This window comes from Pseudaminobacter sp. Soil_N_29 (assembly GCF_057656055.1).
This window is the reverse complement of record NZ_JBDGLC010000006.1, coordinates 137522-192997: the sequence shown is the minus strand read 5'-3', so window position 1 is coordinate 192997 and position 55476 is coordinate 137522. Positions and strand designations below refer to the sequence as shown.

The following is a 55476-nucleotide window of genomic DNA, read 5'->3' as shown; positions in this document are numbered from 1 at the left end:
GACCGGAACGCCTGCTTCAGCGATGGCCGCGGCGGCGTGGTCCTGGGTGGAGAAGATATTGCACGAGGCCCAGCGAAGGTCGGCGCCGAGGGCCTTCAGCGTCTCGATCAGCACCGCAGTCTGAATGGTCATGTGCAGCGAGCCGCTGATGCGGGCGCCCTTCAGCGGCTGCTTCTCGCCGAACTCCTCGCGGCAGGCCATCAGGCCCGGCATTTCGGTTTCGGCGATCTCGATTTCCTTGCGGCCCCAGCCGGCAAGCGAAAGATCGGCAACGATATGGTCCTTGCTACCAGACATGACATGCTCCGATGAACGGTTTTTCGACGTGCGCCGCCCGACGATCAGGCACGCAACTATGGCTGGCTGCCTAGCAGATTGCCGGACCCTCGACAATGGGACATAAAGAAATCTTTATCCCTGCATATGCGGCAGGGAGCCGTTCAGCATTCCTCGCCGAAGCGGTCGGCGACCAGGTCGGCCAGCGCGTTCACCGCCTCGTGGGCATCGGGGCCGGTTGCCGTGACGCGGATGCTGCAGCCGGGACTGGCCGCCAGCATCATCAGGCCCATGATCGAGGTGCCGCCGACCTTCACGCCATCCTTCTCGACCTCGACCGCGGCCTGGTAGCCACCCGCCACCTGCACGAACTTGGCCGAGGCGCGGGCATGGAGCCCACGCTGGTTGACGATTGTCATTTCACGGCTGACGGCGCCGGCGTCGGAAGGCAGGTCGGTCATTTGGTGCTCAACAGCTGGCTGGCCACATTGATGTATTTGCGACCGGCGGCCTGCGCCTCGTCAAGCGCCAGCATCATGTTGTCGCTCTTGCGCACGCTGGTGAGCTTGATCAGCATCGGCAGGTTGACGCCCGCGATCACCTCCACCCGGCCCGCTTCCATCACCGAAATGGCCAGGTTGGACGGGGTGCCGCCGAACATGTCGGTCAGCACCACCACGCCGGAGCCGGTATCGGTACGGGCCACGGCGGCGATGATGTCGCGGCGACGCTGTTCCATGTCGTCGTCCGCGCCGATGGCGATGGTGGCGAAGTTTTCCTGGGGTCCGACGACGTGCTCCACGGCGTTGCGGAACTCCTCGGCCAGCCGACCGTGCGTAACGAGCACGAGTCCGATCATTCTGCTTTGGCTCCCGTCATGACTTGTTCACGAGCGCAATGAATTTTGGCCACATCAATCGCCTTGGCCGGGCAGCGAAGCGCTATCTTGTCGAGGCGGGTGGCGTTTACAAGCCCTAAAACACTTTGGCGAGGACCATTTTGCCGCACAGTGTCACGTGTTTTCGACACTTTTCATGCGAAGGGCGACAGCGAAAGTCGAGCGGCGATTGCCAGCAGCGCGGGTCCGGCGTCGCGCTCGCGAACCGCCACAAGCGGCAGCCGACAGCCGGATATCTCTTCGAATGCATCATCAGGAAGCCGCTCCAGGCGATCCGCCGGCACCAGCCGCACCGCAAGGTCGATCACGGCGGCCGGTTCGACCTCCAACGGTGTCGGGCCGACGCCGTAGACCTCGACCAGCCCGCAGATGGTGGCGGGCGCCCGGCACAGCAGCCGACCGCCATGCGCCGACGCAAGGACCTGATCGTCGGCGACCAGCCGCGCCAGCCGGCCGCTTTCGCGAAAACGCGAGATGAGCGCCAGCGCCAGCGTGCTCTTGCCGGAGCCGGAGGGCCCGAGGATCAGTATGCCGCGCTCGCCCAGCACCAGCGCAGTGCCGTGCAGGTTCGTTGGGGCCGCCACAGGCTCAGGCCTCGGCCGGCAGGGTCAGGGTGAAGCGCGCGCCCCTGATGTCGCCCGGCTTGGCGCCGGGGATGTTTTCCGCCGTCAGGGTTCCGCCATGTGCCTCCACGATCTGGCGGCTGATGGACAGGCCCAGCCCCGAATTCTGGCCGAAGGCCTCGCCGGAGGGGCGGTCGGTGTAGAAACGCTCGAAGATGCGGTCGATGTTGTCGGCGCGGATGCCGGGCCCGTTGTCGTCGACGGTGACGATGTTGAACTTGCCGGCGCGCTCGAGCGTGATGGTGATGCGTCCTGTGCCCTCCGGCACGAAGGAGCGGGCGTTCTCGATCAGATTGGTGATGACCTGGCCGATGCGCAGATCGTGGCCGAGGGTGAAATAGCCCTTCGCGCCCTGGGGCAGCTTCTCGGCCTTGAACTCGATGTCGACCTTGCGCTTGTGGCGGCCGGCGTCCTGGGACACGGCCACCAGGTCGCCGATCAGCTTCTTCAGGTCGACCTTGCCGGAATCCTCGCGCACCAGCTCGGCATCGAGCCGCGAGGCGTCGGAAATGTCGGTGATCAGCCGGTCCAGCCGCCTCACGTCGTGCTGGATGATTTCCATGAGGCGGTTGCGCGAGGCCTCGTTGCGGGCGAGCGGCAGGGTTTCCACGGCGCTGCGCAGCGAGGTGAGCGGGTTCTTCAGCTCGTGCGACACGTCGGCCGCGAAGCTCTCTATGGCCTCGATGCGGGCATAGAGCGCATTGGTCATGTCGCGCACCGCAATGGAAAGATTGCCGATCTCGTCCTGGCGGTCGGAGAAGTCCGGGATCTCCTCGCGGCTTTTGACCCCGCGCCGCACGCGCACCGCCGCCGCCGACAGCCGGCGCAGCGGATTGGCGATGGTGGACGCCATCAGGATCGACAGGATGGCATTGACCAGCGCCGCCACGCCGAAGACGCGCAGGATGGCCTTGCGCTCGGCAGCGACGATCTTGTCGATGTCGCCGCCCTCCGTCGACAGCATCAGCACGCCGAGCACGGCGCGGAAGCGCTGGATCGGAACGGCGACGGAAACGATCTGCTCGCCCTGCTCGCTGACCCGCACCACCGTGGACGGGCTGCCGGTCAGCGCGCTCATGACCTCGGGAAAGGCCGCGCCGTTGCCGCCGGGCTGTTCCTTGTAGACGGGCAGGTCGGCATTGCGGAACAGGTCGAATACAAACTTCTCGATCCGCTCGGTCAGGCCGGGGGCCTCTTCCTGCACCGAGGGCAGATCGTAGCGCAGGATCTGGCCGCGCGAGTAAAGATGGCGCGAATCCAGAAGCAGGTTGGCGTCGCGGTCATAGATGCGGGCGCGCGTGCGCGTGGGCGAGATCAGGCGGCGCAGGACCGGCGCGACGCGCTCGGGATTGATGGGAAAGTCGAGGCTGTCGAGTTGGTCGGAGCTGGGGCCGAGGGCCTCGCCGGCCTGGAGCTCCAGAAGCTTCTCCGGATCGATGCTGATGGAGTCCGTCTCCACCGTGGCGGAAGAGGCGATGGCGCCGGCGATGATCTCACCCTGCGTCATCAGGCTTTCCACGCGCGCATCGATGAGGCCGTCGCGGAAGGTGTTCAGATACAGGATGCCTACCACCAGCACCCCGAGCGCCACCAGGTTGAGGAACAGGATGCGGCGGGTGAGGCTGGAGAAGATGTGGTGGCCGAGGAAGCGCCGCATCGGCACGGTGATCCGCGACAGCAGGCGCGGCAAGGGGCCGCGCGACCTTCGCGGGGCCGTCACCGGTTTCTGCAGCTCGATTTCCATAGCCATTCAGGCATTACCTCAGGCGCGCGGCTCCGCCAACCCGGGCCCGTTCACTTGCCGCCTCCCTACACCTCGCGGAAGCGGTAGCCGACGCCGTACAGGGTTTCGATCATCTCGAAATCCTCGTCAACGGCCTTGAACTTCTTGCGCAAGCGCTTGATGTGGCTATCGATGGTGCGGTCGTCAACATAGACCTGCTCATCATAGGCCGAATCCATCAGCGCATCACGGCTTTTCACGACGCCGGGGCGCTGGGCAAGCGCATGCAGGATGAGAAACTCGGTGACCGTCAACGTCACCGGCTCGCCCTTCCAGGTGCAGGTGTGCCGCTCCTGGTCCATCACCAGCTGGCCGCGTTCAAGCGAGCGGGCCTGTTGGTTGGGCGCCTTGGCCGCGGCATCCCGCGCGCTCGCCCTTCGCAGCACCGCCTTGACGCGCTCGACCAGCAGGCGCTGCGAAAAAGGTTTGCGGATGAAGTCGTCTGCGCCCATCTTGAGCCCAAACAGCTCGTCGATCTCGTCGTCCTTGGAGGTCAGGAAGATCACCGGAAGGTCGGTCTTCTGGCGCAGGCGGCGCAGCAGCTCCATGCCGTCCATGCGCGGCATCTTGATGTCGAGGATGGCGAGGTTCGGCGGACGCGCCGTCAGCCCCTCCAGGGCGGAGGCGCCGTCGGTATAGGTTTCGACACGATAGCCTTCCGATTCCAGCGCGATCGAGACCGAAGTCAGAATGTTGCGGTCGTCGTCGACAAGCGCGATTGTTGCCATTTCAAGCGGCTCCCTCATGGGCTTGTGTCCCTAGTCCTGTAGCGGAGAGCGCTTTTGCAGGACAAATTAGGTACAAAATGTGGCACAGAAACCGGCGCTTGTCACAGAAAGCCTGCGCTTTTCCATATCTAACAACGGTTTGGCGGCCGCATCTGTCGATGCGATGGGCATCCCTCTGCCAACATAGGAAGCCGCAACCCCGCTGTGCAACCCTTCCAGTCAAAAGAGTTTTAAACGATTTAAAATATTTTCAAAATCTTTAAATCGATTAATTGTTTGATATCAATAATCTTTTCTGGTTCAGGCGGGGTTCGTCCTGCATAATGCGGGCGATTGAGGTTCGGCGAACTGTCCGGCCATTGGCAGCAACGCGTATTTAGAGGATCGCCGAATGACCGAAATCGGCAAACGTAACCCGTCGCACGGCATCGACAAGCACGGCCTGAAAACCTCGGGCAAGGTGCACTACAATTTCGGCGCCGCCGCGCTTTACGAAGAGGCATTGCGCCGCGGCGAGGCCAAGCTGACCGCGCATGGCGCGCTGGTGGCCGAGACCGGCCAGCACACCGGCCGCTCCGCCAAGGACAAGTTCGTGGTGCGCGATGCGGCCACCGAGCCGCATGTCTGGTGGGACAACAACAGGCCGCTATCGGTCGAGAATTTCGACGTGCTGCTGGCTGATTTCGTCGCCCACGCGGCCGACAAGGACCTGTTCGTGCAGGATCTGGTCGGAGGCGCCGACGCGGCGCAGCAACTGCCGGCGCGCGTCATCACCGAATACGCCTGGCACTCGCTGTTCATCCGCAACCTGCTGATCCGCCCGGAAGCGAACGAACTGGCCGACTTCGTGCCGAAGATGACCATCATCGACCTGCCGTCCTTCCGCGCCGACCCGGCCCGCCACGGCTGCCGCACCGAAACCGTCATCGCCGTCGACCTGACGCGCATGATCGTGCTGATCGGCGGCACCTCCTATGCCGGCGAGATGAAGAAGTCGGTGTTCACCGCGCTCAACTACCTGCTCCCGGCAAGGGGCGTGATGCCGATGCACTGCTCGGCCAATGAAGGGCCCAACGGCGACGCCGCCGTCTTCTTCGGCCTTTCGGGCACCGGCAAGACCACTCTCTCGGCCGACCCGTCACGCACGCTGATCGGCGACGACGAACACGGCTGGGGCCCTGAGGGCATCTTCAACTTCGAGGGCGGCTGCTACGCCAAGACCATCCGTCTTTCGGCCGAAGCCGAGCCGGAAATCTTTGCCACCACGCAGCGCTTCGGCACCGTGCTGGAGAACGTGATCCTCGACGAACACCGCGTGCCGGATTTCGATGACGGAAGGCTGACCGAGAACACGCGCTGCGCCTATCCGCTGCACTACATCCCAAATGCCAGCGCCAGCGGCCGCGCCAGCCACCCCAAGAACATCATCATGCTGACGGCCGATGCCTTCGGCGTGCTGCCGCCCATCGCCAAGCTGACCCCGGCGCAGGCCATGTACCACTTCCTTTCGGGCTACACCGCCAAGGTGGCCGGCACCGAAAAGGGCGTGACCGAGCCGGAGGCCACCTTCTCGACCTGCTTCGGCGCGCCCTTCATGCCGCGGCATCCTTCGGAATACGGCAACCTGCTGCGCGAGCTGATCGCAGAGCATGGCGTCGACTGCTGGCTGGTCAACACCGGCTGGACCGGCGGCGCCTACGGCACCGGCAAGCGCATGCCCATCAAGGCCACCCGCGCCCTGCTGTCGGCCGCGCTCGACGGATCGCTGAACAATGCCGAGTTCCGCACCGACGCCAATTTCGGCTTTGCCGTTCCGGTCACGGTGCCGGGCGTCGACAGCGCGATCCTCGACCCGCGCTCGACCTGGGCCGACCGCGAAGCCTATGACCGCCAGGCGGAAAAGCTGGTCGGCATGTTCGTCGACAATTTCGGCAAGTTCGAATCCCATGTCGACTCCACCGTGCTGGGCGCTGCCCCGCGCGTGCAGGAAGCGGCCGAATAGCGTTTCGCACCGCCTTCGAACGGGCCCGGCCAGCGCCGGGCCTTTTCTTTTTGCGCGCGCCGCGCCATCACTGATCCATGAACGCCGACGAAAACATCATCATCGCGCAAGGCGTCGTCATCCGGCCCGACGACATCGAGGAGAGCTTCATCCGCTCCTCCGGCCCTGGCGGCCAGAACGTCAACAAGGTTGCGACGGCGGTGCAGTTGCGCTTCGACGCGCGCAACGCGCCCGGCCTGCCCGAGCGCGTGCGCGAACGCACCATAGCGCTTGCCGGCCAGCGTGCCACCAAGGACGGCGTGATCGTCATCGAGGCCGGCCGCTTCCGCACCCAGGAGCAGAACCGCGCCGACGCCCGCGCCCGGCTGATGGCGCTGGTGGCCAAGGCCGCCGAGCCGCCGCCCCCGCCGCGCAAGAAGACAAAGCCGACCAAAGGCTCGGTCGAGCGCCGACTGAAGAGCAAGGCGGGCCGCTCGGTGGTGAAGAAGCTGCGCGGCAAGGTGGAAAACGACTAATCGCCGTCGCGTCGGCTCGATGCCGCCGGTTTCGGGTGGCGGCAACGGCCGTTTCCTGTCACGGCGGCCATTCGACGACCGAAAGGCGGCGCGAACGCAGACGATTTCGTTCCGCTGCGCAGGATCGCGGCCTATCATCGTTCAGAAACCGGATCGGAAAGACCATGCAGGTTCTGCCGAAAGGCGTCAGGCACATTCCGGGCTATCTCGACCGCGCCGCGCAAGGCGCGCTGGTGGAAGACATTCGCGCCGTGGTGCAGGCCGCCCCGCTCTATGTGCCGACCATGCCCGGCACCGGCAAGGAAATGAGCGTGCGGATGACGAATTGCGGTTCGCTCGGCTGGGTGACGGATCGCGAGCGCGGCTACCGCTACCAGCCGACACACCCGCAGACCGGTCTCCCTTGGCCGCCGATCCCCGAGGCGCTGCTGAAAATCTGGCGCGAGGTGTCAGGCTATCCGCATCCGCCGGAAGCCTGCCTGGTCAATTTCTATGCCGAGACCGCGAAGATGGGCCTGCACCAGGACCGCGACGAGGCCGAGTTCGAGGCGCCCGTGGTCTCGGTCTCGCTCGGCGACAGCTGCCTGTTCCGCGTCGGCCAGACGCGGCGCAACGGCCCCACCGTCTCGATCCGGCTGGACAGCGGCGACGTCGTCATGCTCGGCGGCGAAGGCCGGCTGTGCTTCCACGGCGTCGACCGCATCTATCCCGCCACTTCGACGCTGTTGAAGAACGGCGGCCGGATCAATCTGACGCTGCGGCGGGTGACGAAGCCGTGTTGACGATCAAGTCTCGCTCGACCGACGCCCCGGAAGTCCAGGCCTGCAGACCTGCGCGACGCAGTGCGAGGACAAACATCCCCAGAATGACGATCGGAGCGATCGACAGACCGAGGTGGCCTAGCGGTATCATGACCGCAGGCAGGAGCATCGCAGCCGCCAGGAGCACTGTCTCTCCCCTGGAGCTTGCCTCATCCTGTCTCTTGCCTCCTGCCAGAAGGGCAAGCGCGGCTGCAAACAGACCCAGATCGTAGCTGAGCGCATAAGGTGTGATCAGGAACGTGGCGACAAGCAGGAGAATGGCCCGGTCCTGCGCCTCCCTGGCCTTGAAGAAAGCCCATATCGTGACGACAGCGACGGGAACTGCGACCGCCAGATGGAGCAAGAGCGCCATGTCTGCTCCGACCGCCCAGTTCCTGAACATTCCATAGACCGACGGCAGCATGGCCGTGAACGTGCCCTCCAGCTCCCGCATCACGAACGTCTGGTAGGGCATGACCTCGCCCAGATAGCCCTTCCACGTATCGATCCCGAAAAGGCCGGCTGACAGTCCGACCAGCGCCACGGCGGTCATGCCGGCGCTTGCGATCATCGACCACCGGCGCTCCGCCAGGAGCAGGAACGGGAACAACAATCCAAGCTGCGGCTTGATCGTGAGGAAGCCGAGCAGGATCCCCGCAACCACAGGCTTCCTCTCGCGCAGCGCCAGTGCTCCCAGCCCGAGGCCGGCGCACAGATAGCCGTTCTGGGCGACCCAGAAATTGTGGGCAACGAAGGGGCCGACGGCCACCCAGGCCATGACGTTGCCGCGCCCGACAAAGGCGCGCAGCGCCCACACAAAGAAGGCTGCGGTCGAGCCAAGAAACAGCATCATGGCGGCTTCGTAGCCAAAGAAGCCGAGCGGCCACACAAGCAGCAGGTAGTGCGGCGGATAGCTCCAGTTGTGCCAGGGATAGCCTGTCCCGAAAGCGGCCTGGAGGTGCTGGAAATAGTCGGGCTGGGGGCCAAACAAGTCCATCACCTGACCGTTCAGGATCAGTTTGCCCGCCGTCCAGTAATTGGCGAAATCCTTGTCCGCAAATCCCGAAAGAGTTTCCGGCGAAAGAAAAGCTTTGATGACGAACGCCGCGTGTATGGAAACCAATACGGCTGCAGAAATTGCAACGAGTCGATAGACCGGGTCGAGTTTTCGTAGGTCATGCATTGGCATAGCGTCTCCAAGGCATGAGCACGCTTGCCGAAATTCTTTAAGGAAGCGCAAACAGAAGTGGCTTCGGCCCGGTCACAGCTTTCTCAGCGCCACTTCCACCACCCGGTGGTCCGCTCCCTTGCGCAGGATCAGGTCGGCGCGCGGGCGCGTGGGCAGGATGTTCTCGCGCAGGTTCTTCAGGTTGATGTTGCCCCACAGCCCCTCGGCGATGGCGCGGGCGGCGTCTTCCGAAAGCTGCGAGTAGCGGTGGAAGAAGGACTCCGGATTGCGGAAGGCGGTCTGCCGCAGCTTCATGAAGCGCTTGATGTACCAGGCGTGGATCAGCTCTTCCTCGGCGTCGATATAGATCGAGAAGTCGAAGAAATCCGACAGGAAGGGCACGAACTTGCCGTCCTTCGGCAGGTCGCGCGGCTGAAGCACGTTGAGGCCCTCGAAGATGAGGATGTCGGGGCGGTCGACGGTGACGTATTCGCCCGGCATCACGTCATAGGTCAGGTGCGAATAGAGCGGCGCGCGCACATTGGGCTCGCCCGACTTGATCGCCGACAGGAAGCGCAGCAGCGCGCCGACGTCGTAGCTGTCGGGAAAGCCCTTGCGCTCCATCAGGTTCTCGCGCCGCAGCACCTCGTTGGGGAGCAAAAAGCCGTCGGTGGTGACCAGATCGACCTTGGGGGTGGAGGGCCAGCGCGCCAGCAGTTCCTTCAGCACGCGCGCCGTGGTCGACTTGCCCACCGCAACCGAGCCTGCCATGCCGATGATATAGGGTGTCTTGGCGACCTCGTCGGAGCCGAAGAAGGCCTTGCGCTGGCGATAGAGAAGCTGGCTCGCCTCGACATGGGCCGACAGCAGTCGCGACAGCGACAGATAGATGCGGCGCACCTCGTCGAGGTCGATCGGGTCGTAAAGCGAACTCAGCCGCTGGACTTCGTCTTCCGTCAGCGTCAGCGGCGTGTCGGCGCGGAACTCCGCCCAGCGCTCCGCCGTGAAGAACCGATAGGGCGAGTATTTTACGGTCGGAGCGAGCTGATCCATCGCTTGGCCCTAATCCTGGCTGCGGGATGCCTTCTCGGCGACGCCGGATTGGGTCGTCCGCCGCTGCAATTCCTCCAGCACGTCCGACAGCGGCACGCCCGCGATCGTCAGCACGACGAGCCAATGATAGAGGAGATCGGCGCTTTCAGAAACGAGCTCGCCGGTATCGCCCTTGACCGCGGCGATGACGGTTTCGACAGCTTCCTCGCCAAGCTTCTGGGCGGCTTTCTCCATGCCGCGCGCAAAAAGCTTCGCGGTCCAGGAATTGGCATCGCCGGAGCGGGCCCGCTCGGCAACGATGCGTTCGAGATCGTCGAGGGAAAAACCGGTCATTCGCGCATCCGCGTCTCGGTTGGAAGGATCAGGCGGCATTGTCGAGCCGCACGGGCAGCCCTGCTTTTGCCATGTGCGCCTTGGCCTGCGCAATGGTGTAGGTGCCGAAATGGAAGATCGAGGCGGCCAGCACGGCTGTTGCGTGCCCGTCGCGAATGCCTTCGACCAGATGGTCAAGCGTGCCGACACCGCCCGAGGCGATGACCGGCGCGCGCACCGCATCGGCCACCGCGCGGGTGAGAGCTATGTCGTAGCCGGCCTTGGTGCCGTCGCGGTCCATGGAGGTGAGCAGGATTTCGCCGGCGCCCAGATCGACCACCTTGCGGGCGAACTCGATCGCATCGATGCCGGTCTTCTCGCGGCCGCCATGGGTGAAGATCTCCCAGCGGTCGCCCTCGCCCGGCGCGGACACTTTTTTCGCGTCGATGGCAACCACGATGCACTGGTTGCCGAACTTGTCGGCGGCTTCAGCAATGAAATCGGGGTTCTTCACCGCCGCCGTGTTGATCGACACCTTGTCGGCCCCGGCCAGCAGAAGCTTGCGGATGTCAGACACCTGGCGCACGCCGCCGCCCACAGTCAGCGGCATGAAGCACTGCTCGGCCGTGCGCGCGACGACGTCGAAAATGGTCTCGCGATTGTCGGACGAGGCGGTGATGTCGAGGAAGCACAACTCGTCCGCGCCGGCGGCGTCATAGGCCTTGGCCGCCTCGACCGGGTCGCCGGCATCGATCAGGTCGACGAAGTTGACGCCCTTGACGACGCGGCCGTCCTTCACATCCAGGCAGGGGATTACGCGGGCTTTGAGGGTCAAAGGACGGCCTCCTTTTCTATTTGCGCGTCCTCGCCGCTGCGCGGCTGCGGGCGACGCGGGCCGCCCTTGACGTCCAGACAGGGAATTACGCGGGCTTTGAGGGTCATGGACGTTCCTCGAACAATGCGGGTTCGGGCTTCAGTTCGCCGCGCAAAATGGCCAGCGCCTCGGCGGGGTCGATACGCCCGTCATATAGTGCACGGCCGGAGATCGCGCCTTCGAGCTTTTGCGCATCGGGCATGGTCATGCGCACGATGTCGGCTATGGAGGCCAGGCCGCCCGAGGCGATGACGGGGATGGACACCGCCTCGGCAAGGTCGATGGTGGAGTTCCAGTTGATGCCGGCCAGCACGCCGTCGCGGTCGATGTCGGTGTAGATGATGGCGGCGACGCCGGCGCCCTCGAATTTCTTCGCCAGCTCGATGACGCCGAGGCTCGAGGCTTCCGCCCAGCCCTCGACCGCGACCTTGCCGCCCTTGGCATCGATGCCGACGGCGACCTTGCCGGGGAAGAGCCGGCAGGCTTCCTTCACCAGTTCGGGATCGCGCACCGCGACCGTGCCGAGGATGACGCGGGCGAGCCCCTTGTCCAGCCAGCTTTCGATATGGGCGAGCGTGCGGATGCCGCCGCCAAGCTGCACCGGGTTCCTGGTCGCCTTCAGGATCGCCTCGACGGCCGCGCCGTTGACGCTCTCGCCGGCGAAGGCGCCGTTGAGGTCGACCACATGCAGCCACTCAAAACTTTGTTCCTCGAAGGCGAGCGCCTGTGCGGCGGGATCGGTGTTGTAGACGGTGGCCTGCTGCATGTCGCCGAGCTTCAGGCGCACGCACTGGCCGTCCTTGAGGTCGATGGCCGGGAAAAGAATCATTGGGCTAAACCCCTTCGACGATGGAAAAATGCGCGGTCGAGGCGGCAAGCCGGTGCTTCAGCGCTTCCTGGTATTCGGGCGAGTTGTAGCAGGCCAGCGCCTGCTCGTAGCTTTCGAACTCGATGATGACGTGGCGCTGGCCGGTCGGCCCTTCAGGATCGTCATGCCGGCCGCCGCGAACGAGAAAACGCGCGCCGTATTTCTCGAAGGCCACCGCATTGGCCGCGACATAGCGCGAATAGACCTCCGGGTCGGTGATGTCGACCATCGCGATCCAATAGCCCTTCTTGCTCATGGCTTCCACCTCAGGAAGTTGGCGATGAGAGCAAGGCCAAGCGCCTGGCTTTTTTCGGGGTGGAACTGCGTGCCGGCGAGATTGCCCTTGGCCACGGCCGCGGTGATCGGGCCGCCATAGTCGGCCTCGGCCAGCACGTCCTGCGGATTAGTCGCAGCAAGATGATAAGAGTGCACAAAATAGGCGTGCAGACCGCCCTCACCCGTGCGGATTCCTTCGAACAGCGGGTGCGAATGTTTCACGTGAATCGTGTTCCAGCCGATCTGCGGGATTTTTAGCGAAGGGTCGGCCGGCGTCATTTCCTTCACGTCGCCGGCGATCCAGCCGAGGCCTCGCGTGACCGTCTTTTCCAGCCCGCGCTCGGACATCAGCTGCATGCCGACGCAGATGCCGAGGAACGGACGGCCGCGCCCGATTGCAACCTCCTCGATCGCCTCGACCATGCCCGGCACCGCGTCGAGCCCGGCGCGGCAATCGGCATAGGCGCCCACGCCCGGCAGCACGATGCGATCGGCGCTGCGCACTCGCTCGGCATCGGCGGTCAGCTCGATCTCGGCGCCCGCGCCGCTTTCGCGCGAGGCGCGTTCGAACGCCTTGGTGGCCGAGCGCAGATTGCCCGAGCCGTAGTCGATGATGGCAACCCGCATATCAGGCCCTTCCCGGATAGTTCAGCAGACCGAGCGCAGGGCCCGTCGGCCCGGGCCGCGCCGGAGCCCGCGGCGGCGTGTCGGCCAAGGGGGCGGCCGCTTCGCCATTGCCGTTTCCGACCTCGTCCAGATAACGCATTTCCGCGTCCTGGGCACTGTTGGCTTCCACGACACCCCACTCGCGCCAGCCGCGCCGGCGCAGCGCGGCGATGCGCAGTGCCGCGCCTTCGAGGCCGAAATATATGGAGACGAGCAGCGACAGAAGCGAGCCGGCCACCTCGTAGCCGGCGAGCTTGCCCAGTGCCGCCAGCGCGAGCGCAACGGCGAAGTAGAGCAGCGTCTCCACCCAGAGGCGGTGCCATAGCAGCCAAAACGGCGTCACGAGGAACGCGAGCAGCGAAAAGCCGTCGCGCACCAGCACGGCGCGCTCCGAAGCGGCGGAGGCGCTTCGCGTCGGCGGTTCAAGCACGACAAAGGCGGCCATAGCGTCAGCCTTTCAGCGAACCCTTGGTGGAAGGCACGGCGTTTGGCTGGCGCGGGTCGGTTTCCAGCGCCATGCGCAGCGCCCGCGCCACCGCCTTGAAGCAGGTCTCGGCAATGTGGTGGTTGTTGGCGCCGTAATGGTTGGTCACATGCAGCGTTATGCCGGCATTCTGCGCGAAAGCCTGGAAGAACTCGCGCACCAGCTCGGTGTCGAACGTGCCGATCTTGGGCGCGGAGAAGGCCACGTTCCAGACCAGGAACGGCCGGCCGGACACGTCGATCGCCGCGCGGGTCAGCGTCTCGTCCATGGCCAGGTCGATCGAGGCATAGCGCACGATGCCGCGCCGCTCGCCCAGCGCCTTGGCCAGCGCCTGGCCCAGCACAATGCCGGTGTCTTCCACCGTGTGATGGTCGTCGATGTGCAGGTCGCCTTTGGTGCGCACGGTCATGTCGATCAGCGAATGGCGCGACAGCTGGTCGAGCATATGGTCGAAGAAGCCCACACCGGTCGAAATGTCGGACCGGCCGGTGCCATCGACGTCGATGGACACGGCGATCTCGGTTTCCTTGGTCTTGCGGCTGACTTCGGCGGCACGAGCGCTCATGGAGCTGTTCCCTTGCGGTTCCTTACGTAAATCGCGATCCTTCTAACAGCATGGCGGTGCGATTGCCAGTTGCATCGGCGCCTTCGGTCGGCCGCTTTTGCAGACCCTTTGCAATCGCCCGACCGGCGCATACATATGTTGCCAATATTCCTCGTACCGCGCCAATCGCCTTTCAGGGATAGTGCGAAATCGGAGCCATTTATGTCCAATGAATTGACCATGCACGCCACCACAATCGTGACCGTGCGCAAGGGCGGCAAGGTGGTGATCGCCGGCGACGGCCAGGTGAGCCTTGGCCAGACCATCATGAAGGGCAATGCCAAGAAAGTGCGCCGCCTGGGCAAGGGCAACGTGATCGCAGGCTTTGCCGGCGCCACGGCCGACGCCTTCACCCTGCTGGAGCGCCTCGAAACCAAGCTCGAGCAATATCCCGACCAGTTGACGCGCGCCTGCGTCGAGCTCGCCAAGGACTGGCGCACCGACCGCTACCTGCGCCGGCTGGAAGCGATGATGCTGGTGGCCGACAAGAACGTGTCTCTGGCGCTGACCGGCACCGGCGACGTGCTGGAGCCCGAACACGGCGTCATGGCCATCGGCTCGGGCGGCAACTATGCGCTGGCCGCCGCGCGCGCGCTGATGGACACAGACAAGTATGCGGAGGAAATCGCTCGCAAGGCGATGGAGATCGCCGCCGACATCTGCGTCTACACCAACCATAGCTTCGTCGTCGAAACGCTGGACGCGGCCTGAGGTGCCGGCCGAATACAGCTTCCGGCCGCTGACGGGCAAGGACATGCCCCTCCTCGCCCGCTGGCTCGCCGAGCCGCACATGGCGGCGTGGTGGGGCGACGCAGCCGCCGCCCTGGAAGAGATCCGCGAACACATCGACAGCATTTCGGTGGAGCCGTTCATCGTCGAGCTCGACGGAAAGCCGATCGGCTACATCCAGAGCTGCGACCCGCATCTGGAGGACGACCACCCCTATGCAGACCAGCCTTTCGGCATGCTGGGCATCGATGTTTCCATCGGCGTGCCCGAATTTTTGGGCAAGGGGCACGGCGCGGCGATCGTCAGGCAGTTTGCGGAGATGCTTTTCGAGGAGGGCGCGCCGCGCGTCATCATCGATCCGCACCCGGACAATCTTCGCGCCATCCGCGCCTATGAGAAGGCAGGCTTCCGCCAGCTTGGCCGCCGCACATCCGTCTATGGCGAAGCCATGCTGATGGTGCTGGACGAGGAAGGAAGCGCCCAATGAGCATGATGGCGGCCGGCAAGGCCGCGCATCGGCGGATTTCCTTGCCAGCAGGCATGGCTATCGTGGCCGTGCTGATCGCCGCGCAGGCGCTGATCCTCTACCTGATGGGCCGCCTGCCGGTCTGCGAATGCGGCTATGTGAAGCTCTGGCACGGCGTCGTCCAGAGCTCGGAGAACTCGCAGCACATCGCCGACTGGTACACCTTCTCGCACATCATCCACGGCTTCCTGTTTTACATGCTTGCCTGGCTGGTGCTGCCCGGCCGGTCGATCTTGCTCAGGCTGGGGCTGGCGCTTTTCGTGGAAGGTGCCTGGGAGATCATCGAGAACAGCGACTTCATCATCAACCGCTATCGCGAAGAGACGATCTCGCTCGACTATTTCGGCGACAGCATCGTCAATTCGGTGTCCGACACGCTGGCCATGGTGCTGGGCTTTGTGATGGCCGCACGGCTACCTATATGGATCGTCGTGACCCTCGCCCTCGTCTTCGAAATTGGCGTCGGCTACCTTATCCGGGACAATCTGACACTCAACGTGATCATGCTGCTGCATCCGTTCGAGTTCATCAAGCAGTGGCAAAACGGGTTGTAGTAAGATCATGAGCACTTTTTCCCCGCGCGAAATCGTTTCGGAACTCGACCGCTACATCATCGGCCAGAAGGAGGCGAAGCGCGCCGTTGCGATTGCGCTGCGCAACCGTTGGCGCCGCCAGCAGCTCGACGGGCAGATGCGCGAAGAGGTGATGCCCAAGAACATTCTCATGATCGGGCCCACCGGCGTCGGCAAGACCGAAATCTCGCGGCGGCTGGCCAGGCTTGCCGGCGCGCCCTTCATCAAGGTCGAGGCCACCAAATTTACCGAGGTCGGCTATGTCGGCCGCGACGTGGAGCAGATCGTGCGCGATCTGGTCGAGGCGGCTATCGGCCTGGTGCGCGAGAAGATGCGCGAGGACGTCAAGGCGCGCGCCCATCTGAACGCCGAGGAGCGGGTGCTGGAAGCGCTGGTGGGCAAGACCGCCAGCCCGGCCACGCGCGATTCCTTCCGCAAGAAGCTGCGTGATGGTGAGTTGGACGACAAGGAGATCGAGATCGAGGTGGCCGACACGAGCACCCCGATCGGCGGCTTCGAGATCCCCGGCATGCCCGGCGCCAGCGTGATGAACATAGGCGACATGCTGTCGAAGGCGATGGGCGGCGCGCGCACCAAGACGCGCAAGACCACGGTGAAGGACTCCTACGCCCTGCTGATAAACGACGAATCCGACAAGCTGCTCGATCAGGAAGAGGTGGTGCAGCGGGCGCTGACTGCGACCCAGGATGACGGCATCGTCTTCCTCGACGAGATCGACAAGATCGCGGCGCGCGAGGGCGGCGTGGGCGCCGGCGTCTCGCGCGAGGGCGTTCAGCGCGACCTGCTGCCGCTGGTCGAAGGCACGACTGTAGCGACCAAATATGGGCCGGTGAAGACGGACCACATATTGTTCATCGCTTCGGGCGCGTTCCACGTGGCCAAGCCCTCCGACCTGCTGCCCGAGTTGCAGGGCCGCCTGCCGATCCGCGTGGAGTTGCGGGCGCTGGACAAGGACGACTTCAAGCGCATCCTGACCGAGACCGAGGCGAGCCTGATCAAGCAGTATATCGCGCTGATGCAGACCGAGGGCGTGACGCTCGAATTCACCGACGATGCCATCGACGCGCTGGCCGGCATTGCAGTGGAGCTGAACGCCAGCGTGGAAAACATCGGCGCGCGCCGGTTGCAGACCGTAATGGAGCGGGTGCTCGACGAGATCTCCTATGACGCGCCGGACCGCTTCGGCACCACGATCAAGATCGATGCGGCCTATGTCGAAAAGCAGGTCGGCGACCTTTCGCGCAACACCGACCTGTCGCGCTTCATCCTCTGAGGCTCGCCCCGCCGCCTGTCACGGGCGGCGCGGTCAATCGCCAAGAAAAGCGCTCGACACCCTCGGGCGCTTTTCCTAATTTGCGCGCCTCGTGCCTTTCAGAAACGTCCCGGCGACTGATGAATAAATCTCCCCTCGTGGCCTTGGTGCTTGCTCTGGTATGCGGTGTCCCGCCCGCATCCGCCCAGATCGTCGTGCCGACTGGAAACCGCAATGTCGAACAGCCGCCGGTGCCGGGGGCCTCGTCAAAGCGCACCCAGGCCGGCAAGACCAGCTTCGACGCCAAATATCGCAAGATCTACGCGCTTCTGAAGAACGACGCCGGCTTGCGGGGCAAGATCCGTGAGGTCGCGGCGGAGTACCGGCTTGATCCCATTCACATCGTCGGCGCCCTGGTGGGCGAGCATACCTACAATGTCGATGCCTATGACCGGCTGCAGACTTATTATGTGAAGGCGGCGTCCTATCTGCTGAGCGGCCTTAGCTTCCGCCACAATGGCGAGGACATTACCGATTTCGTGCAGCGGCCCGAGTTTTCGACCTGCGCCGACAAGTCCGACAGCAACGACCTGTGGACCTGCCGTGAAACCGTGTGGGACCGGCAGTTCCGCGGCAAGACCGTCGGCGGCACCAGCTTTCCCGACAATCGCTTCAGCGCCACCTTCTTCCAGCCGCTCTATGCCGGCCAGACCTTCGGCATCGGCCAGCTCAACCCGCTGACCGCGCTCAAGGCGAGCGACCTCGTGCATCGCGTGTCCGGCCTGCCCAAGCTCGATGCCAGCCGGCCCAACCAGGTCTACGAGACAATCATGGATCCGGACCTGACCGTCCCCTATGTCGCGGCGACCATCAGGATGTCGATCGACGCCTATCGCGACATCGCCGGCTTCGACATTTCCAAAAATCCCGGCCTGACGGCGACGCTCTACAATGTCGGCAACCCCGAGGCCCGCGCCCATGCGCTGAAGGCCGAGAACCAACAGCGGCAAAGCGAGGGCCTGGAGGAAAAGCTGCCGCAGGAAAATTATTACGGCTGGCTGGTCAACGACAGACTGTCCGAACTGCAGGCGCTGTTTTAGTGCACTCTTGCCCTGCCTCTGATGGAGAGTTCGGCCTCAGGATACCCAGGAGACCAAGGGAAGTCGCTTGATTAAGTCAAACGGGTGGCTTGGTTATGGTGCCTTGATGAAACACCATCTGCCATCGAGCTCCTGTGTGCTTCCAAATGGAACTCCGCAAAGCATGCCACTCTCGCCCCTGACGTTCTGTCCGCCTGGTGCGGTAGGTGAGAAGAACCGCGCCGTCTGAGATAAAGGTCAAGGAATAGTCGAACGCGTTCAGTTCGCTATCATCATTGCTGTCCTGCTCTTGCGCCAGCAGATCGATGACTTCATCTCGTTCATACACCGCACCTGAACTTCCGAACTCCACAAACCCTTCGGCAAGAAGATCCTGGACCGCCTGTCTTGAGCGACGCACCTCTGGGCGGTGCAGCGCCTCTTCGAGCGAGCGAATTTCGTCAATCTCAACGGTGAAGCGGGTCATTGCTACGGTCCTACCTAAGCCTGGACTACGACGCCCAACAAAGCGTACGGCGCGACTTGTCAGAATGCAAACTAACCTCGCCACACTCCGCCGGTGGTATAGTTCGGCAGGACAAAACCGCCCAGCTCAGCGCCGGCGCGCCTTTTCCACCTGCGAGATCAGGCTGCCGAGATCGTCCTCGTCGAGCCGGCCGATGTTCTCGGCCAGCAGGTTGGCAAGCTCGGTCGCCGCCGGCGACAGCTCGGAAGTGTCGATCACCACGCGCGGATGCGAGCTTTCGGCCAGCCGCTGCAGTTCCTCCGCATCGTCCCAGATCACGTTGAAATAGCCGATGATCTTCTGCAGCAATGCCCAGGTCGGCGCTCCGCGCTTGCCGTGCTCCAGCGCCGAGAGATAGGCGGCGCTGACGCCGATCGCGGCGGCCATGTCCTTCTGGCTGACGCGCCTTTCGCGCCGCAACTGCTGCAGCTTCTGGCCGAACGGGGTCATGGCCTGGCCACCGGATGGCGGCGCAGCCTGATATAGAGCGCGCCGGCGCCGCCGTGCTTGCGGGCGGCATGGTCGTGGCTGCTGACCAGCACGCGGAATGGCGGCGTGGCCAGCCAGCCCGGCACAGCGCGCCGCAGCACCCCCTCGCCGCCCGAGGACGAGCCCTTGCCGGTAATGACCAGCACATAGCGAACGCCGCCGGCATAGGCGCGGCCGAGGAAGGACAAGAGCAGCGAATAGGCCTCTTCCTGCGTCATGCCGTGCAGGTCGACGCGGCCCTCGATGGGCAGCCGGCCCTTGGCGAGCTTGTCATGCGTCTGGCTGTCGAAGGAATGGGTGACCGTCAGGCGCGGCTTGGCGGGGGCAGCGGGCGCCGGTTTCGCGGTGGGTTTTTCGGCTGCCATGGCCTGTTCCATGGTCATTGCAGGCTCTGGCGGCAGTTCCACCGCCATGCGGCCCTTCAGCGGCGTGGTCGACCGCGCAACCAGGCTCCACAGCACGCGGTCCTCGTCGCTCAGCGGCTTGCCGCGCCCGCCGCTCACGACACGACTCCACTGGCCAGCCCGCGCGGGAGCAGCGCGAAGAAGTCGGCCGCATTGCGAACCACCCCGGCAATCTCGCCCGCGGCAAAGCCGGAGCCTGCAAACAGGTCGCCGCGCGCCGGCCCGGTGATGGCCGAGCCGGTGTCCTGCGCGATCATCAGGCGCCGGAACGGCGCGCCGTCGAAGGCCGTAAGGGTCGGCGCATCGATGAAGAAGGGCGTGCCGAAAGTGTGCAGCAGCCGGTCGACGGCAATGGAGCGGCCGGGCGTCAGCGGCACCTTGGCGGCGGCAATCGGCCCGAGTTCCGCTTCCTCGACGGCCGCCTCGCGGAAGAAGATATAGGACCTGTTGCGCCACAGGATCTCGTTCACCCGGTGCGCGTTGGCCTTGAACCAGGCGCGGATCGACTGCATCGTGACCTTTTCCGGCGGGATTTCGCCGAGTTCGGCCAGAACCCCGCCCGGGCCAGTGAAACGCTGGCCGGTTTTCGCGGCATAGGTGACGCGCCGCATCGATCCGTCGGTCATGAGGAGACGGGCGGCCCCCTGCACATGGACGAAAAACGCGTCGACCGGATCTGCCAGCCAGGCGATCTCCAGCCCTTGCCCCGCCAGCGCCCCCTGCTCTATTGCCGGCCTGTCGAAATATTCGACCAGGCCTTGCGGCGCCTGCCGCGCGAAGGCGAGATAGGGGTCCATGCCGGCCGGGCGGTTGGCATCCTCCACGTCTACCAGGTCGGCGGGCCGCGCCAGCAGCGGCACGGAAAAGCGGTCCGTTCTTGCGGGGGAAGCCTCAACCTCCGGCTCATAGAAGCCGGTGACGAAACCGGAGGGCCTGTCGTCGGGAATTATGCGCGCCGGGACAAAATGCCGTTGGAAGAACGCCTTGGCATCCCCGCCTTCGCAGGCGCGCGCATCGGCATAGGCATCGGCAAAGGCTGAAAATTCAACGCCAAGCGCGCCGGTGCGATAAGGCTTGCTCAGGACATGAAAGGCCGAGCGCCGGAAGGCGGCATAGGCACCTTCATGGTGGTCCCGGCTCCAGCCGGGCACCTCATCAAACGAAACGATTTGGAAAACAGGCGATAGCGCCACCGGCCCGGCCCCCGCCCGGCGATCATTCTTCTTCTTCGGTCGCCACGAGCTTCCAATTGGGATCGCGCGAGCGGGTGTCGCGGGCGAAAGTCCACACATCCTTCACCTCGGCCACGGTCTCGGGATCGCCATCGATCACCTCGCCGGCCTTGTCGCGCGTGGCCGAGATCAGTTCGCTGACGATCCGCAGCGTCAGGTGCGCCTCGCTGCCCTTCATTTCCGCGCTGACGATGTCGGCCTTGTCAATGCCGACGAAGGAGGACTGGATCCGTTCGGAACGGGCCTCGCGATCCGAGATCGCCGCGACGAAGCCATCGTAGACCTCGCGCGAAAGCAGGTTCTTGAGCGTCTTGCGGTCGCCGTCGGCATAGGCCATCACGATCATCTCGTAGGCCATTTTGGCGCCTTCGACGAAGCCCCTGGGGTCGAAGGAAGGGTCGGCGTCCTTGATGGCGCGCAGGCCCTTGTTCAGATCGGTGTCGGGCTGGGCCACGGCATCGATTGCCGCATAGGCCTCGTCATTGTCGGCCGACACGCGCTTGCGCGGCAGCGAAACGACGTTCTCCGACTTCGCCGCGGCATCCTTGTCGCCGGTGCGGCCGGCCGTGTAGGGATCGAAGGGCGGGCGTTCGTTTCCAGTGCGGCGCCCGAGCACGTTGCGCAGCTGGAAGAAGATCACGACGGCCGCGATCAGAAAGAACAGTGTGCCGAAGTCGAAAAATTCCATATCTTCCGCCATACAATCCCGTGTCTTGCGCCCGACTTTTGAGCCGCCGGGAGCCGACATCGTGCCCGCCCGCCGTAATTCCGCGCCTTAGCCATGCATATAGAACGCGGGCAGCCCGCATTCAAATTAAAGGCATGCATACCTATCTATCGTATAATGTGCCAGCATGGGTGCAGGCATTTTGCGGGCAATCTAACACAGGCTGGTCAGTGCGCGTCTCCTCCCTCCCCTTCTTCCTGCTTTTGCTTCCGTTGATCGAGATCGCTGGTTTCGTCATCGTCGGCCGCCAGATCGGCGTGTTTCCCACCCTCGCACTCACCGTGGCCACCAGCGTGGCCGGCGGAATGCTGCTCCGCCATCAGGGCTTTGGCGTCATGGCGCGCATCCGCAACGAGGTGGCGGCGGGCCGGGACCCCAGCCGCGAGCTGGCGCATGGCGTGATGATCATGCTGGCCGGCCTTCTGCTGCTCATTCCGGGTTTTTTCACCGACATCATCGGCATCCTGCTTTTCCTGCCGCCGGTGCGCGACCTGGGCTGGAATTTCCTGCGCCGGCGCATCGATTTCACCGTGGACTATGGCTTCATGGGCGGTTTTTCGCGCCGGCCCGGAGACGGCAAGACCATCGATCTCGACGAGGACGATTATTCCCGCGAGGCCGATCCGCGCTCGCCCTGGCGGCGGATCCGCGACGAGTGAGGCTGTTTGCGCGCTTCTGCGCAAAACCTTGTCTTGACATAAAGGCCATGCTAGCCAACGCTCGATTTCAATCCGGGCCGCCGGGCGGCTGAATGGAAGAGGAAATGGCTGATGGCCAACAATGAGAACCAGCCGGTGGGCAACGGAAACGGCACCAGCGTGCAGCCCACACTCAACGTACTCGCGCAGTATGTGAAAGACCTGTCCTTCGAGAGCCCGGGCGCGCCCAACTCGCTTCGCGGCCGCGACAAGGCCCCAGGCATCAACATCAATGTGAACGTCAACGCCAATCCGCTGTCGGAAACGGAATTCGACGTCAACCTGACGCTCTCGGCCAAGGCTGCCTTCGACAGTGACGTGCTGTTCAACGTCGAGCTGGTCTATGGCGGCGTGTTCAAGATCGAGGGCTTCCCGCAGGAGCACATGCTGCCGCTGCTCTTCATCGAGTGCCCGCGCCTGCTGTTCCCGTTTGCGCGCCACATCATCGCCGACGCCACCCGCAATGGCGGCTTCCCGCCGCTGATGCTCGACCCGATCGACTTCGCGCAGATGTTCCAGCAGAAGATCGCCGAAGACCAGGCTGCCGCCAAGGTGCAGGTCAGCTAAAGCATGATCCCGAAAAGTTGCAGACTTTTCGGACAAGATCATGCTTCAAAACCGGTCTAAGACACGGTCGCATCGCTTTCGCAAAAAAACCCGGCCTTGCGCCGGGTTTTCTTTTGGCGGGTCTTTTTCAGCCGGCCTTCGGCTCGAAACCTATGCCAGCGCTGCTTCCTGGCCTTCGGCCGGATTGTCGAGCTTGCGCCAGATCGCCTTTTCGCCAAGCCCTTCCACCAGTCGCGCGTGGGCGGCAAGTTCGGCCTCGCTCAGGCGCGAGGGCAGCGGCTCCGGGCGAGGCGCGATCACGAAGTCCATCTGCGCGCCGCCGCTCTCGACCTGACCCAGCTCGGTACTCGCCTCGAGTACCAGCGCGGCCTGCTTGCCGCCGATCAGCTCGATATAGACCTCGGCCAGAAGCTGGGAGTCCAGCAGCGCGCCGTGGAAGGTGCGGTGGCTGTTGTTGATGCCATAGCGCCGGCACAGCGCGTCGAGCGAGTTCGGCCCCATCGGGTGCTTGCGCCGGGCGAGCACCAGCGAGTCGATCACCCTTTCGTCGTCGATCGCCGGGTGGCCGAGCCGCGCCAGCTCGGCATTGATGAAGCCCATGTCGAAGCTGGCATTGTGAGCGATCAGCTTGGCGCCTTCGAAGAAGGCCAGGAATTGTTCGACGATCTCCGGAAAGGTTGGCTCGTTGGCCAGGCGCTCGTTGCTGATGCCGTGCACGGCCAGCGCATCGGGATGCACCTGCTTTCCCTGCGGATTGATGTAGACATGAAAAGTCTGGCCGGTCGGGAAGCGGTTGACCAGTTCGATCGCGCCGATCTCGATGATGCGGTCCTCGCGGGAATCCAGGCCTGTCGTTTCCGTATCGAAAATGATTTCGCGCAACGAATCACTCCATGCAGCGGCAGTGTGGCGGATCATATCTACATCGCCGCCGCGTTTTTCTCATTTCGCAGCCGCTACCGTCGAAAAAAGCACAGCCGACTTGCCCGCCCTCATCGAGCCGTACGGCGGGGATAACGCGGGTATTACGATTTTTCGTCCGCGAGCGCAGCGGCGACGACCTGCCGCACGACATCTCTCGTGTGATCCAGCTCGTGTCCGGTGTCGATCACGAAATCCGCGCGGGCGCGTTTCTCGGCGTCGGGAACCTGCCGCGCGAGGATGCTGGCGAATTTCTCCTCGGTCATGCCGGGCCGGCGCAGAACCCGTATGCGCTGCACGTCGGCCGGTGCGCTCACCACCACCACCTTGTCAACGCGGTCGCGGCCGCCGGTTTCGAACAGCAGCGGAATGTCGAGCACCGCCAGCGGCGCCCCGGCAGCGCGATGCCGCGCCAGGAAGGCGTCGGCATCGGCGCGCACCAGCGGATGGATGATGGATTCCAGTTTCTTCATCGCCTCGGAATTGCCGAGCACCTTGCCGGCAAGCGCCGTGCGGTCGACCACGCCATCGCGCACCGTGCCGGGGAACGCAGCCTCCACCAGGGGGGCGGCCGCCCCGGCATAGAGGCGATGCACCGCTTCGTCGGAATCGTGCACGGGAATGCCGGCTTCGGCGAACATCTTCGCCGCGGTCGATTTGCCCATGCCGATCGATCCGGTCAGGCCGAGCACGATCATCTGGCGACACCCAGGTCGGCCACGATCAGATCGCGCAGTTCGGCCGTCACCGCCGGGCGGATGCCGAACCAGTGCTCGAAGCCGGGAGCCGCCTGGTGAAGCAGCATGCCGAGGCCGTCGACCGTCTTCAGCCCCCGCGCTTTGGCCGCGGCCAGAAGCGGCGTTTCCAGCGGCACATAGACGATGTCGGTGACCACCGCGCCGTCGGGCAAGGCCGACGGATCGACCGGCAGCTCTTCGTTGCCATGCATGCCGAGCGAGGTGGTGTTGATGAGAAGCCCAGTCTCGGGGAGGAACTCGCTTGCCGCCGCCAGCGGATGCGCCGAAACGCCGGCGCCGAAGCTGTCGGCCAGTTCCTGGGCCCGCGCGACCGTGCGGTTGACGATGCGGATGTTGCGGATGCCGCGCAGCTTCAACGCATGAACGATGGCGCGCGCGGCGCCGCCCGCGCCCAGCACCAGTGCCGCGTCGGTCTTGTCCCAGCCAGGCGCATATTCGTCGAGATTGGCGGCAAAGCCATAGGCATCGGTGTTGCCGCCCCAAAGCTGACCATCTTCGAACCAGACCGTGTTCACCGCGCCGATGGCTTCGGCGGCCTCATCACGGCGGTCGACCAGGCGGAAGGCGGCCTCCTTGTGCGGAATGGTAACATTGCCGCCGGCAAAGCCTTGCGCCGCCAGCCCCGTCAGGAAGTCGCCGAACTTCTCGGGCGCGACGTCAATGGCGGTGTAGGTGCCGGCAAGGCCGTTGGCTTTCAGCCAGAAGCCGTGGATCTTGGGCGAACGCGAATGAGCGATGGGGTGGCCGCAGACGAAAGCCTTCGTTTCAGTCTCAGCCATCTATCGCTCCAAGCTTGCGCAGTTCCTCGAGCAGCGGCAGCAGCGGCAGCCCGACAATGGTGAAATAATCGCCCTCGATCTTCTCGAAAAGCTGGATGCCCTGGCCCTCGATCTGATAGGCGCCGACGCTCGACAGCGCCTTGGCGCCCACCTTGGCGAGGTGCCGGCCGATGAAGGCGGGTTCCAGCTTGCGCATGGTCAGCCGCGCCACCGGCACCGCGCTCCACAACAGCTTGCCGTCGCGCACCAGAACAACAGCGCTGTTGAGCTGATGCGTCTGGCCGGAAAGGTCCAAAAGATGCCGCCGCGCAGCTTCCATGTCGGCGGGCTTGTGGAAGATGCGGTCTTCAAGCGACAGCGTCTGGTCGCAGCCGATGACCAGCGCGCCGGGATGCTTTTCGCTGACATGCAGCGCCTTGGCCTCGGCCAATATCAGCGCCACCTCTTCCGGCGTGACACCGCTGTTTTCCAGCGGCGCCTCCAGCGCCCGCTCGTCCAAATCGGCCGGCACGGCCGAAAATTCCACGCCAGCATTTGCCAGGAGCGCCTTTCTGAAAGGGCTGCCCGACGCCAAGATGATCTTTTCCGCCATGCGGCTTCTCCTGTTGGCCGACCGATCGCCCCGCCCGAAGCACGATCCTTGGCAGCGTTTCGCCCGCCGAAAAGATCATGCAGCAAAACAAAAGTTTAGGGCACGAGGCCGGTTCAAGCGAGAGGCGCCCCGCTCTAACGCGTCCTGCTGCGCAGGGCAACGATCGCGGCGGCCGTTTCCTCGATGGAGCGGCGGCTGACATCGATCATCGGCCAGTTGTGGCGGGTGCAGATCTGCCTGGCATAGGCGAGTTCTTCGGTAATCGTGGCCCGATCGATATAGGTCTGCGAGTCGAAGCCCGCGCTGGTGCCCAGAAGCCGGTTCTGCCGCACCTGCGATATGCGCTCCGCGGTGGCGATCAGGCCGACGATGAGCGGCTTCCTGGCATGGATGAGGCTTGGCGGCAGCGGCACGCCCAGAACGATCGGCACATTGGCGGTCTTGATGCCGCGATTTGCCAGATAGATGCTGGTCGGGGTCTTGGAGGTGCGCGATATGCCGATCAGCACGATGTCGGCTTCCTCGATGTCACTCGGAAGCTGGCCGTCATCATGCTCCATGGTGAAGTTCAGCGCGTCGATGCGCCGGAAATATTCGGCATCCAGCACATGCTGCGCGCCCACGCGCCGCCCGGCCGGCGTACCGAGATAGGACTGGAACACCGACAGCACCGGCTCCAGCACCGAAACATAGGGCAGGCCCATGGCCGCGCAGCGGCTGTCGATCATGCGGGCAAGCTTCTGGTCCACCACCGTGTAGAGCACGATGCCCGGCTCTTCCTCGATATCGTCGAACACCTTCATCAACTGCTTCTCGGTGCGGATCAGCGGATAGATGTGCTCGATGGCCCTGGCATCCTTGTATTGCGCGGAAGCCGCGCGCCCCGCGGCCAGCAGCGTCTCGCCGGTGGCGTCCGAGATCAGGTGGAGATGGAAGAAGCTCTGGGGTTTGTTCACAAGGGTCGCCCGGGTCTGTGGTCAAATGTGGATAAAGGGGGACCTTTGGGCCCCCCTGTGGGTTGAGACTGTATCAGATAGCCACTTGTCCACAATTCGCCCCGCTGTCAGTTCGGAATCCGCGCCGGGGATGAGAATGGGGATAAGTCTAACCACGATCGTCCGATCACCAATCGGCCCCAAATCGTCGACTCCGCAAGCCCTTGTAATCTCGGACTCAATTCGGATAATCCCCAGACTTGTCCAATCCACACCGCCGAAAGCGCGACATTATGCTTTCTGGCGCTCGGGCCGCTCGGGTGGATAAGTGGCAATTCTCGATTCCAACAGAGTCTAATAATCAGAAGACTCTTCTCTCTTAGAAATTATATTTTTTAGAAGAACCGGGAGAACGAAGCTTCATGACGACAAGACGCGCCATGCTGGATGTCCTGAAAGGCGAACCGGTTTTCCCGCCGCCGCTCTGGATGATGCGCCAGGCGGGCCGCTATCTGCCGGAATACCGCGAGTCCAGGAAGAAGGCCGGCGGCTTCCTCGACCTGTGCTACAACCCCGACTTCGCGGTCGAAGTGACCTTGCAGCCGATCCGGCGCTTCGGTTTCGACGCGTCGATCCTGTTCTCCGATATTCTGGTTGTTCCGCATGCGCTCGGCCGGGACCTGCGCTTTGAAGAGGGCCGCGGTCCGCTGATGACGCCGATGAGCGCTGCCGACGTCGACAGGCTCGACGGCTCGAGCTTCCACCAGCGGCTGGCGCCGGTCTACGAGACGGTAAGGCGGCTGCGCGCGGAGCTACCCCAGGAAACCACGCTGATCGGCTTCTGCGGCGCCCCCTGGACGCTGGCGACCTATATGATCGCCGGCCACGGCACGCCCGACCAGGCGCCCGCGCGTCTGTTCGCCTTCCGCCATCCGGAAGCGATGGAACGCCTGCTGGCGGTGCTGGTGGACTATTCCGCGCAATATCTGATCCGCCAGATCGATGCGGGCGCCGACGTGGTGCAGATCTTTGACTCCTGGGCGGGCATTCTCGACGAGGCCACCTTCGAGGCGTTGTGCGTGAAGCCGGTGGCCGAGATCGTGCGCAGGGTTCATGCGGTTCACCCCAACGTGCCCGTAATCGCTTTCCCGCGGGGCGCTGGCACCCGCTATGACAGCTACAGGCAGAAGACGCAGGTTGCGGGGCTTGGCCTCGACTGGACCGTGCCGCTGTCGCAGGCGCGCCAGCTGCAGGCGGGCGGCGCCGTGCAGGGCAATCTCGATCCGCTGCGCCTGGTTGCCGGCGGCCGGGCATTGTCTGAGGGTGTCAGCGCCATTCTCGACGCGCTGGGCAAGGGCCCGCTTATCTTCAACCTCGGCCACGGCATCACGCCGGATACGCCGATCGAGCATGTCGAGGCGATGGTCCGCCAGGTGAGGAGCTTTTCCGGGCGATGAGCGCGACGAACACGCCCGAGACCAGCGGAGCCAAGGCGATGCAGCGGGCGGCCGCGGCAATTGCCATCTTCATGGTTCTGACCGCGCTGCTGTTCTACTTTGCGCCCGATAATCTCTATCTCTGGGCCAAGGCCATTCACGTGATCGCGGTGATCTCCTGGATGGCGGGCATGCTCTATCTGCCGCGGCTGTTCGTCTATCACGCCGACGCCGAGCCGGGCTCGGTGCAGTCGGAAACCTTCAAGGTGATGGAGCGCCGCCTGCTGCGGGCCATCATCAATCCGGCCATGATCGTCACCTGGGTTTTCGGCCTCTGGCTTGCCTGGAAGGGTTTTGCTTTCCACGGCGGCTGGCTGCACGCCAAGATCGCGCTGGTTGTGCTGATGTCGGGCGTGCACGGCTACCTCTCCGCCTCGGTGCGCCGTTTTGCCCAGGACAGGAACACCAGGGCTGCCCGGCACTGGCGGATGATCAACGAGATTCCCACCGTGCTGATGATCCTCATCGTCATTCTGGTGGTTGTAAAACCGTTCTGACGCCTTAAATCCTTATCAAAAGGTGCCTTGCCCTTTGTCACGGGGGCAGATAAAAGACGATTCTTCCTTCCCGCCTGCGCCTTCCTTGCTGACATAACGGTCGCGCCCGGCACTCCATCGCATTCGTCGATATCTTTCTCCCCGATCCCCCTTTCAGAGTCCGTCCATGCAGGAAATGAAACTCCAGGAGTTCAAGAACAAGAAACCGACCGATCTCGTTGCCTTCGCCGAGTCGCTGGAGGTCGAGAACGCCAGCGTCATGCGCAAGCAGGAGCTGATGTTCGCCATCCTCAAGAAGCTGGCGGCCCAGGATGTCGAGATCATCGGTGACGGCGTGGTCGAAGTGCTGCAGGACGGTTTCGGCTTCCTGCGCTCGGCCAATGCCAACTATCTGCCGGGCCCGGACGACATCTACATCTCGCCCTCGCAGATCCGTCGCTTTTCGCTGAAGACCGGCGACACCGTCGAAGGCCCGATCCGCAGCCCGAAGGAGGGCGAGCGCTATTTCGCCCTTCTCAAGGTCAACACCATCAACTTCGACGATCCGGAGAAGATCCGGCACAAGATCCACTTCGACAACCTGACGCCGCTCTATCCGAATGAGCGGATCAAGATGGAAGTCGACAACCCGACCACCAAGGACATCTCGCCGCGCGTCATCGATCTGGTGGCGCCGCTCGGCAAGGGCCAGCGCGGCCTGATCGTGGCGCCGCCGCGCACCGGTAAGACCGTCCTGCTGCAGAACATCGCGCATTCGATCACCACCAACCATCCGGAATGCTACCTGATCGTTCTCCTGATCGACGAGCGCCCGGAAGAAGTGACCGACATGCAGCGCTCGGTGAAGGGCGAGGTCGTGTCCTCCACCTTCGACGAGCCGGCCGCCCGCCACGTGCAGGTGGCCGAAATGGTCATCGAGAAGGCCAAGCGTCTGGTCGAGCACGGCCGCGACGTGGTCATCCTGCTCGATTCCATCACGCGCCTCGGCCGCGCCTACAACACGGTCGTGCCGTCCTCCGGCAAGGTGCTGACCGGCGGTGTCGACGCCAACGCCCTGCAGCGCCCCAAGCGCTTCTTCGGCGCGGCGCGCAACATCGAGGAAGGCGGTTCGCTGACCATCATCGCCACCGCGCTGATCGACACCGGCAGCCGCATGGACGAAGTGATCTTCGAAGAGTTCAAGGGTACCGGCAACTCGGAAATCGTTCTTGACCGCAAGGTGGCCGACAAGCGCATCTTCCCGGCCATCGACATCCTCAAGTCTGGCACGCGCAAGGAAGACCTGCTGGTACCGCGTCAGGATCTGCAGAAGATCTTCGTTCTGCGCCGCATCCTGGCGCCGATGGGAACCACCGACGCGATCGAGTTCCTCATCGACAAGCTCAAGCAGACCAAGACCAACGGCGATTTCTTCGATTCGATGAACACCTGACCGGACGCTCGCCAGGCGGCGGTTCCAGCATGGCCGAGGCAGCGACGCTTCGGCCCCACTGGGATGGGCATCGGCGGAAGCCTTCGGGTTTATACTTGCCCGCGCAGACGGCGTTCGAGTTCCGCAGGATCGGAAATGACAGGTAGACAGAGCGGGCCGGTGCAAATATATGCGCCGGCCTGTTTCGTTGACGGATAGGTGCCGCCGGGCAGGTTGGGCAGGTCGTCGGCCTCGCCCACCGGGATTGAGATATCCACTCGCCTTGGGTCCGGGTATCGATTCGCTTCCGGAACGAATCTCGGCGCGGCTGGATCGTCCACCATGACCAGCTTCATTGGTGCCAGCACCAGCGCGCAGGCATTGACGATCCCAGCCTGTCCGAATTGCTGGCGGCTCGCCCTGCCGGCGGCATGCTCGGCGACACGCCAAAGCTTGTCCTGAAGTTCGACCGAACCGGTTACGCTTGCCAGCCTCGTCATTGCCTCGATGATCTGGCTGGTTGCGGAAGGGATGGCTTCGTCCACGTCGCCGCGAATGCGGATCGGCACGTCGGTGGCATCGGAGGCGGTGAGAAAATGGCCGTTGCCCTCGCCATCCAGATACCAGCGGTCGAGTTCCGCCACGAAGCGTTTTGCCTGCGCGACATAGGCCAGCTTGCCCGTCGCCTCGTAAAGGGCGATCGCGGCATTGGCCATCGCGGCATAATCGCTGGAGAGTGCCGGATAGAGTGCGCGGCTGCCAAGGATGGAATGCGGCAGGCGCCCGTCTGCATCCGCATGAGAGATCACGAGATCGAAGGCAGCCTCCCCCGCCGCGATCCATTCCTGGCGCGACAGCGCGCGACCGCATTCGGCAAGTGCAGTGATGAGCAGCCCGTTCCAGTCGGCCAGAACCTTGTCGTCGCGGCCGGGTCTCACGCGTTTCTCGCGAGCGGCAAGCAGCTGCTGTTTCAGGTGGGCGACTTCCTGCCGATGCTGCAGCTCATGCCGGTTCTGGTCCGGCGTCTGGTGGATGATCGGCTTGCCTTCCCAATTTGGTGGCTGGGCGAGGCTGAAGCTTTCGAAGAAGGCGGGCGCGTCACTGCCGAGAGTGGCTTCGATCTCGGCCTTGTTCCAGGTGTAAAATAAACCCTCCTCGCCCTCGCTGTCCGCATCGAGGCTGGACGCGAAGCCGCCACCCTGCACGCGCATTTCGCGCAAAAGCCAAGTCGCGGTTTCTTCGATTCGCACCCGGAACAATTCATTTCCGGTCGCGGCCAGAAGCCAGTTGGCCTGCCGCAGCAGCTGCGCATTGTCGTAGAGCATCTTTTCGAAATGCGGCACCAGCCATTCGGCGTCCGTGGAGTAGCGCGCGAGCCCGCCGCCGACATGGTCGTAGATGCCGCCGCGCAACATGTGCTCGAAACTTCCGGTAACGGCATCGCGATGCTCGGTCGCGCCGTTCTTCAGCCAGCTCAGCCACAGCGTTTGCATAAATGGCGCGTTGGGGAATTTCGGTGCGCCGCGCAAGCCGCCGGCCTCGCGGTCGGCCATCCCGTTGATGCCGTCTGCAAGCGCGGCAAGTTGGGTATCGGAGAGCTGCGCCGGCGCATGGCTGGCTGCCAGACGCCCCGCGATGTGCGATTTCAACTGCTCGCCGCTCGCGGCCAGGCTTTCCTTCTTCTCCTGCCACGCCTTGTTCACTGCCTTGAGCACCTGAATGAAACCAGGGCGGCCGTAGCGCGTCTCCTTCGGAAAATAGGTGCCGCCCCAGAACGGCTTGGCATCGGGGGTCAGGAACATGGTCAGCGGCCAGCCGCCCTGCTCACCCATCGCGGTCAGGGCGGCCATGTAGATCTGGTCGATGTCGGGCCGTTCCTCGCGATCGACCTTGATATTGACGAAGAGACGGTTCATGACGGCGGCGACGTCTTCGCTCTCGAAGCTCTCATGCGCCATTACGTGGCACCAGTGGCAGGCTGCATAGCCGACCGACAGCAGGATTGGCTTCTGGGTCTCAATGGCCTCAGCCAGCGACTCTGGCGACCAGGCTCGCCAGTGCACGGGATTGTGGCTGTGCTGGCGCAGATAGGGGCTGGTTTCTTCGGACAGAAGATTTTCGGCCGGCAGCGGCAAGATGTGCACCTCACGCAAACAGTTGCAATTGGAAGATTAGGGCGCAAGGGAAACGCGAGCAAATGATATTCCAGGATACCATCGTAGCCCTGTCCAGCGGTCGACTGCCTTCCGGCATCGCGGTCATCCGTATTTCTGGTCCGCAAACTCGATTCGCTCTCGAAACGATGCTTGGGAAAGTGCCCTCCCCGCGCAGCGCCCGCTTCACCGCTTTCTACGCCCCCGATGGCAGACTTCTGGATCAAGGTATTGCGCTGTTCTTCCCCGGCCCGGCCAGTTTTACCGGAGAGGATTCTGCAGAATTTCATGCCCACGGCGGACGCGCCGTGGTCCAGGCCGTGACCGAAGCCCTCACATCGCTGGAGGGGCTTCGCTTGGCCGAGCCCGGCGAGTTCACGCGCCGGGCCTTTCTCAATGGCAAGGTAGATCTATTGGAGGCCGAATCCCTTGCCGATCTGGTTTCCGCTGAAACCGAAGCCCAGCGGCGCTTTGCGGTGCTGAACGCCGAAGGCCGGCAAAGCGGGCTCTATCTCGATTGGCGCCGTCGGCTGATTCATGCTCGGGCTATGATCGAGGCCGAAATGGATTTTGCCGACGAGGCCGACATTCCCGGTTCGGTCTCCTCGTCGGTGTGGGCAGATGTGCGGGCCATGATCGACGAGATCCGCCGCCACGTGCAGGGCTTTCATCGCGCCGAGATCATCCGCGACGGCTTTGATGTCGTCATCATCGGCGCGCCCAACGCCGGCAAGTCGAGTCTTTTGAACATGCTTGCGCGCCGTGACGTGGCGATCGTCACCGACGAGCCGGGCACCACGCGCGACCTGGTGGAAGTGGTCCTCGATCTCGACGGCGTGAAAGTGCGGCTCACCGACACTGCCGGCATCCGCGAGGCCCCAGGCAAGGTGGAAGCGATCGGCATCGGCAGGGCGCTGGAGCGGGCGCGAACCGCCGACCTCATCCTCCACCTGGAAGATGTCACCACTCCCGACCGGATACCCGATACGGAAAGCACCGCCCCAACCCTGCGGATTGGCACCAAGACCGATCTTCTGCCAGCGGCAGCCAAGCCGGATGGTTTCGACTGCCTGGTTTCCAGTACTTCCGGTGCCGGCGTCGATTCGCTGCTGGACATGATCACCGCGCGCGCCGTGACGGCAGTGGGCGACGTGGGAGATGTGCTGCCGTCGCGCCAGCGCCATATCGACCTGCTCACCAGGACAACTGACTACCTCGAAGCAGCCCTCGCCCTGCCCGTGGACCAACTCGAGCTCCGTTCGGAAAACATGCGCCTTGCCTCCGATCGCCTCGGCCGGATCTCCGGTGCGGTCGACACCGAAGACCTTCTGGAGGTCATCTTTTCGCAATTCTGCATCGGCAAGTGACTCACGTGAAACACGATCGGCCGGGCTGACTCACGTGAAACATTTCTCCGCATAAAATGACTCACGTGAAACAACGGGCTTTGCTTCACTCTGTGTTTCACGTGAAACAAAATTGCGCCTTGTCGCCTTGACTCCTGAGGCGAACACCAACATTGAGGGGTCGTGTTCCGGAGAGATATATGAACGGCAGCTACGATGTGATTGTTGTCGGCGGTGGCCATGCGGGCTGCGAAGCAGCCAGCGCGGCCGCCCGCGCGGGCGCCCGCACGGCGCTGGTCACGCTGAGCGCGGACACCATCGGCGTGATGTCCTGCAACCCGGCCATTGGTGGCTTGGGCAAGGGGCACCTCGTGCGCGAGATCGACGCGCTGGATGGCTTGATGGGCCGCGTGGCCGATGCCGCCGGCATCCAGTTCCGCCTCCTCAACCGCAAGAAGGGCCCGGCCGTGCGCGGTCCGCGTACCCAGGCCGACCGCAAGCTCTACCGCCTCGCCATGCAGGCGGCGATTGCCGAACAAGAAAATCTGGAGGTCGTCGAGGGCGAGGTCTTCGACCTGGAGATCGACGACGGCCGGGTTACAGCCGTCATCCTGGCCAATGGTCGCCGCCTCGGCTGCGGTGCCGTGGTGCTCACCACGGGAACTTTCCTGCGCGGCCTGATCCATATAGGTGAGCGCAATTTCCCCGCCGGCCGCATGAACGAGCAGGCCTCCATTGGCCTGTCGGCCACTATGACTCGCGCCGGCTTCAGCCTCGGCCGCCTCAAGACCGGCACGCCGCCGCGGCTGGATGGCCGAACCATCGACTGGGCGTCCCTGGACTGTCAGGCGGCAGACGAAGTGCCGGTCCCCTTCTCGCTGATGACCGACAAGATCGCCAACCCGCAGATCGACTGCGGCATCACCCGCACCACGTCGGCGAGCCATGATCTGATACGCCAGAACCTCGGCCGCTCGGCAATGTATTCTGGCAATATCGAAGGCATCGGCCCGCGCTATTGCCCGTCTATCGAGGACAAGATCGTCAAGTTCGGAGACCGTGAGGGGCATCAGATATTTCTGGAGCCGGAAGGGCTGGACGACGACACGGTCTATCCCAATGGTATATCAACCTCGCTGCCCGAATACGTGCAGCTTGATCTCCTGAAGACCATACCCGGTCTCGAGCAGGCGAAGATGCTGCAGCCGGGTTATGCGATTGAATACGACCACGTCGATCCGCGCGAGCTCGAGCTCACGCTAGAAACCCGTCGCGTCAGCGGCCTGTTCCTCGCCGGCCAGATCAACGGCACGACGGGCTATGAGGAGGCTGGCGCACAAGGGCTTCTGGCCGGGTTGAACGCGGCGCGGAAAGCTTCCGGCGGTGAGGGTGTCGTGTTCAGCCGCACCGAAGCCTATATCGGCGTGATGATCGACGACCTGACCAGCCGCGGCATCACCGAACCCTATCGCATGTTCACCTCGCGCGCGGAGTTCCGCCTCTCGTTGCGCGCCGACAATGCCGACGAGCGTTTGACGCCGAAGGCGATGGAACTGGGGATTGCCGGGGAAGCCCGTTCGGAACGCTTCCGCGAGGTTGCCCAGCAGCTGGACCACGCGAGGGAAATTGCCAAGTCGATCAGCGTGACGCCCAATGAGGCACGCCGGCACGGGTTCGAGGTCAATATGGATGGGGTACGGCGCTCGGCTTACGACCTCCTGTCCTATCCTGATGTCACCCTGGAGAGGCTGGCGCAGGCCTGGCCCCAGTTCGGCGGGCTTGACGCGCGTTCCGCGGAGGCGCTGGAGATCGAGGCTCGCTACGCCGTTTATCTCGACCGGCAGAGTGCGGACGCCGTGCAGATCCGCAGGGAAGAAGAGCGCCTTATTCCCGCCGGCTTGGAGTTCGATTCGGTTCCGGGCCTGTCCAACGAACTGAAGCAAAAGCTGCGCGAGCGCCGGCCGCGCTCGGTGGCGGACGCCCAGCGTATAGATGGCATGACGCCGGCGGCGCTGGCGATCATCGTGGCGCATGTGCGTCACGCGGAAAGTGTGCAGCAGCGGAAGGGTGCGGCGTGACTTTGGCTGCCTTTGATGAGCTTTGCCAGGTGGCCGGGCCTGTTTCACGTGAAACGTTCGAGCGGTTGCAGGCTTTCGAAACCCTGTTCCGGAAATGGGCAGCGCGCATAAATCTGTCCGCGCCCTCCACTCTGGACGACACGTGGCAGCGCCATATCCTCGACAGCGCGCAGCTTGCCCGCCTTGCCCCCGATGCCAAACGCTGGGTCGATATCGGATCGGGCGGCGGCTTTCCGGGTCTGGTGCTCGGCTTTTTGTTGATGGAGCGGGAGGGCGCCAGTATCGATCTGGTCGAAAGCAACCGCAAGAAGGCCTCCTTCCTGCAGATGGTTTGCGGCGAATTGGGCCTGCCGGCACGCGTGCACGCCAAGCGAATCGAGGACACCTATGCGGTGATTCGCCAGCCTGAAGTGGTCACGGCGCGTGCTCTGGCACCGCTGCCACTACTTTTGCAGCTTTCCGCACCCTGGCTGATGGCTGGCGCGAAGGCATTGTTCCATAAAGGCCGGGATTACCGGGCTGAGCTCGAAGAAAGCGCTCAACTGTGGTCTTTCGACCTGATAGAACACAAGAGCGTGATCGATCCGCAGAGTATCGTCCTAGAGATTTCCAGTCTGCGTCGAGTGTGAATTGCGTTCATCGAACAAGGATCACAAAAGAAGCATGATCATGATGACCGGTCCCCGTATCATTACCGTGGCAAACCAGAAGGGCGGCGTGGGCAAGACCACCACCGCCATCAATCTTGCCACCGCGCTTGCGGCAATCGGCGAGCAGGTGCTCATCGTCGACCTCGACCCGCAGGGCAATGCCAGCACCGGGCTCGGCATCGACCGCCGCGATCGTTCGGTTTCGTCTTATGACGTGCTCACCGGCGGAATGACGCTCGAGGACGCCGCAGTGGCCACGGCTGTGCCCGGCCTGTCGATCGTGCCATCGACGCTCGATCTGCTGGGCGTTGAGATGGAGATTGCCGGGGCGCCCGATCGGGTGCTGCGCCTGCGCAATGCGGTGCGCGCGTCTTCGCAGCGGGCGGCACATTACTCCTATGTGCTGATCGACTGTCCTCCTTCCCTCAATCTTCTGACCCTGAACTCGATGGCCGCGGCCCACTCGGTGCTTGTGCCGCTGCAGTGTGAATTCTTCGCGCTGGAAGGCCTCAGCCAGCTTCTGGAGACGGTCAATCAGGTTCGGAGCTCAATCAATCCCGACCTGGTCATCCAGGGCATCGTGATGACCATGTATGACGGCCGCAACAACCTGGCCAACCAGGTGGTGGAGGATGTGCGCGCTCACATGGGAGAGAAGGTCTACGAAACCATCATCCCGCGCAATGTCCGCGTTTCGGAAGCGCCGTCGCATGGCAAGCCCGCCATCCTCTACGATCTCAAATGCTCTGGCAGCCAGGCCTATTTGCAGCTTGCCTCCGAAGTCATTCGGCAGGAACGCAAGCTCAAGGCGGCATAGATTCGGTTGCGAAACAGTCTGGATAGGTCATGAACGAAGACATCTCGAAGAAGCGGCTCGGGCGTGGTCTCGCCGCACTGATTGGCGAAATCGACAAGCCGGCAGCGCCCGCGCAGCCCGTCGTGTCCTCGGACGGACATGTGCCGATCGAATTCGTGGCGCCGAACCCGCGCAATCCGCGCCGCCATTTCGGCGATGCGGAGCTTACCGATCTCGCGCAGTCCATCCGCGAGCATGGCGTGGTCCAGCCGGTCGTCGTACGCCCCGCCCCCGCAGAGGCTGGCCGCTATGAGATCATCGCTGGTGAGCGGCGCTGGCGCGCGGCGCAGCGCGCGGGGTTGGCCGAGATTCCGGTCATCGTCCGCGACGTCAACGACCGCACGGCGCTTGAACTGGCGATCATCGAGAACGTCCAGCGCACCGATCTCAACCCGATCGAAGAAGCGCTTGGCTACCAGCAACTCATCGACGAGCATAACTACACGCAGGCCGATCTTGGTCAGGTGATCGGCAAGAGCCGCAGCCATGTGGCCAACACGCTGCGCCTGCTGAAGCTACCGGACGTCATCCGCGACATGCTGGTCGATGGCCAGCTTTCCGCGGGTCATGCCCGCGCTCTTGTAACCGCTGCGGATCCGGCCGGGTTGGCAAAACGCATCGTGGAGGAAGGTCTTTCCGTGCGGCAGGCCGAGATGCTGGCGCAGCTGCCTCCGGAAGTTGTGCAGGAAGCCACGGTTTCGGCCCCGGTCGAAAAGGATGCCGACACGCTGGCGCTGGAAAAGCTGCTGTCCGACGTTACGGGCATGCGCGTTGCCATCGCCCATAAGGCCAAGGGCGGCGAGCTCCGCATCGGCTACAAGACGCTAGAGCAGCTCGATGAGCTGTGCCGGCGGCTCAAAGCCTGATATTCAGGCTTTGTTATCCATCTAAGTTATTGATTCATATGAATTTCATTCAGGCGGGCGAGCAATCGTCCGCCTGAAGTCGTTGTGGGGGCCAGTCTTGCGGTATGGATTGGGAGTGGGCGCGTTTCCGACGCTAAACGTGTTGTCAGAAGCCCTCGGTTTGGTCAGCGTCGCTGACGCAGCCTGGCGCTTTCTACCGCAATGCCGAGCAAGGCCTGCCGGGCGATTGCCGCGGCAAGATCGGGCCGGCGGCGGGTTTGCAAAACCGCATCCTGCAGCCGAGCCAGCGCTCTGGCCAAAGCAGGGCCGGTCCAGCGCTCGACCGCGCCCTCCACGATCTTGCGTCGGGAGAAGAAGACGGGCGGCCGTGCCGCCGCCACGATCGCGGCGGCGTTGCGGGCGCCGCTGTTATCCATCGCAGCGCGCATGAGCTGGATCGCTTGGAACTGCCGCATCGCCGCTGCCAGCATCAGGAATGGCTGGGCGCCGGTCTGCGTATGGCGGGTGAAGACGGTGTCGAATGCCTCGATCTTGCCCTCAAGCACGGCGTCGATGGCGTCGTCGAAGGAGATGCCGGACACGTCGCCGATCATCGCCTTCACGTCGTCGAGGTCGATCTGGCTTTTGCCCATGGCATAAAGCACCAGCTTCTGGATCTCGCCGCGCGAGGCGAGCCGGTCGCCGCCGAGGTTTTTTCTCAGGGCCTGCCGTGCTTCCATCGTCAGCGACATGCCCGCCTTCTGCATCTCGTCGTCGATTACCTGGTCGATGCTGCGTGCCTCGTCGGCATAACAGGGCAGCGCCATGCCCCAGTCGCAGCCTTCGACCACCGTGCGCAGCGCCGCGCCCTTCTTCAGGTCGCCGGCCTCGATGAGAACGATGGCGTCGCGCGGCGGCTCCTTGGAAAGCACCTTCACATCGTCGGCCAGCCCCTTCTGGCCGGCGGCGTTGCGCACCCACAGCAGGCGGCGCGAGGAAAACATCGGTACGGTGTGCGCTTCATCGAGCAGACGGCCGCTTTCCTTTTCGACTTCCGAGCCTTCCAGGCGCACCACCGTGAAGGGATCGTCTAGCGGCAGCCCGGTCTTTTCGGCGAAAGCGCGGCCGCGCTCGGCCACCAGCCCGCGGTCCGGGCCGTAGATCAGGACGATGACGGCCTTCGGATCGGGCCGCGACAGCCAGGAATCGACTTCATGCGCTTTCTTCTGTGCCATGGGCTTCGGTTAGCACGGCCACGCGCGCGGACAAAACGCAAAGCTTTGTCAGGCGCTATGCCTAAGCTTCGGCGCAGCCGCCACCAGCGCCTGTCCGGTAGCGGATTGCGGATTGGCGATCACTTCGGCGGCCCTCCCCGTCTCCACGATCCGGCCCTTGTCCATGATGGCGACGCGATGGGCGATGGCCCGCACCACGCCGAGATCGTGCGAGATGAACAGATAGGCGATGTTTTGTGAGCGCTGCAAGTCGAGCAGCAGTTGAAGAATTTGACCGCGCACGGAAACGTCGAGCGCTGACACCGCTTCGTCCAGCACGATCAGCTGCGGGCGCGTGGCAATGGCGCGGGCAATCGCGACGCGCTGGCGCTGCCCGCCGGAAATCTCATGAATCGCGCGGTTGGCAAGATCGGGTGACAGGCCGACGTGCTGGAGAAGCTGTGCAATTGCCTCCGGCCTCTCCCTGCGCGGCGCAATGCCGTGGATGCGCAGCGGGTCGTCTAGCACCCGCGCCACGGTGGCGCGCGGGTTGAAGGCGGCGCGCGGGTCCTGGAACACCATCTGCAGCCGGGCGCGGGTGGCCCGCAGCCGCCCTCCCCCGAGTGCCAGCAGATCCTCGCCGTCGAAGCGGATCTCGCCGCCGTCGAGCTCGGTCAGCCGCATCAAGGCGCGCGCGGCGGTGGTCTTGCCGCTGCCCGAGGGGCCGACAAGCGCCAGCGTTTCGCCCGGCGCGACCTCGAAACTGACATCGTCCAGCGCGGCAACGGTGCGGCCGCGGCTGTCGAAACGTTTTTGGAGGTTGGAAGCGACGAGCAGCGGCGCGCTCATGCAACAGCCTCCGGCGCCAGCAACGACGGCGTGTCGAGTCCCATATGCGCGGCGAGCAGGCTTTTCGTGTAGGCCTCGCGCGGCGCTTCGACGATCTGCCCCGCCTCCCCGATCTCGACCAGCCGGCCATGGCGGAACACCGCGATGCGGTCGGCGATCTGGCTGGCCAGCGCAATGTCGTGGCTGATGAACATCAGCGACATGCCGTCCTCGGCCACCAGCTCCTCGATCAGCCGCACGATCTCGGCCTGCACGATGGTGTCGAGCGCACTGGTCGCCTCGTCGGCGATGAGCAGGCTCGGCCGGGCCGCGATCGCCTCGGCAATCGCCACACGCTGGCGCTGGCCACCGGAAAGCTGGTGCGGGAATGCTCTCAGCGCCGAAGGCCGATCGGGCAGGCGCACGCGGTCCAGCAGCGTTTCGGCATGGGCATAGGCCTCCCGCCAGCCCATGCCGAGATGAGCCTGCGCGACCTCGGCGATCTGCTCGCCGATCGTCAGCACCGGGTTGAGGCTGGAGGACGGGTCCTGGAATACAAAACCGAGGTCGCGGCCATTGGCCGGCTGACGTCCGAGTTCGGGCCAACGGATGTCGCCACCGACGCGCGATCCCGCCGGCAGCAGGCCGGCGATGGCCAGCGCCAGCGTGCTCTTGCCCGAGCCGCTTTCGCCGATGATGGCCAGCCGCTCGCCGGCGTGTAGCTCGAAGGAGACGTCCTTCAGCACTTCCGTTTCGCCACTGTCGCCGCGATAGCTGACGCCGAGTTTTTCGACTGCGAGGCGAACGCTCATGACTGGCGCTTCCTTGCGGCGGAGGCTTCGACAAAACCCTCGCCGGCGAGATAGACGCCGAGCACTGTCAGCACCAGCGCGATGCCGGGGATGATCGACAGGAAGGGTGCCGAGCGAAGCACGGCGCGGCCCTCGGCGATCATGCCGCCCCAGGTCACGCGGTTGGGGTCGCCGAGGCCGAGGAAGGAGAGTGCTGCTTCGACGAGGATGGCGCCCGCGACGATGATGGACGATAGCGCCAGCACCGGCGGCAGCGCATTGGGCAGCACCTCGCGGAAGGCGATTTCCAGCGGGTGCATGCCGATCACGCGGGCGCTGGCGACATAGTCGCGCTCGCGGATGGAGAGCACCTCTGCGCGGGCAACGCGCGCGGGGCCGGTCCAGGCACCGAGCGCGATGGCGATCACCACCACGGTAAGTGACGGCCCAACGACGCTGACGAAGGCCAGCGCCAGCAGAAAGCCGGGCACCGTCTGGAAGGCGTCGGTGATGCGCATCAGCACCTCGTCGGTCAGGCCGCCGGCGAAGCCGGCCAGCGTCCCGACGGTCGCGCCGATGGCGATGGAGGTTGCGGCTGCCGCAAGCCCGACGGCAATCGAGGTGCGCGCGCCGTGAAAGAGTTCGGCTAGCACGTCGCGGCCGAGCCGGTCGGTGCCGAGCGGCAGCGACCAGTCCTGGAAGGGCGGCAAAAGCGCCGGCCCGGCGATCGACAGCGGATCGCGCGGAAACAGCAATGGTGCGGCCAGCGCCATGGCGACAAGTGCTGCAAGGATCAGCGCGCCAGCCACCGCCTCGGGCGTGCGCAGGAAGCGGTGCCCAAAACTCATGCGCTTTCCTCGCTCGCGCCGACGCGCGGATCGAGCACGGCATAGAGCATGTCGACCACGAGATTGATGAGGATGACCAGCACGGCGCTGACCAGGATGATGCCGAGCAGCAGCGGCGTGTCGCGCGAGCCGACCGCCTCCTGCGCCAGCCGGCCGAGGCCGGGAATGGAAAACACGCTTTCGATGACCACGCTGCCGCCCAGCATGGCAGCCGATTGCAGGCCGAGCATGGTGGCGAGCGGCAAAAGAGCGTTGCGCGCCACATGCCGCCAGACGATGCGCTGGCGGGAAATGCCCTTGGCGCGGGCGGCCAGCACAAAATCCATGCGCCAGATTTCGGCCATGCCGGCGCGCATGACGCGCAGATAGAGCGCCAGATAGATGATGCCGAGCGCCGTCACCGGCAGCACGAGATGCTGGGCAATGTCGAGCGCGCGCGAAAAGCCGGTCTTGCCGGAGGCGATGGTCTCGATGCCGCTCGAAGGAAACCAGCGCAGCTGCACCGAAAACAGAACCGTCAGCACCAGCCCGAGCCAAAAGCCCGGCACGGCATAAAGCGCCAGCGAGCCGATGGACAGGAAGCGGTCACGAAAACTGCCCGGCCGCGCTCCGGCGGCTATGCCGAGCAACGAGCCGATGCCGAAGGAGAGCGCGGTGGCGCTGCCCATCAGCAGCAGCGTGTTGGGCAGACGCTCCAGGATCACGTCGCGGATCGGCCGCGAGAAGGTGACCGAATAGCCGAGATCGAGATGCGCCAGCGACCAGAGATAGGCCGCGAGCCGCGCCAGCGCAGGCTGGTCGAGGCCCCATGTCTGACGCAACTCGGCGATCATGCCGGCGTCGCCGCCGGTCATGCCGACATAGGCGTCCACCGCGTCGCCGGGCGCCGCCTCAAGCAGCAGGAAGGTGCCGATGACGACGATCAGCAGCACCGGAATGGCACCCACCAGCCGCCGGCGCAGGAGGCGAAGCGCGCGGGTCATGGGCGGGCAGGCTCCGCCCGAGCAATCACCCCCACTCCGGTTTGCTGCGCAAACCACCTATCTCCCTGCGCGGGGGAGAGGAACGCTAGATCCTGCCCGGTCGCGGCCTTCGCGCTTGGCGTTTCCTCTCCCCCGGGCAGGGGGAGAGGTGGCGAGCCCGAAGGGCGAGACGGAGTGGGGGTGCCAGGTCGTGCCGGAAATAACTCAACGACCCGCAAAATTGCAGGCGATGTCGGCCGCTTCAGCCGCCGGGACAGGATGAGGCGATAGGAGCTTTTCACGACGCGACTTCAGCACCCGCGGCAAGGCGTTGCAAGCGTCTCAGCTCTCCAGCCAGGTGTCCGCCCAGTTCGACACCGCCCAGCGCGGATTGTTGGAGACGTTCTTCACCGTGTCGCGGGCGACGGTGATAAAGCTCCATTCGGCCACATTGATCAGCGGCAGGTCTTCCAGCACCTTCTTCTGGAATTCGCGGTAGAGCTCGGTGCGGGCGTCCGCTTCGATGGTCTCTGAGGCCTTTTCGATCAGCGCGTCGATCTCGGCGTTCTTGTAGCCGCCCTGGTTGGAGAAGGGCACGCCATCGGGAATGCCGCTCTGCACCAGTATGGTGGTGGAAATGGCCGGGTCGCCGCGGAACACCGGCGGCGCCACCGCGAGGTCGAAGTCGTGGTCGGTGTAGACCGCCTTCTGGTGCGCGGCCGCATCGTTGTTGACGATCTGGGCGTCGATGCCGATGGCGGCCAGCGCCTGGCGCAGATAGTCGCCGAACTGTTTTGTCTCGTTGAAATAGGGGGCGGGCAGCAGCTTCAGCTTGAAGCGGGTGCCGTCGGCGTCGCGCTTGTAGCCGGCTTCGTCGAGCAACGCATTGGCCTTGGCCGGATCGAAGGCGTAGGCCGGCACGTCCCTTGTATAAAACTGCTTGTCGTTCTGCGGCACCGGCCCCGTCGCTGGCGCGGCATAGCCGAGGAAGATCGTCTTGACGACGAAGTCCTTGTCGATGGCATGCGCGATGGCCTGGCGCACCTTGAGATCGGCAAGTTCCTTGCGGCGGTGGTTGATCTCGACCACGAGCTGGTAGGTGAGGCCCTCATAGCCCTTGGTCACCACCTCGATGCCCGGCACCTTGGAGATGCGAGCCAAGTCGGCCAGCGGCACGGCAGAGAAAGCGGCAAGGTGGATTTCCTCGGCCTCCAGCGCGCCCGCAGCCGCCGCGCGGTCGGGCAGCACGCGATAGACGATCTCGTCCAGATGCGGCTGGCCCTCGCCCCAATATTTCTCGTTGCGCTCCAGCCGGTAATATTCGCCGGCCTTGTGCTCGGCGAGCTTGAACGGCCCGGTGCCGACCAGCGCGGTGTTGGCCGGGTTTTCGGCAATGTCGGTGCCCTCATAGATGTGCTTCGCCACAACGCTGGTCAGCGCCGGCAGCGCATTGCGGATGAGCTGGAAGGGCGTGGGCTTGGAGAAGCGGAACACGGCGGTGTGCTCGTCGGGCGTGTCGACCGCCTCGAGATCCTTGAACACCACGCGGCCGAGATTCTGCAGCGGCTTCCACACCTGCAGCGCCGAGAAGGCGACGTCGGCCGAGGTGAACGGCTTGCCGTCATGCCAGGTCACTTTCTCGCGCAGCTTGAAAGTGATGCTGCGTCCGTCATCCGAGCCTTCCCAGCTCAGCGCCAGGCGCGGCTCCAGCCCGTCCTTGCCGTCAAAGGAGGCCTCGGCCAGCGGCTCGATGACCTTGCTGGCGACGAAGAATACGCCGTTGGAGGCGACGATCGCCGGGTTGAGGTTGCGCGGCTCGGAATCGGCCGCCACGATCAACCGCCCTCCCCGTTTCGGCGCCTGCGCCCATAGCGTGCCCGGCAGTGCGGTGGAAGCGAACAGCAATGCCGTACCGGCCAGAACGCCGCGCCGGGAAATCTTGAAATCTGACATGACGTGCTCCTTGCGTTTGCCGCCGGCCCCTTCCGTCGCAAGGCCCGGGCTCGAAAAATCCTGATGACCACGCTCGGTTGGCGAGACTAGTCGAATGTCGTGATTATCGATACGGCAACGCATTAAGCCAGCGACGGAATTGCCGTGGCCACGCCGTGGCGGGGAAAATCCATCCGAAGTAGGATTGCCGGCGGCCGGCTTTTTGCCGATGGCAAACAGTTACGGCCCGGCAATAAGTGCTGGGCCGTCGGAAGCTGCTTACGCTGCAGGCGTGTCAGAACGACATCTTGAGGCCCGCCGAAACGGTCGTCGCGCGGAAGCTCATGCCTGCTCCGCCCGTCATGGTCGGCCCCCGTTCGCCATCAACGATCCTGTACATCGAGGTGTCGCCGGTCTTGCGGAAGTAATTGTCGAAATTGCCGGCGACGAAGATGCCCGCCCGATCGTTCAGCGCATAGTCGGCCTTGGCAGCGAGCGACACGAAGGGGATTGCACCGTATTTCTCTTCAAAGCGGATGTTGCGCAGCCAGTGGTAATCGGTGTCGGACGCATCGATGGTCAGGCCGCCGCGCACGAGGCCGGTAAAGGTCCACGCGCCGCTCTTCGCCGTTGCCTCGGCGCCGACGAACATCCCCGGCAGGCGCTGTTCGAAGGTGATGCCGGGCCTGTCGGGGAAATCGCCGGTCCGGTTGCGGAAGCCATTTTTGCTGTAAATGAAGGAGCCGCCATAGGAGGTCCATTTCACATTGGTGTATTTGAAGCCGCCATGCAGGTTCACGACGGTGCTGTCGTCGACGGTGAAATCGCGGCCCAGCGCGATGTCGAGGTTGACGTAGCGGTCGAGACGGGTGTCGGGATGGATCGACTGATGCGACCAGTCGCCAAATTTGTAGCTCGGAGCATCCTCGAGCCAGTCATAGTCTTCCATGTGGCTGTTGCCGGAAAAGCTGACCGCCCCATTGGCCGAAACCACCCAGTCCTTCATCACCTCGGCCTTCAGGGCGCTCGTCACGACCGGGGCCTGTGATTCCCAGATGAGATGGCTGATCCGGTTGCCGGACCTGTCGTAGACAAGCTCGTTGCCCTCCAGCCAAGTGTAGCCGACGCTGCCGATGAAAACGACCTCGTTGCCTGGGGTTGCGTACTGGATCTGGTCTAATGAATCCGCAGCCAGGGCCGGCTGTGAAATTGCAAACAGGGAACCGAGAGCGAAAATTGTTTTAAGCGAATTGCGAATCTAGGTGGTGGACGCGGGCCGTGCCAGGCGTTCGGCAACTTGCTCGTCGTCGTTTGGAGCACATCGAGGGGAGATTTTCTGCGCGATGTCGCGCTGACAGTCGTGATTTCAACCGCCCACAAACGAAAAAGCCGCGGAAAACCGCGGCCTTTCGATACTTAACTTCCCGAAGGAAACTGGAGCGGGTGAAGCGATTCGAACGCTCGACCCCAACCTTGGCAAGCCATTGATTCAGCTTTGCTTCTAGTCACGAGGAGTAACCCCCTCATGCCAAAAAGTGATTGTCCTACCTCGGGGGAGCCGACACGATCAGTTCCGTAGGGTCCCGCGGGAAACCGGGCCGCTAGGCTCCCCTTCGATACCCTCCGACGACCGAAACAAGTCAACCCGGCAGGTAGGGGGAGCAGATGGCAGCAGCGGCAAAGAAGCGTCTCACGAACCAGATGTTGGAGAAGATGGCGCCCCCTAAGAGCGGGCGCCTGGAGATCGGAGATGACCTCTGCCCGGGGCTGGTGCTCCGGGTGACGGAGCAGGGGTCAAAGTCCTTCTCGGCCATCTACCGGGTGCTCGGCGAGGGCGGCGAGACGGATGCCGGGCGACCCCTGGCCGGACGGCAGCACAGGATAACGCTCGGCCGATGGCCACTCGTGAGCCTCGCCGAGGCGAGAGTGCGGGCGAGAGGCATCCTGGCACAGGCGGGACAGGGCATCGACCCGCGGGCGGGGATCGCCTCCACTATCCGCGAGAGGCGCTCCAACACGTTCTCCGCGGTCCTGGAGAGGCACATCAAACAGGACGCGGCTCGGACCATCTCCAGCTGGCAGAACGTCGAACGCGTGCTGCGACTCCATGTGGTCCCGCACTTAGGCGACACGCCGATCGCAGACATCCGCCGCGCCGACGTCCACGAGATCATAGACGACCTGGTCGCGAGCGGCAGGATAGGCACGGCCCGCGAGGTCCGGAAGCAGATGTCGCGGATCATGAACTGGGCTGCCGACCGCGAGATGATCGACAGCAACCCCCTCTTGGGGATGAAGCGGGGAGACCTCGCCCGCAACACCGAGGCGGGTCGTTCACTCTCTGACGTCGAACTGCGGGCGATCTGGGCAGCGGCCGAGGAGATGCGCTATCCCTTCGGCTGCCTCTACCAGTTCCTCATGCTCACCGGCCAGCGCCGGGCGGAGTGGGGCTTCTGCAAGCGCTCGGAGATCGACACCGAGAACCGCTGGCTCGACCTTGGCAAGGAACGGTTCAAGAGTCGCCGCGAGCATATCGTGCCGATGTCGGACGCGCTCTGGGCGCTGTTCGAGCGACTTCCGGTCTGGACGGACGCCGATGACTACTTCGTGTTCTCGTCCCGGCACGGCCGGGTGCCCGTAGCGGGGTTCTCGCAGGGCAAGCGGGCGCTCGACGAGCTGGCGCAGGAGCACCTGCGGAAGGAACTGGGCAAGCCGGATGCGCTGCTCCAGCATTATCGCGTTCACGATTTCCGGGTGACCTGCGAAACTCGGCTTGCCCACCTCGGCTTCAACCAGGAAATCCGGGACGCGGTCCTCGGCCACGCCAAGCCAGGTCTGCAGAAGACCTACAACAAGCACGACTACCTGGACGAGAAGCGGCGCGCACTGCAGGCATACTCGCAGCACCTGCTGGCGATAGTGGCTGGATCACGCGATGTCGGCTAGCGCGCGGCGGCCTAGGTCACAGAGGGGCGGTCGGACCCCAAAACGACATCTTCCCGGAAGGCATGAACAGCTTCCCTTTCGAACGCGTCGGCTTTTTCGATCCACGGTCAGCAATTGCGCCGTTCCAGAACGCTTCTGATTTGCGCAAGCTTGTCACCTTTGACGTCGAAAACTGTGTTCGGCCGGTCGAAAAGACCCGCGACGACCAATGGCGTGTTCCAGAACGTCCTTGATAATTTTATTCCTGTCTTGAACTCGGACGTCGCGCTTGCCTCGTCCCATCCAGTTGCCTGTAGCCGGTCCCGATAATCGAAACTGTCTTTCTTGGGAGCCTCGTGAACATAGCCTTCCGCGATCAGGCCCGCGCGGCTAAGCCATAGGTAGGCCCGGTCGCCATTTTTAATTGCATTCTGAAATCGGGGCGTCGACCAATACACGTATCGTGATGTGTCCTCGACGTAATGACGAAGCGCTTCATACGGGTTTGCGGATTTAGAGCCTCTCCATTTTTCAAAATTTGCTGCCCACAGCCACGCGTTCATTGCATGTACCCTCCATTCCCAATTCGCGAAAGAATGCCAGGAACGCCGCGGCACGTCAGGGCGCGAATTTTTCTGTGATCTCTCTCTTGTGCTCCTGAAGGTCAGATCCTGCGCCCCAGCCGGCCAGCCATTCCCGATAGCTGCATGCGGCAAAGCTTACCGCCGCGCCGGCCACCATCGCATCGAACTGCGCAATCTCAGAGCGATGACGACTGAATGTGCCAGGATCGATCGGTTTCTTCCATTGCTGCGGTTCAGCGTATAGGTAAAGGAGGACAGCTGGCTTGCGCTTCCGCCCTGCCTCGGTGACAAGGCCAAAGGCGTGCTTCACGAGCTGCACCGCGTCGAGGTGGATGAAGGTCTCCCCTCCCCTGAGCCGGTCCCGCATCGCCTCCCATTCCCCCATGGCATCGCCCCATACCGGGCGATTGTAGGCCTCCGAAAGGGTCACCTTCTTCTTGTCACGGTAGGGTTCGAAGCGCTTAGACTCCACTCCGACGATGTGCGTCGGCGTCTCTATGAAGGCGTCCAGCCATGGATGCCGCCCACCGGCCCAGGGGAAGCGCGCGCAGTACTCCACCTCGACCACTGTGGGCGGCCAGCCACCGTCAAGTCCGGGAAGCGGAGGCAGGAGGTGGGGCCGCTCTACGAACCAGCCGAAGGTGTTCACCGCGAGCGCAGCCGAACTCTCGGGGCTGGAGAGCTTCCCGCTCTTCACCTCGTTGCCGCCAGCCCTCTCGAGCCGGTCCAGGACGTGGTCTGCGGGGACGCCAGGCAGGAACAGAGAGTCATGGGCAAAAACCATCGCGCGTACCTGTCAATTGTCGCAGGGTTATCAGAGACGCTGGAACGTTAGCTGGCCATGGCAGGACGTAGTCCTAGCAGCACGAGCAGCAAATCGAAAGCGCTCGGTCATGATCCGGCCGTGCGCCTTGCGGAAGAGGCAGAAAGGACCGCGGCGGCGCCGTCTTGATGCCCGGAGCCGCGCCAGGAAATCAGGTCGGTTCACGTTGCGTCTTGAACATCCGAAAAGGCCGGCTAGATGAGCCGACGAGATGTCGATTCTGCAGCCCGTATCGACCGCTTGGCAGACGGCCGGCAAGAACAGCCATCCCACGGGCGGGAGGAGTAGCCTTGACAGAAGAAACCACCCTCGAGCTCGTCGAGGATCAGGTTCTTGGGAGCTCTGAAGAAGAGACCACGACCATCACATTTCAAGACGCGTTGGAGGTCGCACGCCGCGTTCGGCGCATCGATCCAACAGGCGACCCGAGGAAGGACACTCCCTTCGTCGGCAAAGAGGACGGCCTGTTCGACGTCATGAAGCGCGCCGAGCAGGCACACCGAGATGCCATGTGGATGGAGGCTGCCGCGCCCCGCCAGCGCAAGGCAAACCGAGAGTTGCGAAAAGCGCTCGAAAAAGCTCTGAGCGCCCTAAAGAATTCCCCGATCAACCTGGCCGTGATCGACCCCGAGCTTGACAGGTCATATGAAGAACCGGACAGCGAAGGTGACCTGCAGGGGCTGCTCAGGAGAGCCATCGCTGGGCTCCAAGCCAACGAGCACGTCATCTCCCCGAGCACGGACCGGTCGCTTCGGGCAGCGTCGAAGGACGACGAGGGCAGGGATGTTCGCGTCAAGACCAGCGGTCTGAAGGCATTGGTCGGCGTCCTCTACGACTACGTCCGCCAGGAAACCGATTTGGCATTCACCGACTCCATGGAGGAGGACGCGTCAAACAAGGACAACGGCATCAATTTTTCGGAGGAATTTTGGAAGAAGCTGGAGAAGAAAGGCGAAAAGTTGGCAAAACAGAGAAGAAAGAAGAGGCCTTCCTCACTCTCGCTCATGCTTGTTTATGAGGTCGCGCGGCTCATGGATCCGCAGTACACGCTTGAGCAATGCTCAAGCGCGATGCGGCCGCGCTAAGAGTTCCGTCGCCCACGCGGATAGCGCTTTTGCGCTGACGCTTCGAACGAGGCATCTGCCCCTCCAGTCCCCGGTAACTGGAGGTGAAGAGTGGCAGACCGCTTCATCAGCATGGACGAGGTCGTAGATCGGATCTCGTTCTCCAAGACGCATATCTATCGGAAAATCGCCGCCGGCACCTTCCCGCGGCCAGTCCCTTTGGGACCCCACAAGGTCGCCTTCCTTGAACGGGAAATCGAGCAGTGGATGGCCTCGCGGCTGGACGCCCGCGAGTCGTTCGAGGGCGTGCATCAGCGCCAGCAGCGCGCCGCCCGCGCCGCCAAGGGCACCCGATGAACGTCGGTTCGAAGATGGCGCACCTAGAACTGGTCTCCGGAGCCGCCGAAGGCGTCGACAGCGGACAAGCCCTAGTCGGTGGGGAGACGAGCGAACCGAAGCCGAAAAGCAGCAACTTCGCGGACGTCGGCAGTGTGCGCGCGTTCCTGAGAGCTCGGCTTCCACTGGCCCTCGTAAGGATCGATAAGCGCGCCACCTCTGGCCAGCGATCGACCTCCTGCCGCGTCTTCGACGACATAGACGAGGCCATGGCCTGGGCCCAAGCGGGGAACCGGGATGGCGATCATCTCTACGTCATCAACAACGCGCCGCCTGCGGGATGGACGCCGCGGAACGGTAATCCGCCCAAGGAAGCGGAGATCGCATGGCGTGCCCGTCTTCAAGTCGACCTCGACCCCGCGGGCGAGGATCACGAGGCCAGCCGCAACCATGCACTGGAGGTGATAGGCAGCATGCCGTTGCCGCCCACCACGATCGTGGACAGTGGGCGTGGCATTCAGGCGCACTGGGACCTGGCCGGGCCCGTCAAGGACGTCGAGAAGGCGAAGTCGGCCAATGAGGCGCTCATTGCCTGGCTCCGGAAGGAGACGTCGCCCACGCTGGTGAAGGTGGACGGAGTCGCGAATGCCAATCGCATGATGCGCCTTCCCGGCTGCATCAACCACAAGACCGGCCGGACTGCGACAATCCTTTTACACGATCCAGGCCGCAGCTACTCGCTTCAGCAGTTTGCAGCATGGGCCGTACCGGTCGAACGGTCCTCACCATCTACCGCAACCGCAAAATCCTTCCATCCGAACTTCGCAGACAAGGTGCGCGGCGCCAACCCGACCCCAATACAGCTTGATCTCCTGCAAGCCCTATCCAATCTCACGCCCGCCGATATTGACCCTTCGCCTGACTTGGAGAATTTGCCGACGGATTTGGCTCGGATGCAGGCCAGGCTGGGGGTCAGGGGAAAGAAAGACATCAGATTAAGCGGGGATGGCCAGGCGATAAGGATTCCGCTTGACGAGGCGGGATACAGCGAGAGCGAGGCCTGTCTTGCCTTCGCTGGCGAGTGTGTCCGGAGGGGCGCCCCGCTGGAGCTCGCGCTGTCCTTTCTGATCAATGCCCACTGGGCGATCGGTGGCCACGCGAGCCGCCAAACGGACGCGTTCCGAGCGGCGCAACGGACGCTGGCCGAGGCTATTCTGAACAATGAGCCGGCGCCGCGCGTTTTCGGCATCGATGGGGCGCCGGCATTCAGCCAAGAGCACCTGGCTCTAACTTTTGCCGAGGCGCACCACAGCTCCATTCGTTACGTTCCGGAATGGGACCTGTGGCTAATCTGGGATGGCAAGCGCTGGGCGAAAGACAAGACGCTTGAGGTTTCCGACAGGGTGCGCCACCTGTCGCGCGACGCTGCCCGCCGGGTCGATAAGGCCTCCGACGCCAACAGGCTCTGTTTGGCGAGCACCAGCGCCGCGGTGGAGCGCCTCGCCCGCTCCGACCGGCGCCTCGCAGTGCCGGCCGAGATCTGGGATGCGGACCCGCGGCTCTTGAACACACCGGACGGGATGGTCCGCCTCGACACGGGCGAGGTGATCCCGCACGACCCGAGCGCGCACTGCACGAAGATGACCCGCGTCGGCCCTGCTGACGAGGGAAGTTCGCCCGAACGCTTTCTTCGCTTTATTTCGGAGGTGACCGACGGCGATCCGGAGTACACCGACTATCTTCAGCGTATGTGCGGCTACTTCCTCTCTGGCGACACGTCGGAGCATGCATTGTTCTTTGCATGGGGCACCGGCCGCAACGGCAAGTCAGTGTTCGTAAACACGGTCCGGTTCATTCTGGACGAATACGGTACGTCTACCGCGACGGACACACTCACGGCGAACAGCCAGCCGCAGCACCCGACCGAACTGGCCGATCTTCGCGGAGCGAGGCTGGTCACGGTACAGGAGACCGAGGACGGTCGGCGCTGGGCGGAGGCCAGGATCAAGCAGATGACCGGCGGCGATCCGATCAAGGCCCGCTTCATGCGGCAGGACTTCTTCGAGTATGTCCCCCAGTTCAAGCTCCTCATCGCTGGAAACCACCGCCCCGGCTTCACAACCGTGGACGAGGCGATCCGACGACGTATCCACCTGCTGCCGTTCACAGTCACCATACCCGAGCAGCGGGTCGACAGGCACTTGGAGGAGAAGCTGCGCGAGGAGGCACCGGCCATCCTGCGCTGGATGATCGAGGGCTATGCGAAATGGAAGATGCAAGGTCTGGACCAACCCGCCCGAGTGAGGGCTGCCACGCAAGATTACCTGCAGGATGAGGACCTGCTCGGACGATGGATTGCCGAGTGCTGCGAGCGTGATCCGGTCCACAAGGAACCCGTCGCCGACCTGTTCGATAGTTACATGATCTGGTGTCGGAGCGCCAACGAACGCGCCATGTCCAAGAAGAAGTTCAGCATGAGCCTGAAGGACCGGGGCGAGCCGTACGACGACACCGGTGGGAAACGAGGGTTCCTCGGCCTCAAGCTGACCGCTGACGCCCGCAATGCGGTGCAGTCCGCTCGATCCAAGATTGACGTTTTCCCATTCTGAAACGCGGCGGCCCCCATGCGGATCATGCGCGTGCTCTGTTCTGCCCTGCAGGAAGAGGAGAGGACGCCCCATCTTCTCCTAATCGCAAAACAGGGCATCCGCATTAAGCGCATAAGGATCGCTGGCTGAGCTAGAGCCGACGTGGGTAGGCGGCGCCCGCCGAAGGAGCAGTTTCTGCGGACCCGCCGCCACCGCAGGAAACGTCTGAGTGGCATATGTGAAGGTGGAATCCGCCCTTATTCGCGCTATCGCCGGGCCCCAGCTTGCGCGCTACCGCGTTTCCAACGGCAGCGGCTTTCGTGTTGGTAGGCGAGACCGCGGCACCGAGGCCGCGGATAGCGGTCATAATGGAGAACGTCTGATGAAGCATCAACTTCCGCCCTCTGTCAGCAAAAGAATGGCACATGCCACCATCGTTTCCGAGCTACTGAGCCAAATACCCAACACGGCGGGTCAGCTTTCTGGGCGAAGCGGTCTTACGAGAAAACAGGTACGAAACGCGATTGATACTATGAGGGCACGCGGCTTCGTCATCTGGTGCGCAAATGACGGCTTCTGGGCGGACGGGAGCCCGTCACCGAACGCGGTATCCGTTGCGCCAGGAACTTCTTCGCGCTGGAAGAAGGAGCCGCCCGCCGTTGTTTCCTGGCCTGACCGACAAGGACCGATCTACCCGGATGCGCCAGGCTCATGCCTGGCGAGCCGGCCTGTTCAGGCGCGGACTAGCCTCTAGTCCGTCGCGGTTGCCGAGGAAGGGACCCGGACAAAGCAAGTACGAGCGACTTTTTTGACCGGGGGGGGGCCCATCGGCGTCACGCTTGCGACTCGCTCGCGCTCGCGTGGCCATGAGGGATCTGTGGGATGGGCATTATTTGCCCGGTTCGCCATGAGAAAGCGGCCGAGAACTTCTTCGCGCCGGTGATCAACTAGGTGAACGTTCGGTCGGCTTGCAGTGTTAGGTCCAGCCGTTTCCGCAGCGCCGCCGCCGCTTCGGCCCATCGCTGATTTTGGCCATGACCGCCTTCAGGTCCAGACTGTGATACTGGCCGTATTCCTTGCGCGCCGATTCAATGACCAACACCTTCCGAGTGCGGGGCTCGAGCATGATAACGCCCGCATCGAACAGCCGGTGCAGGTCGGCGCGCGTCGGGATCCCGTTCCATCCCTCGTCGCCACCGCCACAGGCCACGAGCAGAACGTGCGCGGCTTCAAGGCCATCAGCGTCTCGAATCCGCTCACCAGACAGCGTGCGCCGAACAACTCGAAAACCGCACGGCGAAAACTTGGCTTGGCCTGGGCGCTCCCAGACCTCAGCCAGACGGCGTTGGCGCTCGGCCGCGCGCTAAAGAGGGAGCCGGGCGATGAAAAAATGCTTCCGCTCCCCCGTCGCTCCCCGCGACCGATCCGCGGCCGCGACGAAGCCTGCAGAGAGAGCAGTTGCAAGCCCGCGCCCCTAACCTTGGCTGGAGTATGGTTTGCGGCGTGACCTTATGCGAGCGCGCCCGCGCCCCCACCAAGTACAAGTAGAGGCAAGTGGCATGACATCATTAGTCAAAACTCGGTTACCTTTAGCAGGTTCAGCACCTAGGCCATTAAGGTTAAGTGAAATAAGCTGAGATTATGGTTTCCAATCAGTGAACATTAGTATAGCACTCACGTGGGGAGTACCTGCCCAGTGATGCGGCGGCAGGGCAACATGTGGGAGTGTGAGCGCGCAAGCGCTTGGGGAGAGGGCAAAAGTCTTCACGATCGGTCAGAACAGCTCGGTCCTGACGAACGGTCGCAGGCGAAAGTAACCGCTTGTGACAACGATAGGGCGCGCGCTCGGATCAACAGTACCCGTTGAAGCGAACACTTCCGTCGTTCGCAAAGGCATCACCGAGAGGAACTGGAAATGGCGACCACGACAGTCTCAGGCTCGACCGTCACGTTTTCGAATTCGAGCGCGGCAGCCAATATAACACAATCACGCAGCGAGGATGAACCCCTCGCATTCACGTTCGATGTTCTGGCGGCGAGCGGCGGCGGCAAGAACACCACGATCTACTCGATCGACGATGGGATCAAGAATGATGATGGCGGAGCTGCGATCAACGTCACCAACAAGGCGTTCGCCGATTACAACAAAGATCTGCTGATCCAGGATGGGGTTGGTATTGAATCCGCGGAAACCAGCGCCAAAGGTGCAAAGTTCTGGATCGGCGCCGACAACAAGATTCACTACGACGCGGCCAAGCTGAGTGCGCAAATCAACGCGCTCGGTGCCGGAGAGAAGTTCACGGACACGATCCAATACACGATCAAAATGTCGAACGGCACGCTCTCCGTCGGCACGCTGACGGTGGTAATCACCGGCGCCAACGACGCGCCGACGGTGTCGGGGGCGGTCACCTCGACGGCCTCGGAGGATGATCCCGCCCACTCGATCGACCTGCTCACCAACGCCTCGGACGTCGATCACGACGCGGTGCTGCACATTGCCAACCTGACC

At 63.7% G+C, this 55476-nt stretch carries 59 protein-coding genes (1 of these 59 running past the window's edge); 23 read left to right on the top strand and 36 right to left on the bottom strand.

Annotated elements, in window-relative coordinates:
* The 6 genes from ahcY to AC3A4H_RS15455 all read right to left on the bottom strand — a co-directional run.
* Nucleotides 1-297, bottom strand: partial view of an adenosylhomocysteinase gene (gene ahcY, locus AC3A4H_RS15480; RefSeq protein ID WP_487767476.1) — the 5' end (the start) only. Its footprint begins 1104 nt before the window's first position; the window shows 297 of its 1401 coding nt (coding positions 1-297); its start codon is at nucleotides 295-297; its stop codon lies beyond the left edge, outside the window.
* 143 nt (nucleotides 298-440) lie between these two features.
* The gene (locus tag AC3A4H_RS15475) at nucleotides 441-737 is read right to left on the bottom strand and encodes an HPr family phosphocarrier protein (protein WP_487767475.1); all 297 of its coding nucleotides are present in this window, start codon (nucleotides 735-737) and stop codon (nucleotides 441-443) included.
* On the bottom strand, nucleotides 734-1135 hold the full coding sequence (locus AC3A4H_RS15470; RefSeq protein WP_348778790.1) for a PTS sugar transporter subunit IIA: 402 nt from the start codon (nucleotides 1133-1135) through the stop codon (nucleotides 734-736). Before AC3A4H_RS15470 ends, AC3A4H_RS15475 begins: the two co-directional genes overlap by 4 nt.
* A 173-nt stretch (nucleotides 1136-1308) precedes the next feature.
* Nucleotides 1309-1758, bottom strand: coding sequence for an HPr kinase/phosphorylase (locus tag AC3A4H_RS15465; protein WP_487767474.1), 450 nt, complete (start codon nucleotides 1756-1758; stop codon nucleotides 1309-1311).
* A gap of 4 nt (nucleotides 1759-1762) precedes the next feature.
* The gene (locus AC3A4H_RS15460) at nucleotides 1763-3547 is read right to left on the bottom strand and encodes a stimulus-sensing domain-containing protein (RefSeq protein ID WP_487767473.1); all 1785 of its coding nucleotides are present in this window, start codon (nucleotides 3545-3547) and stop codon (nucleotides 1763-1765) included.
* A 59-nt stretch (nucleotides 3548-3606) separates the two neighbouring features.
* Nucleotides 3607-4308: a response regulator transcription factor gene (locus tag AC3A4H_RS15455; protein WP_487767472.1), complete on the bottom strand. Its 702-nt coding sequence runs from the start codon at nucleotides 4306-4308 to the stop codon at nucleotides 3607-3609.
* Between the two features lie 391 nt (nucleotides 4309-4699).
* Between AC3A4H_RS15455 and AC3A4H_RS15450 the strand changes: the two genes are divergently transcribed.
* From AC3A4H_RS15450 to AC3A4H_RS15440, 3 genes are all read left to right on the top strand, one after another.
* Complete coding sequence (locus AC3A4H_RS15450; RefSeq protein WP_487767471.1) at nucleotides 4700-6310, top strand: phosphoenolpyruvate carboxykinase; 1611 nt, start codon at nucleotides 4700-4702, stop codon at nucleotides 6308-6310.
* A gap of 77 nt (nucleotides 6311-6387) precedes the next feature.
* Nucleotides 6388-6825, top strand: a complete 438-nt coding sequence (gene arfB, locus AC3A4H_RS15445) for an alternative ribosome rescue aminoacyl-tRNA hydrolase ArfB (RefSeq protein ID WP_487767470.1) — start codon at nucleotides 6388-6390, stop codon at nucleotides 6823-6825.
* A gap of 164 nt (nucleotides 6826-6989) precedes the next feature.
* Entirely contained in the window at nucleotides 6990-7607 is a 618-nt protein-coding gene (locus tag AC3A4H_RS15440) for an alpha-ketoglutarate-dependent dioxygenase AlkB family protein (RefSeq protein ID WP_487767469.1), read from the top strand.
* Here AC3A4H_RS15440 and AC3A4H_RS15435 read toward each other — a convergent pair.
* From AC3A4H_RS15435 to hisB, 9 genes are all read right to left on the bottom strand, one after another.
* On the bottom strand, nucleotides 7570-8808 hold the full coding sequence (locus tag AC3A4H_RS15435) for a glycosyltransferase family 87 protein (RefSeq protein WP_487767468.1): 1239 nt from the start codon (nucleotides 8806-8808) through the stop codon (nucleotides 7570-7572). The two genes, AC3A4H_RS15440 and AC3A4H_RS15435, sit on opposite strands and share 38 nt — an antisense overlap.
* Before the next feature lie 78 nt (nucleotides 8809-8886).
* Entirely contained in the window at nucleotides 8887-9846 is a 960-nt protein-coding gene (gene coaA / locus AC3A4H_RS15430; RefSeq protein ID WP_487767467.1) for a type I pantothenate kinase, read from the bottom strand.
* Between the two features lie 9 nt (nucleotides 9847-9855).
* Nucleotides 9856-10179, bottom strand: coding sequence for a phosphoribosyl-ATP diphosphatase (locus AC3A4H_RS15425; protein ID WP_487767466.1), 324 nt, complete (start codon nucleotides 10177-10179; stop codon nucleotides 9856-9858).
* Between the two features lie 28 nt (nucleotides 10180-10207).
* Entirely contained in the window at nucleotides 10208-10993 is a 786-nt protein-coding gene (gene hisF, locus AC3A4H_RS15420) for an imidazole glycerol phosphate synthase subunit HisF (protein WP_487767465.1), read from the bottom strand.
* 103 nt (nucleotides 10994-11096) lie between these two features.
* On the bottom strand, nucleotides 11097-11861 hold the full coding sequence (gene hisA / locus AC3A4H_RS15415) for a 1-(5-phosphoribosyl)-5-[(5-phosphoribosylamino)methylideneamino]imidazole-4-carboxamide isomerase (RefSeq protein ID WP_487767464.1): 765 nt from the start codon (nucleotides 11859-11861) through the stop codon (nucleotides 11097-11099).
* 4 nt (nucleotides 11862-11865) lie between these two features.
* The gene (locus AC3A4H_RS15410) at nucleotides 11866-12156 is read right to left on the bottom strand and encodes a DUF1330 domain-containing protein (RefSeq protein WP_487767463.1); all 291 of its coding nucleotides are present in this window, start codon (nucleotides 12154-12156) and stop codon (nucleotides 11866-11868) included.
* A complete protein-coding gene (gene hisH / locus AC3A4H_RS15405) occupies nucleotides 12153-12803 on the bottom strand; it encodes an imidazole glycerol phosphate synthase subunit HisH (RefSeq protein WP_487767462.1) in 651 nt (216 codons plus the stop codon). Before hisH ends, AC3A4H_RS15410 begins: the two co-directional genes overlap by 4 nt.
* Nucleotide 12804: 1 nt before the next feature.
* The gene (locus tag AC3A4H_RS15400; RefSeq protein ID WP_487767461.1) at nucleotides 12805-13287 is read right to left on the bottom strand and encodes a DUF2628 domain-containing protein; all 483 of its coding nucleotides are present in this window, start codon (nucleotides 13285-13287) and stop codon (nucleotides 12805-12807) included.
* Between the two features lie 4 nt (nucleotides 13288-13291).
* Complete coding sequence (hisB, locus tag AC3A4H_RS15395) at nucleotides 13292-13891, bottom strand: imidazoleglycerol-phosphate dehydratase HisB (RefSeq protein ID WP_487767460.1); 600 nt, start codon at nucleotides 13889-13891, stop codon at nucleotides 13292-13294.
* Between the two features lie 201 nt (nucleotides 13892-14092).
* Here hisB and hslV point away from each other — a divergent pair, with 201 nt between their 5' ends.
* The 5 genes from hslV to AC3A4H_RS15370 all read left to right on the top strand — a co-directional run bounded on the left by hslV (nucleotide 14093) and on the right by AC3A4H_RS15370 (nucleotide 18130).
* Nucleotides 14093-14641 carry an ATP-dependent protease subunit HslV gene (hslV, locus tag AC3A4H_RS15390; RefSeq protein WP_487767459.1) on the top strand — a complete coding sequence of 183 codons (549 nt, stop codon included), beginning with the start codon at nucleotides 14093-14095 and terminating at the stop codon, nucleotides 14639-14641.
* Nucleotide 14642: 1 nt separating this feature from the next.
* Entirely contained in the window at nucleotides 14643-15146 is a 504-nt protein-coding gene (locus AC3A4H_RS15385) for a GNAT family N-acetyltransferase (RefSeq protein WP_487767458.1), read from the top strand.
* A 53-nt stretch (nucleotides 15147-15199) separates the two neighbouring features.
* The gene (locus AC3A4H_RS15380; RefSeq protein WP_487767604.1) at nucleotides 15200-15739 is read left to right on the top strand and encodes a DUF2585 domain-containing protein; all 540 of its coding nucleotides are present in this window, start codon (nucleotides 15200-15202) and stop codon (nucleotides 15737-15739) included.
* A gap of 7 nt (nucleotides 15740-15746) precedes the next feature.
* Nucleotides 15747-17051 carry an ATP-dependent protease ATPase subunit HslU gene (gene hslU, locus AC3A4H_RS15375; protein WP_487767457.1) on the top strand — a complete coding sequence of 435 codons (1305 nt, stop codon included), beginning with the start codon at nucleotides 15747-15749 and terminating at the stop codon, nucleotides 17049-17051.
* A 119-nt stretch (nucleotides 17052-17170) separates the two neighbouring features.
* Nucleotides 17171-18130 (top strand): DUF1402 family protein, encoded by a 960-nt coding sequence (locus tag AC3A4H_RS15370; protein WP_487767456.1) that lies wholly within the window; start codon nucleotides 17171-17173, stop codon nucleotides 18128-18130.
* A 76-nt stretch (nucleotides 18131-18206) separates the two neighbouring features.
* Here AC3A4H_RS15370 and AC3A4H_RS15365 read toward each other — a convergent pair whose 3' ends face one another.
* The 5 genes from AC3A4H_RS15365 to AC3A4H_RS15345 form a co-directional block, all read right to left on the bottom strand.
* Complete coding sequence (locus AC3A4H_RS15365) at nucleotides 18207-18596, bottom strand: nuclear transport factor 2 family protein (protein WP_487767455.1); 390 nt, start codon at nucleotides 18594-18596, stop codon at nucleotides 18207-18209.
* A 126-nt stretch (nucleotides 18597-18722) separates the two neighbouring features.
* Entirely contained in the window at nucleotides 18723-19085 is a 363-nt protein-coding gene (locus AC3A4H_RS15360; protein WP_487767454.1) for a helix-turn-helix domain-containing protein, read from the bottom strand.
* Nucleotides 19082-19627: a Smr/MutS family protein gene (locus tag AC3A4H_RS15355; protein ID WP_487767453.1), complete on the bottom strand. Its 546-nt coding sequence runs from the start codon at nucleotides 19625-19627 to the stop codon at nucleotides 19082-19084. Before AC3A4H_RS15355 ends, AC3A4H_RS15360 begins: the two co-directional genes overlap by 4 nt.
* Nucleotides 19624-20721 carry a murein transglycosylase A gene (mltA, locus tag AC3A4H_RS15350; RefSeq protein ID WP_487767452.1) on the bottom strand — a complete coding sequence of 366 codons (1098 nt, stop codon included), beginning with the start codon at nucleotides 20719-20721 and terminating at the stop codon, nucleotides 19624-19626. Before mltA ends, AC3A4H_RS15355 begins: the two co-directional genes overlap by 4 nt.
* A gap of 22 nt (nucleotides 20722-20743) precedes the next feature.
* Nucleotides 20744-21448 carry a Tim44/TimA family putative adaptor protein gene (locus AC3A4H_RS15345; protein ID WP_348778765.1) on the bottom strand — a complete coding sequence of 235 codons (705 nt, stop codon included), beginning with the start codon at nucleotides 21446-21448 and terminating at the stop codon, nucleotides 20744-20746.
* 209 nt (nucleotides 21449-21657) lie between these two features.
* Here AC3A4H_RS15345 and AC3A4H_RS15340 point away from each other — a divergent pair, with 209 nt between their 5' ends.
* Together AC3A4H_RS15340 and secB are read left to right on the top strand one after the other, a co-directional pair.
* Nucleotides 21658-22146, top strand: a complete 489-nt coding sequence (locus AC3A4H_RS15340) for an FxsA family protein (RefSeq protein WP_487767451.1) — start codon at nucleotides 21658-21660, stop codon at nucleotides 22144-22146.
* A 111-nt stretch (nucleotides 22147-22257) separates the two neighbouring features.
* Nucleotides 22258-22752 (top strand): protein-export chaperone SecB, encoded by a 495-nt coding sequence (gene secB, locus AC3A4H_RS15335; RefSeq protein ID WP_348778763.1) that lies wholly within the window; start codon nucleotides 22258-22260, stop codon nucleotides 22750-22752.
* Nucleotides 22753-22902: 150 nt separating this feature from the next.
* Here the strand turns inward: secB and dnaQ are convergent, their stop codons facing one another.
* From dnaQ to AC3A4H_RS15310, 5 genes are all read right to left on the bottom strand, one after another.
* Nucleotides 22903-23634 (bottom strand): DNA polymerase III subunit epsilon, encoded by a 732-nt coding sequence (dnaQ, locus tag AC3A4H_RS15330; RefSeq protein WP_487767450.1) that lies wholly within the window; start codon nucleotides 23632-23634, stop codon nucleotides 22903-22905.
* A gap of 143 nt (nucleotides 23635-23777) precedes the next feature.
* On the bottom strand, nucleotides 23778-24371 hold the full coding sequence (gene coaE, locus AC3A4H_RS15325; protein ID WP_487767449.1) for a dephospho-CoA kinase: 594 nt from the start codon (nucleotides 24369-24371) through the stop codon (nucleotides 23778-23780).
* Complete coding sequence (locus tag AC3A4H_RS15320) at nucleotides 24368-25210, bottom strand: shikimate dehydrogenase (protein ID WP_487767448.1); 843 nt, start codon at nucleotides 25208-25210, stop codon at nucleotides 24368-24370. Before AC3A4H_RS15320 ends, coaE begins: the two co-directional genes overlap by 4 nt.
* Nucleotides 25203-25802, bottom strand: a complete 600-nt coding sequence (locus tag AC3A4H_RS15315; RefSeq protein ID WP_487767447.1) for a Maf-like protein — start codon at nucleotides 25800-25802, stop codon at nucleotides 25203-25205. Before AC3A4H_RS15315 ends, AC3A4H_RS15320 begins: the two co-directional genes overlap by 8 nt.
* 134 nt (nucleotides 25803-25936) lie before the next feature.
* Nucleotides 25937-26758, bottom strand: coding sequence for a pyruvate, water dikinase regulatory protein (locus AC3A4H_RS15310; RefSeq protein ID WP_487767446.1), 822 nt, complete (start codon nucleotides 26756-26758; stop codon nucleotides 25937-25939).
* A gap of 401 nt (nucleotides 26759-27159) precedes the next feature.
* On the opposite strand from AC3A4H_RS15310, the gene hemE reads away from it, so the two are divergent.
* The 3 genes from hemE to rho all read left to right on the top strand — a co-directional run bounded on the left by hemE (nucleotide 27160) and on the right by rho (nucleotide 30162).
* Complete coding sequence (gene hemE / locus AC3A4H_RS15305) at nucleotides 27160-28194, top strand: uroporphyrinogen decarboxylase (protein ID WP_487767445.1); 1035 nt, start codon at nucleotides 27160-27162, stop codon at nucleotides 28192-28194.
* A complete protein-coding gene (gene hemJ / locus AC3A4H_RS15300) occupies nucleotides 28191-28730 on the top strand; it encodes a protoporphyrinogen oxidase HemJ (protein WP_487767444.1) in 540 nt (179 codons plus the stop codon). The genes hemE and hemJ overlap by 4 nt, the downstream gene beginning before the upstream one ends.
* Before the next feature lie 166 nt (nucleotides 28731-28896).
* Nucleotides 28897-30162 (top strand): transcription termination factor Rho, encoded by a 1266-nt coding sequence (rho, locus tag AC3A4H_RS15295; protein WP_348778755.1) that lies wholly within the window; start codon nucleotides 28897-28899, stop codon nucleotides 30160-30162.
* A gap of 89 nt (nucleotides 30163-30251) precedes the next feature.
* Here the strand turns inward: rho and AC3A4H_RS15290 are convergent, their stop codons facing one another.
* Nucleotides 30252-32276: a thioredoxin domain-containing protein gene (locus AC3A4H_RS15290; protein WP_487767443.1), complete on the bottom strand. Its 2025-nt coding sequence runs from the start codon at nucleotides 32274-32276 to the stop codon at nucleotides 30252-30254.
* 62 nt (nucleotides 32277-32338) lie between these two features.
* Between AC3A4H_RS15290 and mnmE the strand changes: the two genes are divergently transcribed.
* The 5 genes from mnmE to AC3A4H_RS15265 all read left to right on the top strand — a co-directional run bounded on the left by mnmE (nucleotide 32339) and on the right by AC3A4H_RS15265 (nucleotide 38090).
* On the top strand, nucleotides 32339-33661 hold the full coding sequence (gene mnmE, locus AC3A4H_RS15285) for a tRNA uridine-5-carboxymethylaminomethyl(34) synthesis GTPase MnmE (protein WP_487767442.1): 1323 nt from the start codon (nucleotides 32339-32341) through the stop codon (nucleotides 33659-33661).
* 179 nt (nucleotides 33662-33840) lie between these two features.
* Entirely contained in the window at nucleotides 33841-35718 is a 1878-nt protein-coding gene (mnmG, locus tag AC3A4H_RS15280) for a tRNA uridine-5-carboxymethylaminomethyl(34) synthesis enzyme MnmG (RefSeq protein WP_487767441.1), read from the top strand.
* Nucleotides 35715-36347, top strand: coding sequence for a 16S rRNA (guanine(527)-N(7))-methyltransferase RsmG (gene rsmG, locus AC3A4H_RS15275; protein WP_487767440.1), 633 nt, complete (start codon nucleotides 35715-35717; stop codon nucleotides 36345-36347). The genes mnmG and rsmG overlap by 4 nt, the downstream gene beginning before the upstream one ends.
* A 40-nt stretch (nucleotides 36348-36387) precedes the next feature.
* The gene (locus AC3A4H_RS15270; RefSeq protein WP_487767439.1) at nucleotides 36388-37185 is read left to right on the top strand and encodes a ParA family protein; all 798 of its coding nucleotides are present in this window, start codon (nucleotides 36388-36390) and stop codon (nucleotides 37183-37185) included.
* Nucleotides 37186-37214: 29 nt separating this feature from the next.
* Nucleotides 37215-38090: a ParB/RepB/Spo0J family partition protein gene (locus AC3A4H_RS15265; protein WP_487767438.1), complete on the top strand. Its 876-nt coding sequence runs from the start codon at nucleotides 37215-37217 to the stop codon at nucleotides 38088-38090.
* A 164-nt stretch (nucleotides 38091-38254) separates the two neighbouring features.
* Here the strand turns inward: AC3A4H_RS15265 and holA are convergent, their stop codons facing one another.
* From holA to AC3A4H_RS15230, 7 genes are all read right to left on the bottom strand, one after another.
* On the bottom strand, nucleotides 38255-39304 hold the full coding sequence (holA, locus tag AC3A4H_RS15260) for a DNA polymerase III subunit delta (RefSeq protein ID WP_487767437.1): 1050 nt from the start codon (nucleotides 39302-39304) through the stop codon (nucleotides 38255-38257).
* 48 nt (nucleotides 39305-39352) lie between these two features.
* Complete coding sequence (locus AC3A4H_RS15255; RefSeq protein ID WP_487767436.1) at nucleotides 39353-40132, bottom strand: ATP-binding cassette domain-containing protein; 780 nt, start codon at nucleotides 40130-40132, stop codon at nucleotides 39353-39355.
* Nucleotides 40129-40923, bottom strand: a complete 795-nt coding sequence (locus AC3A4H_RS15250; RefSeq protein WP_487767435.1) for an ABC transporter ATP-binding protein — start codon at nucleotides 40921-40923, stop codon at nucleotides 40129-40131. The genes AC3A4H_RS15255 and AC3A4H_RS15250 overlap by 4 nt, the downstream gene beginning before the upstream one ends.
* Nucleotides 40920-41750, bottom strand: a complete 831-nt coding sequence (locus AC3A4H_RS15245; protein WP_348778745.1) for an ABC transporter permease — start codon at nucleotides 41748-41750, stop codon at nucleotides 40920-40922. Before AC3A4H_RS15245 ends, AC3A4H_RS15250 begins: the two co-directional genes overlap by 4 nt.
* Nucleotides 41747-42733, bottom strand: a complete 987-nt coding sequence (locus tag AC3A4H_RS15240) for an ABC transporter permease (protein WP_487767434.1) — start codon at nucleotides 42731-42733, stop codon at nucleotides 41747-41749. Before AC3A4H_RS15240 ends, AC3A4H_RS15245 begins: the two co-directional genes overlap by 4 nt.
* A gap of 321 nt (nucleotides 42734-43054) precedes the next feature.
* The gene (locus AC3A4H_RS15235; protein WP_487767433.1) at nucleotides 43055-44665 is read right to left on the bottom strand and encodes an ABC transporter substrate-binding protein; all 1611 of its coding nucleotides are present in this window, start codon (nucleotides 44663-44665) and stop codon (nucleotides 43055-43057) included.
* Between the two features lie 274 nt (nucleotides 44666-44939).
* Nucleotides 44940-45779, bottom strand: a complete 840-nt coding sequence (locus AC3A4H_RS15230) for an omptin family outer membrane protease (protein WP_487767603.1) — start codon at nucleotides 45777-45779, stop codon at nucleotides 44940-44942.
* A 530-nt stretch (nucleotides 45780-46309) separates the two neighbouring features.
* On the opposite strand from AC3A4H_RS15230, the gene AC3A4H_RS15225 reads away from it, so the two are divergent.
* Nucleotides 46310-47590 carry a tyrosine-type recombinase/integrase gene (locus AC3A4H_RS15225; protein WP_487767432.1) on the top strand — a complete coding sequence of 427 codons (1281 nt, stop codon included), beginning with the start codon at nucleotides 46310-46312 and terminating at the stop codon, nucleotides 47588-47590.
* A 107-nt stretch (nucleotides 47591-47697) separates the two neighbouring features.
* Here AC3A4H_RS15225 and AC3A4H_RS15220 read toward each other — a convergent pair whose 3' ends face one another.
* On the bottom strand, nucleotides 47698-48132 hold the full coding sequence (locus AC3A4H_RS15220; protein ID WP_487767431.1) for a hypothetical protein: 435 nt from the start codon (nucleotides 48130-48132) through the stop codon (nucleotides 47698-47700).
* A 55-nt stretch (nucleotides 48133-48187) separates the two neighbouring features.
* Nucleotides 48188-48937, bottom strand: a complete 750-nt coding sequence (locus tag AC3A4H_RS15215) for a PGN_0703 family putative restriction endonuclease (protein ID WP_487767430.1) — start codon at nucleotides 48935-48937, stop codon at nucleotides 48188-48190.
* Nucleotides 48938-49266: 329 nt separating this feature from the next.
* Here AC3A4H_RS15215 and AC3A4H_RS15210 point away from each other — a divergent pair, with 329 nt between their 5' ends.
* From AC3A4H_RS15210 to AC3A4H_RS15200, 3 genes are all read left to right on the top strand, one after another.
* Nucleotides 49267-50061, top strand: a complete 795-nt coding sequence (locus AC3A4H_RS15210) for a hypothetical protein (protein WP_487767429.1) — start codon at nucleotides 49267-49269, stop codon at nucleotides 50059-50061.
* 90 nt (nucleotides 50062-50151) lie between these two features.
* Nucleotides 50152-50397: a helix-turn-helix transcriptional regulator gene (locus AC3A4H_RS15205; protein ID WP_487767428.1), complete on the top strand. Its 246-nt coding sequence runs from the start codon at nucleotides 50152-50154 to the stop codon at nucleotides 50395-50397.
* Nucleotides 50394-52985 carry a phage/plasmid primase, P4 family gene (locus AC3A4H_RS15200; protein ID WP_487767427.1) on the top strand — a complete coding sequence of 864 codons (2592 nt, stop codon included), beginning with the start codon at nucleotides 50394-50396 and terminating at the stop codon, nucleotides 52983-52985. Before AC3A4H_RS15205 ends, AC3A4H_RS15200 begins: the two co-directional genes overlap by 4 nt.
* Before the next feature lie 955 nt (nucleotides 52986-53940).
* Here AC3A4H_RS15200 and AC3A4H_RS15195 read toward each other — a convergent pair.
* Nucleotides 53941-54174 (bottom strand): hypothetical protein, encoded by a 234-nt coding sequence (locus AC3A4H_RS15195; protein ID WP_487767426.1) that lies wholly within the window; start codon nucleotides 54172-54174, stop codon nucleotides 53941-53943.
* A 705-nt stretch (nucleotides 54175-54879) separates the two neighbouring features.
* Here AC3A4H_RS15195 and AC3A4H_RS15190 point away from each other — a divergent pair.
* Nucleotides 54880-55476: VCBS domain-containing protein (locus tag AC3A4H_RS15190; protein ID WP_487767425.1), on the top strand; the 597-nt coding region annotated here is incomplete at its 3' end.

Bases quoted from the DNA above. Each gene is read 5' to 3' on its own strand.
- coaA (WP_487767467.1), bottom strand. From the start codon at position 9,846: ATGGATCAGCTCGCTCCGACCGTAAAATACTCGCCCTATCGGTTCTTC.
- AC3A4H_RS15410 (WP_487767463.1), bottom strand. From the start codon at position 12,156: ATGAGCAAGAAGGGCTATTGGATCGCGATGGTCGACATCACCGACCCG.
- AC3A4H_RS15440 (WP_487767469.1), top strand. From the start codon at position 6,990: ATGCAGGTTCTGCCGAAAGGCGTCAGGCACATTCCGGGCTATCTCGAC.
- AC3A4H_RS15400 (WP_487767461.1), bottom strand. From the start codon at position 13,287: ATGGCCGCCTTTGTCGTGCTTGAACCGCCGACGCGAAGCGCCTCCGCC.
- AC3A4H_RS15235 (WP_487767433.1), bottom strand. From the start codon at position 44,665: ATGTCAGATTTCAAGATTTCCCGGCGCGGCGTTCTGGCCGGTACGGCA.
- AC3A4H_RS15250 (WP_487767435.1), bottom strand. From the start codon at position 40,923: ATGAGCGTTCGCCTCGCAGTCGAAAAACTCGGCGTCAGCTATCGCGGC.
- mnmE (WP_487767442.1), top strand. From the start codon at position 32,339: ATGATATTCCAGGATACCATCGTAGCCCTGTCCAGCGGTCGACTGCCT.
- hemE (WP_487767445.1), top strand. From the start codon at position 27,160: ATGACGACAAGACGCGCCATGCTGGATGTCCTGAAAGGCGAACCGGTT.
- AC3A4H_RS15455 (WP_487767472.1), bottom strand. From the start codon at position 4,308: ATGGCAACAATCGCGCTTGTCGACGACGACCGCAACATTCTGACTTCG.
- AC3A4H_RS15270 (WP_487767439.1), top strand. From the start codon at position 36,388: ATGATGACCGGTCCCCGTATCATTACCGTGGCAAACCAGAAGGGCGGC.
- AC3A4H_RS15475 (WP_487767475.1), bottom strand. From the start codon at position 737: ATGACCGACCTGCCTTCCGACGCCGGCGCCGTCAGCCGTGAAATGACA.
- AC3A4H_RS15225 (WP_487767432.1), top strand. From the start codon at position 46,310: ATGGCAGCAGCGGCAAAGAAGCGTCTCACGAACCAGATGTTGGAGAAG.
- AC3A4H_RS15265 (WP_487767438.1), top strand. From the start codon at position 37,215: ATGAACGAAGACATCTCGAAGAAGCGGCTCGGGCGTGGTCTCGCCGCA.
- AC3A4H_RS15315 (WP_487767447.1), bottom strand. From the start codon at position 25,802: ATGGCGGAAAAGATCATCTTGGCGTCGGGCAGCCCTTTCAGAAAGGCG.
- AC3A4H_RS15380 (WP_487767604.1), top strand. From the start codon at position 15,200: ATGGCTATCGTGGCCGTGCTGATCGCCGCGCAGGCGCTGATCCTCTAC.
- secB (WP_348778763.1), top strand. From the start codon at position 22,258: ATGGCCAACAATGAGAACCAGCCGGTGGGCAACGGAAACGGCACCAGC.
- AC3A4H_RS15435 (WP_487767468.1), bottom strand. From the start codon at position 8,808: ATGCATGACCTACGAAAACTCGACCCGGTCTATCGACTCGTTGCAATT.
- hemJ (WP_487767444.1), top strand. From the start codon at position 28,191: ATGAGCGCGACGAACACGCCCGAGACCAGCGGAGCCAAGGCGATGCAG.
- AC3A4H_RS15365 (WP_487767455.1), bottom strand. From the start codon at position 18,596: ATGACCCGCTTCACCGTTGAGATTGACGAAATTCGCTCGCTCGAAGAG.
- AC3A4H_RS15360 (WP_487767454.1), bottom strand. From the start codon at position 19,085: ATGACCCCGTTCGGCCAGAAGCTGCAGCAGTTGCGGCGCGAAAGGCGC.
- hisB (WP_487767460.1), bottom strand. From the start codon at position 13,891: ATGAGCGCTCGTGCCGCCGAAGTCAGCCGCAAGACCAAGGAAACCGAG.
- AC3A4H_RS15255 (WP_487767436.1), bottom strand. From the start codon at position 40,132: ATGAGCGCGCCGCTGCTCGTCGCTTCCAACCTCCAAAAACGTTTCGAC.
- AC3A4H_RS15220 (WP_487767431.1), bottom strand. From the start codon at position 48,132: ATGAACGCGTGGCTGTGGGCAGCAAATTTTGAAAAATGGAGAGGCTCT.
- rho (WP_348778755.1), top strand. From the start codon at position 28,897: ATGCAGGAAATGAAACTCCAGGAGTTCAAGAACAAGAAACCGACCGAT.
- holA (WP_487767437.1), bottom strand. From the start codon at position 39,304: ATGGCACAGAAGAAAGCGCATGAAGTCGATTCCTGGCTGTCGCGGCCC.
- hisH (WP_487767462.1), bottom strand. From the start codon at position 12,803: ATGCGGGTTGCCATCATCGACTACGGCTCGGGCAATCTGCGCTCGGCC.
- AC3A4H_RS15200 (WP_487767427.1), top strand. From the start codon at position 50,394: ATGAACGTCGGTTCGAAGATGGCGCACCTAGAACTGGTCTCCGGAGCC.
- AC3A4H_RS15240 (WP_487767434.1), bottom strand. From the start codon at position 42,733: ATGACCCGCGCGCTTCGCCTCCTGCGCCGGCGGCTGGTGGGTGCCATT.
- AC3A4H_RS15215 (WP_487767430.1), bottom strand. From the start codon at position 48,937: ATGGTTTTTGCCCATGACTCTCTGTTCCTGCCTGGCGTCCCCGCAGAC.
- AC3A4H_RS15450 (WP_487767471.1), top strand. From the start codon at position 4,700: ATGACCGAAATCGGCAAACGTAACCCGTCGCACGGCATCGACAAGCAC.
- AC3A4H_RS15245 (WP_348778745.1), bottom strand. From the start codon at position 41,750: ATGAGTTTTGGGCACCGCTTCCTGCGCACGCCCGAGGCGGTGGCTGGC.
- AC3A4H_RS15460 (WP_487767473.1), bottom strand. From the start codon at position 3,547: ATGGCTATGGAAATCGAGCTGCAGAAACCGGTGACGGCCCCGCGAAGG.
- AC3A4H_RS15320 (WP_487767448.1), bottom strand. From the start codon at position 25,210: ATGGCTGAGACTGAAACGAAGGCTTTCGTCTGCGGCCACCCCATCGCT.
- hslU (WP_487767457.1), top strand. From the start codon at position 15,747: ATGAGCACTTTTTCCCCGCGCGAAATCGTTTCGGAACTCGACCGCTAC.
- AC3A4H_RS15425 (WP_487767466.1), bottom strand. From the start codon at position 10,179: ATGACCGGTTTTTCCCTCGACGATCTCGAACGCATCGTTGCCGAGCGG.
- hslV (WP_487767459.1), top strand. From the start codon at position 14,093: ATGTCCAATGAATTGACCATGCACGCCACCACAATCGTGACCGTGCGC.
- coaE (WP_487767449.1), bottom strand. From the start codon at position 24,371: ATGATCGTGCTCGGCCTGACCGGATCGATCGGCATGGGCAAATCGACC.
- arfB (WP_487767470.1), top strand. From the start codon at position 6,388: ATGAACGCCGACGAAAACATCATCATCGCGCAAGGCGTCGTCATCCGG.
- hisA (WP_487767464.1), bottom strand. From the start codon at position 11,861: ATGATTCTTTTCCCGGCCATCGACCTCAAGGACGGCCAGTGCGTGCGC.
- AC3A4H_RS15370 (WP_487767456.1), top strand. From the start codon at position 17,171: ATGAATAAATCTCCCCTCGTGGCCTTGGTGCTTGCTCTGGTATGCGGT.
- AC3A4H_RS15345 (WP_348778765.1), bottom strand. From the start codon at position 21,448: ATGGAATTTTTCGACTTCGGCACACTGTTCTTTCTGATCGCGGCCGTC.
- AC3A4H_RS15470 (WP_348778790.1), bottom strand. From the start codon at position 1,135: ATGATCGGACTCGTGCTCGTTACGCACGGTCGGCTGGCCGAGGAGTTC.
- mnmG (WP_487767441.1), top strand. From the start codon at position 33,841: ATGAACGGCAGCTACGATGTGATTGTTGTCGGCGGTGGCCATGCGGGC.